The organism is Streptomyces nidicola (genome assembly GCF_050106155.1).
GTDB lineage: Bacteria > Actinomycetota > Actinomycetes > Streptomycetales > Streptomycetaceae > Streptomyces.
The window spans coordinates 6637977-6695647 of the sequence record NZ_JBNBPI010000001.1 but is presented as its reverse complement, the minus strand read 5'-3'; the positions used below and the strand labels follow the sequence as shown (position 1 = coordinate 6695647).

Below are 57671 nucleotides of genomic sequence, written 5' to 3'. Positions count from 1 at the left end.
AGAGTGTCGGTGGGTGCATCGTAAAGCGGGCGTTGACCTGGGCGCGTACGCGTTGGCGTTGGGGTTCGAGGTCGAGTGCGGGGGCGGGTTCGGGCTCGGCGCCGGCGTAGGCGGCGGTGCGCATCATGCCGCGGGGCATGGCGCGGTCGGTCATGGTGGGGTCGTCGGCGCCGATGTCGGCGATGTCGATGAGTGCGGCGAGGGTGGTGTCGAGGGCTTCGGCGTATTCGCGGGCGCGTTGGACGGCTTCGCGGACGGCTTGTTGCCTTGCTTGGGCGTGGACGGGTGAGGTGGGGCGCAGGGACCACCAGGGGCCTTCGACGCTGGTGAGGTCGAGGTCGGCGAGGCGGGTGGTGAGTTCGCCGAGTGCGGTGAAGTCGGTGAGGTCGGCGGTGATGTGGACGCGGCCGTGGTAGGTGCGGATGCGTTCGCCGCGGCCGCGTTTGGTGAGTTCGGGGGTGATGGAGAGGGCGCCGGTGGCGGTTTTGTCGATGGCGTCTCCGTATCCCTTGATGAGGTCGAGTACGTGGGTGTTGCGGTGGGTGAGGTCTTCGAGGGCGGTGCGGCGGTCGGTGCCGCGGGCGGCGACGGTGATGCCGATGCGGGCGAGTTCGGGTTCGGCTTCGATGTGGGCTTCTCCGCGGACGGCGATCTGGGGGGCTTCGGGGGTGGCGGTGGGGTGGTCGTTGGTCATGCGCCCACTTTGTCATCACCGAAACGAAACCTTGTGAGGCTGTTGCGAGTTGGGGTTGGTGAGCAAGAATCTACGCGCGTCATCATGGCGTACACGTAGACGAGGAGACTCCGATGTCGTTGGACCGTAGATCCTTTCTCGCAAAGTCGGCCGGTACGGGTGCCGGGGTGGCCCTGGCCGGTGCCGTCGCCGCGCCTGCCTCCGCCGCGGCAAAGCCGAAGAAGCGGAAGCGGTACGCGTTCACGGTGATGGGGACGACGGATCTGCACGGTCACGTCTTCAACTGGGACTACTTCAAGAACGCCGACTACTCGGATGCGGCGGGCAATGCGCAGGGCCTGGCGCGGGTTTCGACGCTGGTGGACGAGGTGCGTGCGAAGAAGGGGCGGGGGAACACCCTGCTCATCGACGCCGGGGACACGATTCAGGGCACCCCGTTGACGTACTACTACGCGAAGGTCGATCCGATCACGGCGGCCGGTGGTCCGGTGCATCCGATGGCGCGGGCGATGAACGCGATCGGGTACGACGCGGTGGCGCTCGGCAATCATGAGTTCAACTACGGCATCGAGACGCTGCGGAAGTTCGAGTCGCAGTGCGAGTTCCCGCTGTTGGGCGCGAACGCGGTGGATGCGAAGACGGAGAAGCCGGCGTTCCCGCCCTACTTCATGAAGCGGCTGCGTACCCCGCACGGCAGGGACGTGAAGGTGGCGGTCCTGGGGCTGACGAATCCGGGGATCGCGATCTGGGACAAGGCGTACGTGCAGGGCGTGTTGAAGTTCCCGGGGCTTGAGGAGCAGGCGGCGAAGTGGGTGCCGAGGCTGCGGTCGATGGGCGCGGATGTGGTGATCGTGTCGGCGCATTCGGGGGCGTCGGGGCAGTCCTCGTACGGGGATCAGGTGCCGTATGTGGAGAACGCGGCGGCGAATGTCGCGAAGCAGGTGCCGGGGGTCGACGCGATTCTTGTGGGGCACGCGCACGTCGAGATCGAGCAGCAGCTGGTGACGAACGAGAAGACGGGCAAGACGGTCGTCCTCTCCGAACCGCTTTGCTACGCAGAGCGGTTGGCGCTATTCGACTTCGACTTGGTCTGGGAGAAGGGTCGTTGGACCGTCGAGTCGGTGAAGGCGTCGCTGCGGAACACGAATGCGGTGGCGGACGATCCGGAGATCTCGAAGCTGCTCAAGGAGCAGCACGAGACGGTGGTGGCGTACGTCAATCAGGTGGTGGGGACGGCGAAGCAGGCGCTGACGACGGTTGATGCCCGGTACAAGGATGCGCCGATCATCGATTTGATCAACAAGGTGCAGGCGGATGTGGTGACGAAGGCGCTGGCGTCGACGGAGTACGCGAAGCTGCCTGTGCTGTCGCAGGCGTCGCCGTTCTCTCGTACGTCGGAGATTCCGGCGGGGGACGTCACCATCCGGGATCTGTCGAGCCTGTATGTGTATGACAACACGCTGGTGGCGAAGTTGCTGACGGGTGCGCAGGTGCGGGCGTACCTGGAGTATTCGGCGGAGTACTTCGTGCGGACGGCGGCGGGCTCGGGGGTGGATGTGGACAAGCTGACGAACGCGGGCAATCGGCCGGACTACAACTACGACTATGTGTCGGGGTTGACGTACGACATCGACATCGCGCAGGCGGCGGGTTCACGTATCAAGAATCTGAAGCACGACGGCAAGGATCTGGATGATGCCGCGCAGTTCGTGTTCGCGGTGAACAACTATCGGGCGAACGGTGGTGGCGCGTTCCCGCATGTGGCGTCGGCGAAGGAGCTGTGGTCGGAGTCGACGGAGATCCGGACGCGGATCGCGGAGTGGGTGACGGCGAAGGGCGTCCTCGACACGGCGGACTTCGCTTCGGTGGATTGGAAGTTGACGCGGGACGGGACGCCGGTGTTCGCGCAGTGAGCCGTGGCCGTCGGTCGGTCAGTCCTGGAGTTTGACCATGGTGCCGCGCTCTCCTGTCTGCTGTCCGGGCAGGGGGGCGCGGTTTTCGTGTCCGGTGAGGCCGAAGGTGGTGAAGGCGGTGCGCCGGGGTTGCGGGTAGGGGTCCTTGCCGGTCAGTGAGTTGAGGATGGTGGCGCTGCGCCAGGCGGCGAGTCCGAGGTCGGGGGCGCCGACGCCGTGTGTGTGGCGTTCGGCGTTCTGGACGTAGACGGAGCCTTGGACGCGGTCGTCGAGGACGAGGCGGAAGTGGTCGTCGATGCGGGGGCGTTCGGAGTGGTCGCGGCGCAGGTAGGGGTCGAGGCCGGTGAGCATGCCGCTGAGGGGGCGTTCCTTGTAGCCGGTGGCGAGGACGACGGCGTCGGTGGTGAGGCGGGAGCGGCTGCCTTGTTGGCGGTGTTCGAGGTGGAGTTCGACTTTGGTGTTGGCGACGCGTCCTGCGGTGCGGATGCTGACGCCGGGGGTGAGGGTGGCGTCGGGCCAGCCGCCGTTCAGGGTGCGCTGGTAGAGCTCTTCGTGGATGGCGGCGATGGTGTCGGCGTCGATGCCTTTGTGGAGCTGCCACTGGGCGGGCACGAGGCGGTCGCGTTCTGCCTCGGGCAGGTGGTGGAAGTAGTGGCTGTAGTCGGGGGTGAAGTGTTCGAGGCCGAGTTTGCTGTACTCCATGGGTGCGAACGCGTCGGTGCGGGCGAGCCAGTGGATCTTCTCGCGGCCGGCGGGGCGTGACCTGAGGAGGTCGAGGAAGATTTCGGCGCCGGACTGTCCGCTGCCGATGACGGTGATGTGTTCGGCTGCGAGCAGGCGGTCGCGGTGGGTGAGGTAGTCGGCGGAGTGGACTACGGGCACGGTGGGTGATTCTTCGAGGGGCCTGAGGGGTTCGGGTACGTAGGGGGCGGTGCCGACGCCGATGGCGACGTTTTTGGTGTAGGTGCGGCCGAGGGCTTCGGCTTCGCCTTCGGCGTCGAGTTGGGTGAAGTCGACTTCGAACAGGGCGCGTTCGGTGTTCCAGCGGACGGCGTCGACCTGGTGGGAGAAGTGGAGTCCGGGGAGGTTCTCGCTGACCCAGCGGCAGTAGGCGTCGTATTCGGCGCGCTGGATGTGGAAGCGCTCGGCGAAGTAGAAGGGGAAGAGGCGCTCGCGGGTCTTGAGGTAGTTGAGGAAGCTCCAGTGGCTGGTGGGGTCGGCGAGGGTCACCAGGTCGGCGAGGAAGGGGACTTGGAGGGTGGCGCCTTCGATGAGGAGGCCGGGGTGCCAGTGGAAGTCGGGGCGTTGTTCGTAGAAGGCGGTGTCGAGTTCGGTGAGGGGGTGGGCGAGGGCCGCGAGGGAGAGGTTGAAGGGGCCGATGCCGATGCCGACGAGGTCGCGGGGTGCTTCGGTGGGCGGCGTCTGGGGGTGGGGGGTGGGCGCGACGGACGGGGGTGTCATCGGGGGGTGTGTCCTTCCACCAGGTCCAGGAGGGCGGTGAGGTCTTCGGGGGTGGCGTGCGGGTTGAGCAGGGTGGCTTTGAGGTGGAGCTTTCCGTCCATGCGGGCGCGGCCGAGGACGGCGCGGCCTTCGGTGAGCAGGGCCCGGCGGATCGCGGCGATGGTTTCGTCGGTGGCGCCGGTGGGCCGGAACAGGACGGTGGTGAGGGTGGGGGTGTCGTAGAGCTCGAAGTGCGGGTGCGCGTCGATGAGTTGGGCGAGGTGGTGGGCGAGTGCGGTGACGTCGTCGACGAGGGCGGCGAGGCCGGTGCGGCCGAGGGCTTTGAAGGTGACGGCCGTTTTGAGGACGTCGGGGCGGCGGGTGGTGCGCAGGGAGCGGCCGAGGAGGTCGGGGAGTCCGGCTTCGGTGTCGTCGTCGGCGTTGAGGTAGTCGGCCTGGTGACCGAGGGCGGCGGTCTCCGCGGTGTCACGTACGGCGAGGATGCCGGCGGCGACGGGTTGCCAGCCGAGTTTGTGGAGGTCGAGGGCGACGGTGTGGGCGCGGGCGAGGCCGTTCAGCTTGGGGGCTTCGCGGGGGCTGAAGAGGGCGCCTGCGCCGTAGGCGGCGTCGATGTGGAGGCGGGCGCCGTGCCGCTGGCAGATGTCGGCGATTTCTGGGAGCGGGTCGATGAGGCCCGCGTCGGTGGTGCCGGCGGTGGCGGCGACGAGTTTGGGCCCCGGGAGCGCGGTGAGCGCCTCGTCGAGGGCGGCGGGGTCGAGGGTGCCGGCGGGGGCGGGCACGGTGACCGGTTCGGGCAGCCCGAGGAGCCAGGCGGCGCGGGCGAGGCTGTGGTGGGCGTTGGCCCCTACGAGGAGGTGCACGGGTTCACCGGGCGGGGCGGCCTCGCGGGCGAGGAGGACGGCGAGCTGATTGGCCTCGGTACCGCCGGTGGTGACGAGGGCGTCGGGGGTGGGGTGGGCGAGGGTGGGTGCGGCTTGCCCGCGTGCGGCGTGGGTGTCGGCGGGCTGCTCGTGTGAGGCGGGGGTGCCTGCGCCGTAGACCTCGTGGGCGAGGGTGGCGGTGACGAGGGCTTCGAGGGCGGAGGCTGCGGGGGCCTGGTCCCAGGAGTCCATGGAGGGGTTGAGGGCGCTCGCGGCGAGGTCGGCGGCGGTGGCGACGGCCAGCGGCGGGCAGTGCAGGTGGGCGGCGCACAACGGGTCGGCGGGGTCGGCGGCGCCTTCGGCGAGGGCGGTGACGAGGGTGCGCAGCGCCTCTTCGGGGCCGGTGCCGTGGGTGGGCAGCAACTCTCCTACGTCGTGGTGGAGTTGTGCCGTGACGGCCTCGGGTCCGCCGGCCGGGAGGGGGCCGCCGCGGTGGGCGGCGCCCTTGTGGAGGGCGTCGAGGACGGTGGTGAGCAACGGCCGCAGGGCGTCGGGGCCTTGGGTACCTCCGGCGAGGGGCGGCGTGCTGCGCATACGGGTCCTTTGCGTGGTTGGCGTACGTGATGCATCAGCTTGCCTTTTGCCTGCTGATGCGTCCGCCGTACCTACGAAGCTGACCCGAAAGGGGTATGGGTGGGCGTGGGGCCGGGGGTGCCTGTGCTACGCCCGTCCGGGGGTGGATCGGAGGGGTGGCTTGCGTCGGGCGGGGTCGGCGGGGGTCGGCAGGGGTGGATCCGCCGCGCGGGGCTGGGGTCGTCTGCCTGTCTTGGGGCGTGTGCCGTGTGGCCTGTTTCCCGCTCATCTCCGGTTCGCGTCCGGGCCCCGGCCCCCGTGGTCCGCGCGGGGGTTGTCCCTGGGGCTGCGCGCCAGGCCCCGTAGCCCTGCGGGCTGGTCCTCAATCGCCGGACGGGCTTGATCAGGTCGGCCTCCGCGCTGCCCGCACGCGGGCGCACCTCCACCTCGGACGAGCGGTCCCCAGGCCCCCGGCGTCGAACGTCACCCGTTTCGCGGGCGGTCGGCAGCTGCCACGGTCCCCTCACCCATGGCTGACGACGGCCATGCCGCCTTGGCGATCCGCCACCGCGAACGGCACCCCGGCCACGGCGGTCGACCGCCACGCCGCCTCGCACGGCTCCCCACCCGTAACGACGAACGGCATCCCACCACCGCCTTGGCCGTCCGACACCGGCCACAACTCCCCCACCCGTAACCACCAACGGCGTCCCGCCACCGCCTTGGGCAGGCTGCCGCCTGGGGCGGCAGGGTGGGCAAGGCGGCGCACGGTGCCGCGTGCTCATTGACTCGGGGCCGACCACGGCAATCCCTGAACCACGGTGCCGGGCTACAAGGACGGCGGGCGTCGACCGCGGCGCTGCGCTCACGCTCCGGTGTGGGGCGACCAGTGCGACGACCTGCGGGAGCGCCGCCACCACGGGCGGCCGACGCCCCCGGAGGGGGCGGGTGGGTGGGAGATGAGCGGGGAAGCCATACCGGCGCACCGGGGGCCCAGCACCATCGGCGTCGGCCCCGGCACACCGGGCGCTAGCACCCGTCACCCCAGGCGCCCACCCCGGCAACACCCCGGCGCGGCAAGGCAATCACCACGGCCGGCAGGCACGACACCACGGGGGGGGCCGACGCCCCCGGAGGGGGCGGGTGGGTGGGAGATGGGCGGGGGAGGCGTGCGGGAGCACCGGGGCTGTGTGCCCGTTGTGCCCTGCGCCCCTTCCCCAGGTGCCGCCCACGGCCATATCCCGGAACCCGGTTCCCGCCGTCCGGCCCCGGCTTCCCGGAACCACGACGCACGGCTCCCGGCTCCCCGGAGCCCCGGCTCCCGGCTCCCGGCTCCCGGCTCCCGGCTCCCGGCTCCCGGCACCAGGCCGCCGGCCCACGGCTCCCGGTTCCCCGGGACCACGGCTTCCGGCTCCCGGCACCCGGCCCCCCGGACCGTGCGACAGGCGCCGCCGCCCCCGGCACGGGGTGAAGCGTCGGTGTCGCGCGCCCGGTCCGGAGGCCCCCGCCACGGTGACCCGCCGCTACGCCCCCCGTACCTTCAACGCCCGGCGCAGGTCGTCCAGTTGGTCGGCGAGTTTGCGCCGCAGGGCAGGCGTGGCGTCCGGAACGTGCTGCTCGCCCACGCGGAGCGTGTCCGTGTCGATGGCGTACACGGGGAACGCGTGGCGGCCCGCCGCCTCGGCGATCGCGGGGCCACGGCGCGCGGCGAGCGCGGTGGCGTCAGCGAAGTAGCGGGGTACGTAGCCCCGCAGGAGGTCGGTCTGTTCGGGCTGCCAGAAGCCCTGCGCGGTGGCGATGAAGAGGTAGTTGGACAGGTCGTCCTCGGGGTTCGTCGTGAACATGGCGGACCACGCCTCCGCCTTGGTCTGCGGGTCGGGCAGCGCGGCGCGGCAGCGGGCTGCGCCTTCTTGTCCGGTGGCGCTGGGGTCGTGGGCGAGTTCGGCCTCGATGACGGCTTCGTCGACGGCGCCGAGGACGCTGAGCCGGCCGAGGATGCGCCAGCGCAGTTCGGGGTCGAGTTCGGGTCCGCCGGGGACGGCCCCGGAGTCGTACCAGTCGCGGATGACGTCGGCGTGCCGGGCGGCGTCGATGAGGTGGCGTACGGCGGTGAGGCGGAGCCCTGGCTGGCTGCCGTCCTCGGTGCGGCGGACGAGGTCCTCGCACAGGGTGGTGATGAGGCCGAGGGCCTCGGGCCGCTCCGCGGGGTCGGTGTAGCGGTCGGCGACCTGGGTGTGGGCGAAGGCGAGGACGCCCTGGACGAGGGCGAGGTCGCTCTCCTGGGGTAGGTGGGCGGCGACGGTCTCCAGGTACGTGGTGGGTGCGAGTGCGCCGTCGCGGACCATGTCGCGCAGTGTGGTCCACACGATGGTGCGGGTGAGGGCGTCGGGGATGCCGGACAGGCCGCGCAGGGCGGCTTCCTCGGATGCGGCGTCGAGGCGGATCTTGGCGTAGGTGAGGTCCTGGTCGTTGGGGACGATCAGGGCGGGGCGGCGCCCGTTGAACGTCAACTGCACTTCGCCGAAGGGAACTTCTGCGTCGAGGCGTTCGCGCAGGACGAAGCCGCGCGGGTCGGCGGGAGCGTGGTCGTACAGGCCGATGGCGATGCGGTGGGGGCGGCTGCCCTGTCGGTCGACGGCGAGGCTCCACGTGCCGTCGTTCTCGGTCACCGATGTGGTGAGGGTGTCGACGCCGGTGGTGCGCAGCCAGGTGTCGGCCCAGGCGTGCACGTCGCGTTCGGTGCCGGAGGCGAGGGATTCGATGAAGTCGGCGAGGGTGGCGTTGCCGAATTTGTGGCGCTTGAAGTGGGTGTTGATGCCGGCGAGGAAGTCCTTCTCGCCGAGCCAGGTGACGAGTTGGCGCAGCGCGGAGGCGCCCTTGGCGTAGGAGATCCCGTCGAAGTTGAGGAGCGCGGAGGCCGTGTCGGGCACGGATTCGGGGGCGACGGGGTGGGTGGAGGGCCGCTGGTCGGCGTCGTATCCCCAGGTTTTGCGGGCGACGCCGAAGTCGATCCAGGTGTCGGTGAAGCGGGTGGCCTCGGTGAGGGTCTGGTAGCCCATGTACTCGGCGAACGACTCGTTCAGCCAGATGTCGTCCCACCACTTGAGGGTGACGAGGTCGCCGAACCACATGTGGGCCATCTCGTGGGCGATGACCATGGCGCGGGTCTGTCGCTCGGTGTCGGTGACGGCGGAGCGGTACACGAACTCGTCGCGGAAGGTGACGAGGCCGGGGTTCTCCATGGCTCCGGCGTTGAACTCGGGGACGAAGGCCTGGTCGTAGGAGTCGAAGGGATAGGGCTCCTCGAACTTCTCGTGGTAGCGGTCGAAGCACGCGCGCGTGACGTCGAGGATTTCTTCGGCGTCGGCGTCGAGGTGGGGTGCGAGGGAGCGGCGGCAGTGCAGGCCGAAGGGGAGGCCGCGGTGTTCGGTGCGGATGGAGTGCCAGGGGCCTGCGGCGATGGCGACCAGGTAGGTGGAGAGGAGGGGGGTGGTGGCGGCCTGCCAGCGGCCATCCCCCAGGTGTTCGGTCGTGCCGTTGGCGAGGACGGTCCAGCCTTCGGGGGCGGTGACGGTGAGGTCGAAGGTCGCCTTGAGGTCGGGCTGGTCGAAGGCGGCGAAGACGCGCTGGACGTCTTCCATGAACAGCTGCGTGTACGCGTACGTCTCGCCGTCGGTGGGGTCGGTGAAGCGGTGCATGCCCTCGCCGGTGTGCGAGTAGCGCATGGAGGTGTCGATGCGCAGCTCGTGGGGGCCTTCGGTGAGGCCGGTGAGCGGGAGCCGGTTGTCGGCGAGGCCGGCGGGGTCGAGGGGCTGCCCGTCGAGGGTGGCGGAGCGCAGGGTGGCGGGCTTGAGCTCGACGAAGGTGTCGCCCGCGGTGTGCGCGGTGAAGCGGATCGCGGTGCGGGAGTCGAAGGTGTCGTCCCCGACGGTGAGGTCGAGGTCGACGGTGTATCGCTCGACGTCGATGAGCTGGGCTCGGGTCTGCGCTTCGCTGCGCGTCAGTACGGGCATGCGGACATGCTGCCGCATGCCACCGACATCGGGACAGGGTGGATCATGTGGCGGCCTGCCGGGGTTGCGGACGCGGGGCTCTGCCCCGGACCCCGCGCCTCAAACGCCGGCGAGGCTGGAGTGGCTCACCGTTTCGTGTCCTCGGCGATGAGTTCGTGGTGGCGGATGACTTCGCTGATGATGAAGTTGAGGAACTTTTCGGCGAAGGCTGGGTCGAGTTTGGCGTTCTCGGCGAGTTGACGCAGGCGCTCGATCTGGCGGGATTCGCGGGCCGGGTCCGCCGGGGGCAGGTCGTGGTGGGCCTTGAGGTGGCCGACCTGCTGGGTGCATTTGAAGCGCTCGGCGAGCATGTGGACGACGGCGGCGTCGATGTTGTCGATGCTGTCGCGCAGGCGGCCGAGCTCGGCGCGCACGGCCGGGTCGACCTCGTTCGGCTTGCTGGTGGTCATGACGGATCAGCCTACGTGGAGCATGGGTGGGTCGTCGGGGTCGGGGATCTTGTCGGACCAGCCGCCGGGCACGGCGCGGCCTTGTTGTTCGCGGAAGCGGACGGGTGCGGTGCCGACGCGGCGGGTGAACAGGCGGGAGAAGTAGGCGGGGTCGTCGTAGCCGACGCGGCGGGCGACGGCGGCGACGGGGAGTTCGGTGGCGGCGAGGAGTTCCTTGGCGCGGCCGAGGCGGATGCCGAGGAGGTAGTCCTTGGGGCTCATGCCTGCGCCGCGTCGGACGGCGGTGCGCAGTTCGGCGGGGGTCATGCCGTGCCGGGCGGCGTGTGCGGCGACGGAGAGGGGCTGGAAGGCGTCGCGGGCGAGGGCCTGGAGGACGGGGTGGCCGTCGGGGGCGAGGTCGGCGCGGGCGCGGCGCAGGGCGACGAGGAGTTCGTGGACGGCGGCGCCGGTTTCCACCTCGAGGAGCGGGTTGCCGCGGCGGGCGGCGCGGGCGATGCGGCCGACGGCGGCGCGGGCCTGGGCGGCGTCGGTCAGGGGGACGAGGGGGCGGTCGGGTTCGATGTAGCCGAGTTCGGTGTAGGTGGCGGTGGCGGGCCCGGTGAAGTCGACGAAGCACTCGTCCCAGCCGGTGTCGGGGTCGGCTCCGTAGTGGTGGGGGCGGCCGGGTGTGAGCCAGATCAGGGCGGGTGCGGTGACGGGGGTGCGGCGGCCTTCGGCGGACTGGTACCAGCCGCTGCCCGCGGTGATGACGACGGCGACGTGGTGGTCGAGGGTGCGGGGGCCGACGGTGGGCAGTGGCCCGTGCTGGAGTCCGACGCCGAGGCAGACGAGGCCGAGGCGGTGGTGGGCCGGGCTGGGCGTGAAGTACCGCATCCAGGTGTGGTACGTGGGCATTTGTCCCCTCCCGTGGTGGTGCGTGCGGGCGTCCCCGTCCAACACCGGCCGATCTTTGTCCATGGACCCCGTCGGCCGCCAGAGGTGAGGGTGGCGGCCGGTGGGTGCCGCGCCCATCGGGCACGGAGGAGCACGTGATGACGGATTTCCGGGTGGGCGGGGACGACTTCGAGGTGGACGGGCGGCCGGTGCGGCTGCTGTCGGGGGCCTTGCACTACTTCCGGGTGCACGAGGAGCAGTGGGCGCACCGGCTGCGGATGCTGCGGGCGATGGGCCTGAACTGTGTGGAGACTTACGTGCCGTGGAATCTGCACGAGCCGCGCCCCGGTGAGGTGCGGGACGTGGCGGCGGTGGGGCGTTTCCTGGACGCGGCGCGGCGGGAGGGGCTGTGGGTGATCGTGCGGCCGGGTCCTTACATCTGCGCGGAGTGGGAGAACGGGGGGCTTCCGCACTGGGTGACGGGCCGGCTGGGGGCACGCGCGCGTACCCGGGACGCGGAGTTCATGGCGGCGGTGGAGCGCTGGTTCGGGGTGTTGTTGCCGCAGATCGTGGAGCGGCAGGTGGATCGGGGCGGTCCTGTGCTGATGGTTCAGGTGGAGAACGAGTACGGCAGTTATGGCTCGGACCACCGTTATCTGCGGGCTCTTGCCGATCTGCTGGTGGGGCTCGGGGTGACGGTGCCGCTGTTCACGTCGGACGGGCCCGAGGACCACATGCTGAGCGGGGGTTCGGTTCCCGGGGTGCTGGCGACGGTGAACTTCGGCTCACGCGCGCGTGCGGCCTTCGAGGCGCTACGTAGACACCGGGCCACGGGGCCTTTGATGTGCATGGAGTTCTGGTGCGGCTGGTTCGACCACTGGGGTGCCAAGCACGTCGTGCGGGATCCGCGGGAGGCGGCGGACGCGCTGCGGGAGATTCTGGAGTGCGGGGCGTCGGTGAATCTGTACATGGCGCACGGCGGGACGAGTTTCGGGGGCTGGGCGGGCGCGAACCGGGGTGGCGGCGAGCTGCACGAGGGGCCGCTGGAGCCGGATGTCACGTCGTACGACTACGACGCGCCGATCGACGAGTTCGGCCGCCCCACGGAGAAGTTCTGGCTGTTCCGTGAGGTGCTCGCCGCATACGCGGAGGGGCCGCTGCCCGAGGTGCCGCCGCGGCCCGCGGCGCTCGCGGACCCGGCCACGGCCCGCCTGACGGCGTTCACGGCCCTGGACGGGGTGCTGGAGGCGCTGGGCGGTCCTGAGACGGAGTACGCGGTGCCGCCGTCGTTCGAGGACCTGGACGTGGACCGTGGCCTGGTGCGGTACGCGGTGACGGTGCCGGGGCCGCGGCAGCCGTACCCGCTGCGGGCGCGCGGGCTGCGGGATCTGGCGCTCGTGTACGTCGACGGGGAGCGGGCGGGGGTGCTCACGGAGGAGGAGCCCGCGCTGGCCGAGCCGGTTGCGGGGCACGCGCGCGTGGAGCTGTGGGTGGAGTCCCTGGGGCGCGTCAACTACGGGCCGCGCACGGGTGAGCCGAAGGGGATCACGGGCGGACTGCTGCACGAGCGGCAGTTCCTGCACGGGGTGCGGGCGCGGGGGCTGCGCCTGGACGCCTTCACGGCTTCCGCGGTGGCCGGTCTGCAGTCCGCGGCGGCCGAGGGTGAGGGGCGGGGCCTGTACCGGGGCTCGTTCCAGGTGTCGGGGGCCGGGGACGCGGCGCTCGAACTGCCGGGCTGGGGGCGGGGGTTCGTGTGGGTGAACGGGTTCTGTCTGGGCCGCTACTGGTCGGCGGGACCGCAGGACGCCCTGTACGTGCCGGGTCCGGTGCTGCGCGAGGGCGTGAACGAGGTGTGGGTGCTGGAGCTCGATCGGGCCGGGGAGCCGCGGATCATGTTGCGTTGACGCGGGCTGGCCCCGGGAGACATTCCCGCGTCTCCCGGGGCCCTCCGCGGTGCCTCAGACGATCTCGGTGACCTCGAAGGTGTCCAGGACGAACTCGGCGGTGCCGTCGTCGCCCGTCTTGCGCAGCCCCACCCAGCCCTCCCCCTTGTCCGGTGCGGTGAACTCGTAGGTGAGCGTGGTGGGTTCGGTGGCCACGGGCAGCTCCTCGCGGGACAGCTCCTTGGCCTCTGGGCTGTCGGCCGCGGTGATCCAGACGTACTGGCCGGCCTTCTCGTTCTCGTAGCGGAAGGAGACCCGGTACCGCTTGCCGGGCTCGAAGCGGGCCGTGTGCGGGACGGTGCGGTAGACGAGGCCGGTGTTCTCGCCGCGCGACTTGAGGGACTGGGTGCCGTCGACGACGTCGTCGATCGCCTTCCCGTTCCAGCCTCGCTGGGTGTACGGCGCGTGCCGCTGGGCGATGTGGGTGCGCGGGTCGGTGGAGCCTCCCGCGTCGCCCTTCACGAAGGGACCCCAGCCCTGGGGGACGTGTTCAAAGTCCTCGTGGACCACGGCTGCGGCGGGCAGGTTCGGTGCGGGCGACTTCACGATACGTACATTGTCGAAGCGGACCCGCGCCGAGCCTGCCGCGGCGCGCAGCGCGAGGGTGACGGGGCCGCCGCCGTCCGGGACGGTGAAGTACGTGGTCATCCGCTGGAAGCGGGTGCCGTGCTTGCGGTCGGCGGCCACGTAGTTGCCGGCGGTGGAGGTGTCGGTGCGGTTCGCGGCGGTCACTCCGTCGACGGTGCGCACCTCCAGGGTGGCCGTGCGCCGCTCCCCCGCCTTCGCGCCCACCTCGACCTGCACGGACGCGGCGTAACTGCCGGGTGCGAGCCGGGCCAGGCGCTGGGAGACGGTGGCGGCGGCGCCGGGGCCGATGACGAGTTCGTGGTCGCCGAGGTCGCTGCGCTCGACGGAGGCGGGCCCGGAGACCGTCCAGCCCTTCAGGGAACCGGAGTTGAAGCCGGGGTCGTGCAGCGGGGTGCCCTGGCCCCAGTCGGGCGCGCGGTCGAGGTCGGTGCGCTCCCGGTAGAGGACGTAGGGCCGGTCGGCGTCCGCCTTCAGCGTCACTTTGCCGCCGGACACGGTGACGTAGGAGTCGAAGACGCGGCCCTGGTCGGTGAGCCGGTACAGGGCCACCTTGGACCTGCTCTCCCATGCGCGCGGGAGCCGCCAACTGGTGGTGCCACCCTGCGGGTTGTAGTGGTACAGCTTCGTCGGGTCGGTGGCTCTGCGCGGTTCCCAGGGCAGCAGATAGGTGCCGGCGTCGTAGACGAGGCGGCCGTCGGTGGTGATGCGGCGGGCGCCGGAGGCGTCGGTGACGCTCGTCTTCGTGGCGCCGGAGAACGTGATCTCGTGCTCGCCCCACGTTTTGATCGGCTGCGCCTGTAGGTACTTGGCGGGCAGCGAGTGCGTCCAGATGAGCCGGTAGAAGGCGGTCCAGTCGGTCTTGCCTGTCCAGCCCTCGAAGTTGCCCATGCGGGCGATGCCGAGGAGGGTGGGCCACTTGTCGGCGAAGACGTCCTTTTGGTGGTGGCGGATGAAGCGGATCAGCTTCGAGTTGATGCCGCGCGAGGTGTCGGGGCCGTAGTCGGTCTCGGTGGCCCAGTGCGACCAGAGCGAGGACCTCTCGAACCCGTGGCCCCATTCGGAGGTGACGTTCCAGCCCTGTTCGCGGAAGGTGCGCTGGAGGCGGTCGGAGGTCCAGCCGGACTCCCGGAACACGTCGATGTAGAGGGTGTTGAGGCCTCCGTCGGTGTCGCGGCGCAGGTCGGCGAAGCGCTTGACGATGTCGCCGGAGACGAGGTCGCGGCGCTGGTCGATGCGGTAGCTCTGGTCGAGCCAGTCCCACTGCTCGTTGCTCTTGTCGACGAGTTTCTCGGAGAAGGCGTTGGCGACGGGGTAGGACTCGGTGGCGTTCACGTGGACGGCGAAGTCGCTGTTCCACTTCTTGCCCTCGCGGACCAAGGTGTTGAGGTCGTCGAGGCCGCCCGCGCGCGTGTTGTAGTTCCCCGCGTAGTCGGGGTGCGCGGAGTCGTGGCCCTCGGACTGGTAGCCCTTGAGGAGGGTGTACTGGCGCAGCCCGTCGGTGGCGAGATGGATCCGTTTGACGTTGTCGAGGGTCGCGAGGAACGGGTTGGTGGCCTGTGACGCGAAGTTGAACGGGATGTGCGGCACGACCCGCAGATGCTGTTCGTCGGCGCCGCGCGGGGTGTGGGCGATGTCGCGGAAGGCGATGGCGGCGTCCTGCCAGTCGACCTTGCCGTCGCCGTTCCTGTCGCCGGTGACGACGACCGTCGCGTACGGGAGGGGTTCGGTGGCGTCGACCGGGGCGGTGGCGGCGCGGTGTGTCCACTGGCCGGGGGCGAGGCGGGCTGCGGTGTGGCCTTCGCGGCGCACGGTCTCGCGCCACAGGCGGCCGTTCTCCCAGGTGGTTCCGGCGGCGCTGTCGGGCTTGTCGTAGCTGGTGTTGGTCTCGATCGCGCCGCCGAGCCGGTCGTGGGCGACTACGGCGTAGGCGCATCCGGTGGGCGCCTGGGCGGCGCTGTCGGCGGTCGGGGTGACGATGGTGTCGCCGCTCTTGGCCTTGTCGAGCTGCACGGTGGCGGCGAGGAGGGCGGCGCCGGGCTGGTCGCTGCGGACGGACAGCAGGGCGAGGCCGGGGAACTGGAGGGTGCCGACGCGCAGTTGCGCCGTGTCGCTGATCTTCGTGACGCGCCAGTCGACCTGGTGCCCCTCGACGGCGATACGGATGTCGATGGTGGTGCCGCCGGTCAGGGTGAGGCGGTAGTCGGCGCGGTCGGCGGCGGGCGTGCACGTCACCTTCGGGGTGTGCTCGGCGCCGTCGATCAGGAGCGTCGTGACCGGGTCGGGCTGTGCGTGCAGGACGGCGCCGGTGGCGCGCTCGGTGTAGGAGACGACGAGGGGGAAGGCGGTACTGACGCGGACGTCGAGGTCCCGGGAGCGGATGACGGCGACGCCGGCGTCGGCGGTCGCGGTGGTGGCCGTGGGGGTCGCGGCGCGGGCCGTGCCGGTCAGGGCGAGGCCGAGCGCGGCGCCGGCCCCGCCGACCGCTCCGGCGGCGACGAGGGACCTGCGGCTGGGACCGGGGCCCGGCGTCGAGTGGCGCGGGGTGCCGCCGGGGCGGGCCGACCGGCCGGGCCGGGTCGGCTCCACCTCCTCGCCCTGCGAGTTCTCCGAGTTCTCCGAGTTCTCCGAGTTCTCCGAGTTCTCCGACTGTTGGCCTTGGGGCTGCTCGGGCACGGCGCACTCCTTCTCACGGCGGCTTGGCGTGTCGATCACGATGCGCCGGGCGGGGCGGGAGAGCCCATGGACAAAGGGGCGGCAGGTCTTGGATTAATGGCCGTACTCTGGAGGCGCCGGGTACCGGCCCGGCGGACCCAGGGGGTGCGCGCGTGGCGGACGGCGGACCGGTGGTGCACGGCTATCCACATCTGGAGACGGTGCGGTCGGCGATCACCGCGCTCTACAAGCGGCTCTCGTACGACACGGTGCACACGTTCTCGTCGAGTGTCGCCCCGGTCGATGTGGCGTTCAGTGACGTCGACGATCTGTATCTGGGTGTGCAGCGGGTGGCGCGTGAGCTGGTGCGGCACTATCGGCTCCCCGACGCGCGGATGATCGTGAGTTTCCGGGAGATGCGGCATGCGGCGAGCGTGGAACTGGCGGCGGGCCCCGAGTACTTCATCGAGCTGAACGACCGGTTCCGTACGCATCGCCGGGACATCGGCGCGGCACTCGCCCACGAGATCATGCATGTCTATCTGCACCGTCTCGACCTGTCGCTGCCGGGGACGCGGGACAACGAGATCCTGACCGATACGGCGGCCACGTATCTGGGGGCGGGCTGGCTGTTGCTGGACGCCTTCCGGGAGGATGCGGCGTCCTCGCAGAAGCTGGGCTATCTGACGCCCGAGGAGTTCGGGTACGTGCTCGCGAAGCGGTCCCTCGTCTTCGGTGAGGGGCCTGAGACGTGGTTCACGAGTCCGCAGGCGTACTCGGCGTACGAGCGGGGTCTCGAGCAGGCGCGGCGTGACGAGCGGCAGCCGCCGATGACCGCGGCGGGCTGGGCGGGGCGGCGGCGCTACGCCAAGGACCGGCGGTACGCGCAGGACCACGGGCCGCGCGGGCTCGACCCGGCGAGCCCCTACACGTTCTCTGCCGCGGTCGACGGCGACGGGGCGTCGCGGCGGGGCGGTGGGCTGCGGGTGTCGTTCGCGTGCCCGACGTGTCATCAGCGGATCCGGGTGCCGGTGCGGGGCCGAGTGCGGGCGCGGTGCGCGCTGTGCCGGACGGTGTGGGAGTGCGACACGTAGGCCGCCCGGCGGGAGAGTGCGGCACCACTCCCCCGCCGAACAGCCGAACCGCTGAACCGGCGAACCCGCTGAACCGCCGTACCGCGTACCGCGTACCGCCTCGTGGGTGTCACGACGCCCCGTACACACCCCCCGGCACCGCCGCCCGCGCCAGCAGTTCGCGGGCCGCGTCCCCCGCGCCCTCCGGCGTCCACCGCTCCTCCTTGTCGACGGTCGGGCCCGACCGCCAGCCCTCCATCACGGTGATCCGGCCCGCCTCCACCTCGAAGACCCGCCCGGTCACGCCGTCCGCCGCGGCCCCCGAGCCGAGCCATACGACCAGCGGTGACACGTTCTCCGGCGCCATCGCGTCGAAGGCCCCGGCGCCGGGTGCCGCCATGGTCTCGGCGAACGTCGCCTCGGTCATCCGGGTGCGGGCGGCCGGCGCTATCGCGTTGACCTGCACGCCGTAGCGACCCATCTCGGCGGCCGCGACCAGGGTCAGGCCGAGGATCCCGGCCTTCGCCGCGCTGTAATTGCCCTGCCCGACGGACCCCAACAGGCCTGCTCCGGACGAGGTGTTGACGACGCGGGCCGCCGGTGTGCGTCCGGCCTTCGACTCCGCCCGCCAGTACGCGGCGGCGTGCTTGAGCGGCAGGAAGTGCCCCTTGAGGTGGACCCGCATCACGGCGTCCCAGTCGTCCTCGTCGAGGTTGACGAGCATCCGGTCGCGCAGGAACCCGGCGTTGTTCACCAGCGTGTCGAGGCGTCCGAAGGTGTCGACGGCCGCCGCGACGAGCGAGGCGGCACCTTCGGAGGTCGCTATGTCCCCACCGTGCGCCACCGCCTCGCCGCCGGACGCCCGTATCTCCTGGACGACTTGGGCCGCAGGGCTGTCCGGGGCGGGGGCGCCGTCCAGGCCCACCCCCAGGTCGTTCACGACGACCTTCGCGCCCTCGGCCGCGTACGCGAGTGCGTGCGCGCGCCCGAGTCCGCGGCCCGCTCCGGTGACGGCGACCACCCGCCCCGCGCACAGGCCTCCGCCACCGGTTCCACCGGCTCCACCGCTTTCGCCGATCGGCTTCGCGTCCGTCATCTCACGCCTCCTTGTTGACAGTTGCCGCGTCCTTGTTGGCCGTCGCCGCGTCCAGGAACGCGGGGAGTTCGCCGCCGCCGTGCATCAGCAGGCTCGCCCCGGTGATGTACGAGGCGGCGTCCGACGCCAGGAACACCGCGGCGTCGCCGACCTCGCGCGGCTCGGCCAGGCGCCCCATGGGCACCGTCGCACCCACCGCGGCGATGCCCGCCTCGTCCCCGTAGTGCAGTTCGCTCAGTTCGGTGCGGACCATGCCGAGCACCAGGGTGTTCACCCGTATTCGGGGCGCCCACTCCACGGCCATGGACCGCGCGAGGTGCTCCAGGCCCGCCTTCGCCGCCCCGTAGGCCGCGCTGCCCGGCGAGGGGCGGCTGCCGCTGACGCTGCCGATCATCACGATCGAGCCGCGCGCGGCGTCGAGCTTCTCGCGGGCGGCCAGGGACGCGGTCAGCGCCGCCGTCAGATTCAGCTCGAGCACGCGCGCGTGCCGCACCGCGTCCGCCTCCGCGAGCGGGCGGTACGGCGTGCCCCCCGCGTTGTTCACCAGTACGTCCACCCGGTCGAGGCCCGCGAACAGCTCCTCCACGGCCGCCGCGTCCCGCAGGTCGACCGGCATGAACTCGCAGCCGTCCAGCGGTTCTTCGGGCGGTCTGCGGGCACAGGTGATCACCCGCGCCCCGGCCCGCGCGAAGGCTCCGGCGATCCCGGCACCCACCCCTCTCGTCCCGCCGGTGACGACGACGACCCGACCGCTCAGATCCATCCCGGACCCCTTCCCGACCCTTTCGGGTCCACTTGCGCCGACCGCTGCCCGCCCCATTCCGCTCCCCCCTCGCCGCCTGCTACCGTCATCGACGTACCAAACAAACGTTAGGTGGAAAGGTAGCTGAACGCCATGGGTGTCTCCACCTCCTCACCCGAAAAGGGCATCGCCGTCGTCACGGTCGACTTCCCACCCGTCAACGCGCTGCCGGTGCGGGGCTGGTACGACGTGGCGGACGCCGTGCGCGCCGCGGGCCGCGATCCCGATGTGCGCTGCGTCGTGCTGACCGCGGCCGAGACCTCCCGTGGGTTCAACGCGGGGGTGGACATCAAGGAGATGCAGCGAGAGACGGCTGCGGCGGGTGGCGGTCACAGCGCCCTGCTCGGAGCCAACCGCGGCTGCTACGAGGCCTTTTCGGCGGTGTACCAGTGCGAGGTGCCGGTGGTCGCGGCGGTCGCCGGGTTCTGCCTGGGCGGCGGCATCGGCCTCGTGGGGAACGCGGACGCGATCGTGGCGAGCGACGACGCGACGTTCGGACTGCCCGAGCTGGACCGTGGCGCGCTCGGCGCGGCCACGCACCTGGCGCGCCTCGTCCCGCAGCACCTGATGCGCGCGCTGTTCTACACGTCCCGTACGGCCACGGCCGCAGAACTGCAGGCGCACGGGTCGGTGTGGCAGGTCGTGCCGCGGGGGCAGCTGCGCGAGGCGGCCCTGGAGCTGGCCCGCGACATCGCCCGCAAGGACGGCTACCTGCTCCGCCTCGCCAAGTCCGCGCTCAACGGGATCGACCCCGTCGACGTGCACCGCAGCTACCGCTTCGAGCAGGGCTTCACCTTCGAGGCGAACCTGAGCGGGGTCGCCGACCGGGTCCGCGACACCTTCGGACAGGAGACCGAGCGATGACCACACCGGACAAGAGCATGACGCCCGACGAGGTGGTCGGGCGGCTGCGCAGCGGCATGACGATCGGCATCGGCGGCTGGGGCTCGCGCCGCAAACCCATGGCGCTGGTGCGGGCGTTGCTGCGCAGTGACGTCACGGACCTGACGGTCGTCTCCTACGGGGGCCCGGACGTCGGGCTGCTCGCGGCCGCCGGGAAGATCCGCAAGCTGGTCGCGGCGTTCGTGACGCTCGACTCCATCCCGCTCGAACCGAACTTCAGGGCGGCGCGCCAGAACGGCGCGTTCGAGCTGATGGAGGTCGACGAGGCGATGTTCATGTGGGGGCTGCACGCGGCGGCGAACCGGCTGCCGTTCCTGCCCGTGCGCGCCGGGATCGGCTCGGACGTCATGCGCGTCAACCCGGGCCTGCGGACGGTGACGTCGCCGTACGAGGACGGGGAGACGTTCGTGGCGATGCCGGCGCTGCGCCTCGACGCGGCCCTGGTCCATGTGAACCGGGCGGACCGCGCGGGTAACGGCCAGTATCTGGGCCCCGACCCGTACTTCGACGATCTGTTCTGCGAGGCGGCGGACAGCGCGTACGTGTCGTGCGAGCAGCTGGTCGACGGTTTCGGGGCGGACACGGTGCCGCAGACGCTGCTGGTCAAGCGGCATTCCGTGACGGGTGTCGTGGAGACGCCGAACGGGGCGCACTTCACGTCCTGTGCACCCGATTACGGCCGCGACGAGGCGTTCCAGAAGCTGTACGCGAGCACGCCCTGGGAGGAGTTCGCCGAGCGGTTCCTGCCGCCCGGCGGTGACGAGAAGCAGTACCAGTCCGCCGTCCAGGCCTGGCACGAGGAGCAGAAGTGAGCGTCACCAGCAGTGTCACCGCTACGGATGTGTCCCGCGCCGAGTACTGCGTGATCGCGTGCGCCGAGGCCTGGCGGGACAACGGGGAGGTGCTGGCGAGCCCGATGGGCCTGATCCCGTCCGTGGGGGCGCGCCTGGCCAAGCGCACGTTCTCGCCCGAGCTGCTGCTGACCGACGGCGAGGCGATGGTGGTCGGGCTCGACGGCGCGGCGGAGGGCTGGCTCCCGTACCGGCAGCATCTGACGATGGTCACCGGCGGGAAGCGGCACGTGATGATGGGGGCGAGCCAGCTCGACCGGTTCGGCAACCAGAACATCTCGTGCATCGGCGACTGGGAGCGGCCCGACCGGCAGCTCCTCGGGGTGCGCGGCGCCCCGGTCAACACGCTGAACAATCCGGTGAGTTACTGGGTCCCCAAGCACAGCCGCCGGGTCTTCGTCGAGAAGGTCGACATGATCAGCGGGGTGGGCTACGACAGCGCGGCCGCGGCGGGCCCTTCGGCGACGCGGTTCCACCGCATCCCCCGTGTCGTCACGAATCTGGCCGTCCTGGACTTCGACACCGAGGACCACACGATGCGGCTGGTCTCCGTGCATCCGGGCGTCACGGTGGAGGAGGTCCAGGAGGCGACCGGGTTCGCGCTGGTGCTCCCGGAGGGCGGCGAGGTGGCCCCCACGCGGGAGCCCACGGCCGAAGAGCTGCGGCTGATCCGGGAGGTCATCGACCCGAAGTCGACGCGGGACCGGGAGGTCAGGCCGGTATGACGCCACCCACGCTGTCTCCCGAACCGGGCCCGTCTTCCGGACCAGGCGCGTCCTCCGAACCGGCCCCGGACTCCGTCGCGTTCACGATCCCGACGCCCCTGACCCGGCTGACCGGTGTGCGCCACCCCATCGTGCAGACCGGGATGGGGTGGGTCGCGGGGCCGCGCCTGGTGTCGGCCGCGGCGAACGCGGGGGCGCTCGGCATCCTCGCGTCCGCCACCATGACGCTCGACCAGCTGCGCTCCGCCGTACGCGAGGTGAAGTCGCGCACGGACCGGCCCTTCGGGGTGAACCTGCGGGCCGACGCGGGGGACGCGCGCGAGCGGGTCAAGGTGATCGTCGAGGAGGGCGTGAAGGTCGCGTCTTTCGCGCTGGCCCCCTCGCGCGAGCTGATCGCCGAGCTGAAGGACGCGGGCGCCGTCGTGATCCCCTCGATCGGGGCGCGCCGGCACGCCGAGAAGGTCGCGGCATGGGGCGCGGACGCGGTGATCGTGCAGGGCGGTGAGGGCGGCGGGCACACCGGCGAGGTGGCGACGTCGGTACTGCTGCCGCAGGTGGTGGACGCGGTCGACATCCCGGTGGTCGGGGCCGGCGGTTTCCGCGACGGCCGGGGGCTGGTCGCCGCGCTCGCCTACGGGGCGGCCGGGGTCGCCATGGGGACGCGTTTCCTGCTGACGTCGGACTCGACGGTGCCGGACGCGGTGAAGGCGAAGTACCTCGCGGCGAGCGTCAAGGACGTCACGGTGACGACGGCCGTGGACGGGCTTCCGCACCGCATGCTGCGCTCGGAACTGGTCGACTCCCTGGAGAACGCGGGACGTACGCGCGCGTTGCTGCACGCCGTGCGTCGCGCGGCGGGCTTTCGGAGACTGTCCGGGCTGAGCTGGCCGCAGCTGGTGCGGGACGGCCTCGCCATGAAGCACGGCAAGGACCTCACGTGGAGCCAGGTGCTGCTGGCCGCGAACACCCCGATGCTCCTGAAGGCCTCCATGGTCGAGGGCCGCACCGACCTGGGCGTCATGGCCTCCGGCCAGGTGGCGGGCCTCATAGAGGACCTGCCCAGCTGCGCGGAGCTGGTCGACCGGGTGATGACCGAAGCGCGTAAAACGCTGGAGTCCCTCCCCACCCCACCCTGACCGGGCACGACAACGGCCCGCCTCCGTAAGGGAGTTCACGTATGCCGCGCACGTACAGAACAGGGCACGTTCACGGAACAGGGAACAGGTACGCGGCGGTGCTCTCGCGGCGCCGTGCGCTCGGGGCCGCGCTCGGCACGGTCACGGCGCTCGCCGCGGCCCCCGCCGCCACGGCGGACACAAGGGCGTCCGACGGCATTCGGCAGATCCCCCTCCAGGGGGCGGTGAACGTCCGGGACATCGGCGGCTACCACGCGCGCGGGCGCGGCCGGGTCCGGTACGGGCTCGTCTACCGGGCCGACGCGCTGAGCGATCTCACCGACGCGGACGTGGCGGAGGTCGCCGGGCTTCGTGTTGGCCAAGTGGTCGACTTCCGGGTGCCGTTCGAGGTGCGCACGGACGGCGCCGACCGGCTGCCGGCGGGTCTTGCGGTGACCGCGCGGTCCGTCTCCGACGGCGGCCAGTACGAGCAGATGATGACGGCGATCGCTTCGAAGGATCCGGCGGTGCAGCAGGAGTTGCTCGGGAACGGCAGGGCGGCCGCCGCGATGCGCGCCACGTACCGGATGTTCGTGACCGACGCGGCCAACCGTGCGCGGTTCGCGGAGACGCTCCGGGACGCGGCGTACGGAGGTCGTGGCGCGCTGCTGTACCACTGCACGTCGGGGAAGGACCGTACGGGCTGGATGACGTACGTCCTGCTGAGCCTGCTCGGGGTGGACCAACGGGCGGCGGAGCGCGACTACTTGGCGTCGAACGCGTTTCGCGCCGCGCATGACGCGCAGGTCCGCGAGGGGCTGCGACAAGCGGGCCTGATGCGGAATCCGGACCTGTTGATACCCGTACAGGAAGTCCGGATGGAGTACCTGGACGCGGCGCGTGAGCAGGTACGGGACGCCTTCGGCGGGATGCGGGGGTACGTGGCCGAGGGGCTCGGCGTGGATCGGCGTGTGGCGGGGATGCTGCGGGCGCGACTGGTGGAGTGAGGGCCCCTCCGAGTGTTGCGCGGCCACGGGGCGGAGGTCACGGGGCTCTGCCCCGGACCCCGCGGGCTCTCGCCCAAGAGCGGGGCTTGAATGGCCCCGCCCTCAGCGTCGGCAGAGCTTGATCTGGTTACGCCGCCTGCTGGCGCGGGCCGCGCGGGCCGCGGCCTCGGCGGTTGCCGCCGGAGCCGGACGAGGCTGCGCCGCCGTTGGCGGATCCGGAGCGGCGACGGCCACCGGCCGCGCCGCCCGACCGCTGACCCTCGACGCCCGCCGCGCGACCCGCACCGGCGCCCGCGGCGCGAGCGTTGCCGCCGCCGTTGCCCGAGCCGCCACGGGAGCGGCGGGAGCGACGGGGCTTGGTCGTGGCGGCGGGAGCGGCCGGCTCCGGCACGGCGATGGCCACGGCGACACCGGACGGCTCGCGCGCGCCGGTGATCTCCGTCAGCGCCTCGTCCGTGGAGCGGACCTGCGTCGTACGCGGCTGGATCTTGGCGTCGCGCATCAGGCGCTGCACGTCGCGCTTCTGCTCGGGCAGGACCAGGGTGACGACGCTGCCGGACTCGCCGGCACGGGCGGTACGGCCGCCGCGGTGCAGGTAGTCCTTGTGCTCGGTGGGCGGGTCGACGTTGACGACGAGGTCGAGGTCGTCGACGTGGATGCCGCGCGCCGCGACGTTCGTGGCGACGAGCGCGGTGACCCGGCCGTCCTTGAACTGCTCCAGGGTGCGGTTGCGCTGCGGCTGGCTGCGGCCGCCGTGCAGCGGAGCCGCGTACACGCCGGTGGCGAGGAGCCGCTTGGCGAGCCGGTCGGCGGAGCGCTTGGTGTCGACGAAGAGGATGACGCGGCCTTCGCGGGCGGCGATGCGCGCGGTGACGGCCTTCTTGTCGGTCTCGTCGGCGAGGTGCAGGACGTGGTGCTCCATCGTCGTCACCGCGCCCGCGGACGGGTCGACGGAGTGCACGACGGGGTCGCTGAGGAACTGCTTGACGAGCCGGTCCACGTTCTTGTCGAGCGTCGCGGAGAACAGCATCGTCTGGCCGCCCGGCTCGACCTGCTTCAGGAGCGCGGTGACCTGCGGCATGAAGCCCATGTCGGCCATCTGGTCGGCCTCGTCCAGCACCGTCGTGCGCACCGAGCCGAGCACGCAGTCGCCGCGCTCGATGAGGTCCTTGAGGCGCCCGGGGGTGGCGACGACGACCTCTGCGCCGCGGCGCAGCGCGCCGGCCTGGCGGGAGATCGACATGCCGCCGACGACGGTCGCGAGGCGCAGCTTCAGCGCGGTGGCGTACGGGGTGAGGGCATCGGTGACCTGCTGGGCGAGCTCACGGGTGGGGACGAGGACGAGCGCGAGAGGGGACTTCGGCTCGGCCTTGGCGCCGGTCGTGTGGGTGAGCAGCGGGAGGCCGAAGGCGAGGGTCTTGCCGGACCCGGTGCGGCCGCGGCCGAGGAGATCCCGTCCGGCGAGCGAGTTCGGGAGCGTCGCGGCCTGGATGGGGAACGGCTCCGTGACGCCCTGCTCACCCAGCGTCTTCAGAAGGGCGGCCGGCATGTCGAGCTCGGCGAAGCTGTCCACCGCGGGCAGCGCGGGAGTGGTGTTCTCCGGCATGGTGAATTCGCTCGGCGGCGCGGACTGTTGCCTGCGGCGCTGCTCGGGGGCGCGGCGCTGCCCGGCTGCGGGACGGGGGCGGCGGGACGGGCGGGCAGAACTGGCCATGCGGCGATGCCTTCCGGGACGGGACAGCAGGAACCGGGGCCCGCACCGTAGTGGTGCGGGCCCCGGCCCGGTGATGCTCGATCCGACACCTGCCGGGTCAGCCCGGCGGTGTCGAGTGATCTACGAGCGAGATCAGGCGGGGAGGATGTTCTCCGCCTGCGGGCCCTTCTGGCCCTGCGTGACGTCGAACGTCACCTTCTGGCCCTCCTGGAGCTCACGGAAGCCCGAGGTGGCGATGTTCGAGTAGTGGGCGAAGACGTCGGCGCCGCCGCCGTCCTGCTCGATGAAGCCGAAGCCCTTTTCCGAGTTGAACCACTTAACGATACCGGTGGCCATGTCGTTCTCCTTAAGAACAGGTAGCAGTCCCCATTCCAATAACGCCCAGGTGAACGCCGGAAACCAGGAAATTTCCCGGGAAAACAATAATGCGCCTGAGGAACATTCCCGTCAGGCGCACATAAAGTCTATGGGTACCAAAACTGCAACGTCGTGAATCTTAGCATGCGACGCCGCCGGACCGCGATCCCGTGTCACCGCACCGCGATCCCGTCCAGGACCATCGACAGATACTGGCGCGCGATCTCCTCGGGACTGTGCCGCCCGCCGGGCCGGTACCAGGACGCGGCGACCCACACGGTGTCGCGCACGAACCGGTAGGTGAGGCGGATGTCGAGGTCGGCGCGGAAGACCTGCTCGGCGACGCCGCGCTCCAGGGTGGTCAGCCAGGTCTCCTCGAACCTGCGCTGCGACTCTGCGAGGAACGCGAAGCGGTCCTGCGCGACGAGCTGCTGGGACTCCCGCTGGTAGATGGCGACGGCGGCACGGTGCCGGTCGATCTCCCGGAACGACTCGGTGACCAGCGCCTCCAGCGTCTCCCTCGGTCCGAGTTCGTCGTCGAGCACGGTGTCGTAGCCGGACCACAGCTCGTCGAGGAAGCCGCGCAGGATCTCCTCCAGCATCGATTCCTTGGAGTCGAAGTGGTAGTAGAGGCTGCCGGCGAGCATGCCCGCGTGGTCGGCGATCTTGCGGACCGTCGTGGCGTTGTAGCCCTGCTCGGCGAAGACCTCGGCCGCGGTGTGCAGGAGCTCGCCGCGCCGCTCGGGCGCGGCGTTCGTCGACTGGGACTTCTTCTTCGCGGGCTTCGTTGACTTCGTAGGCACGGGCCCATTGTCCCGGGCGGCGGGGCCACCGGGCGAAGTGGTCCCCACCGATCACCCCATCGGCACGGGTGGTTCGTCATGACCATCGTCATGACCGGGGCATCCGTCCGGCCGACGCGCCGCCGTCGGCGGAGACCTCCGCGCCGGTGAGGTAGGAGGCGTCGTCGGAGGCGAGGAAGGCGACGAGCCGCGCCACCTCCTCGGGCCGGCCGATGCGGCCGAGCGCGGCGGCCGGGTGTTCGGTGGTGCCGAGGTGGGCGGTCATCGCCGTGTCGATGGCGCCGGGGAAGACGGCGTTGACGCGGATGCCGTCGCCGCCGAGTTCGAGGGCGGCGGTGCGGCTCAGCCCGCGCAGCCCCCACTTCGCGGCGCCGTACGAGCCGTGCCCCCAGATGCCCTGGACGCCGGCCTGCGAGGAGATGTTGACGATCGCGCCGCCCCGCTCCCCCGCCCGCATCGCGGGGACGACGGCCTGGACCCCGAGGAACGGGCCGACGAGATCGACCTTGAGGATCCGCTCCAGCTGGGCCGGATCCTCGTCGACGATGGGGGATGTCGTGTAGATGGCTGCGTTGTTGACGAGGATGTCGAGCTGCCCGTACGTGCGGACGGCGACGTCGACGGCGTGCGCCCAGGAGGCCGCTTCGGTGACATCGAGTCTCACGAACCGCGCGGCGTCACCGAGGTCATCGGCGACCTTCTCCCCTTCGGTCACGAGGACGTCCCCGAGCACGACCCGCGTCCCGCGCGCCACCAGTTCGCGCGCGATGGCCTCGCCCATGCCGCGGGCCGCGCCGGTCACGAGGGCGACCTTCCCGGCCGGCTGCCCATGCCGCTCACTCGTCGTCGTACGAGGCGGGCTCGTCACAGGCGCTCGATGATCGTGACGTTGGCCTGGCCGCCGCCCTCGCACATCGTCTGGAGGCCGAACCGGCCGCCGGTGCGCTCCAGTTCGTGAAGGAGGGTCGTCATCAGCTTGCTGCCGGTGGCTCCGAGGGGGTGGCCGAGGGCGATGGCGCCGCCGTTGACGTTGACCTTCTCGGGGTCGGTGCCGGTCTCCTTGAGCCAGGCGAGAACAACCGGCGCGAACGCCTCGTTGATCTCGACGAGGTCGATGTCGTCCATGCTCAGGCCGGTCTTCTTCAGCGCGTACGCGGTCGCCGGGATGGGCGCGGACAGCATCCGGATGGGGTCCTCGCCGCGTACGGAGAGGTGGTGGATGCGGGCCCGGGGCGTCAGCCCGTGTTCCCGTACGGCCTGTTCGGAGGCGAGCAGCAGGGCCGCCGCTCCATCCGAGACCTGCGAGGAGCAGGCGGCGGTGATGGTGCCGCCCTCGACGACCGGCTTCAGGCCCGCCATCTTCTCCAGGGTCGTGTCCCGGCGCGGCCCCTCGTCGGCGGTGACGTCCCCGTAGGCGACGGACTCCTTGGCGAACCGGCCCTCGTCGATCGCGCGCAGTGCCCGCTGGTGGGAGCGGAGCGCCCACTCCTCCTGGTCCTGCCGCGTGATGCCCCACTTCTCGGCGATGAGTTCGGCGCCGTGGAACTGATTGACGGGCGCGTCGCCGTAGCGGGCGCGCCAGCCCTCGCTGCCGAGGAAGGGGCCCTCGGTGAGGCCGAGCGGTTCGGCGGCCTGCCGGGAGGCGAAGGCGATCGGGATCATCGACATGTTCTGTGTGCCGCCCGCGACGACGAGGTCCTGCGTCCCGGAGAGCACGCCCTGCGCCGCGAAGTGGATGGCCTGCTGGGAGGAGCCGCACTGCCGGTCGACGGTGACGCCCGGCACCTCCTCGGGAAGCCCCGCCGCGAGCCAGCAGGTGCGGGCGATGTCGCCGGCCTGCGGGCCGACGGTATCGAGGCAGCCGAAGACGACGTCCTCGACGGCGGCCGGGTCGACCCCGGTGCGCGCGACGAGCTCCTTCAGGACATGGGCGCCCAGGTCGGCGGGGTGGACGCCGCTGAGCCCGCCCTTGCGTCGCCCGACGGGCGTACGGACCGCATCGACGATGTAGGCCTCGGCCATGACGCATCAACTCCAGTCGCTTCTAAGGGTGGTGGGGTTGGGCTATCCCGTCGAGCACCATCGCGAGGTACTCGCGGGCGATCTCCTCGGGGCTGTGCCGGCCGCCCGGCCGGTACCAGGACGCGGCGACCCACACGGTGTCGCGCACGAACCGGTAGGTCAGCCGGATGTCGAGGTCGGCGCGGAACGCCCCGGCCGCCACGCCTTCTTCGAGGGTGGTCAGCCAGGTCTGCTCGAACTTGCGCTGGGACGCGGCGAGGAACGCGAACCGCTCCCTGGCCGCGAGCGCCTTCGACTCCTTCTGGTAGATGGCGACGGCGGGCCCGTGCCGGTCGATCTCCCGGAACGACTCGGTGACCAGGGCCCGCATCGTCTCGCGCGGCCCGTGTCCGGCGGCGAGCACGGTGTCGTAGCGGCCCCACAGCTCGTCGAGAAAACCCCGGAGGATCTCCTCGACGATCGAGTCCTTGGAGTCGAAGTGGTAATAGAGGCTGCCCGCGAGCATCCCCGCGGCGTCGGCGATCCGGCGCACGGTGGTGGCGTCGTAGCCCTGCGCCGCGAACACCCCGGCCGCCGTGGCGAGGAGTTCCTGGCGCCGCTCGGGCGAGGGGCTCATGCGCGCTGGCTGCTGACGGAGACGGTCTCACCGGTCATGTACGAGGAGTAGCCGGAGGCGAGGAAGACCATCACGTTGGCCACCTCCCAGGGCTGTGCGTACCGGCCGAAGGCCTCCTTCTCGGTCAGTTCGGCGAGCAGTTCCTCCGAGGTGACCTTCACCAGGTGCGGGTGCATGGCGAGGCTGGGCGCCACCGCGTTGACCCGCACTCCGTACTCGGCGGCCTCTATCGCGGCGGTCCTGGTCAGGGCCATCACGCCGGCCTTCGCCGCCGCGTAGTGCGCCTGTCCGGCCTGGGCGCGCCAGCCGATGACGGACGCGTTGTTGACGATGACGCCGCCGCTGCCGGTGTCGCGGAAGGCACGCAGGGCGGCCCGTACGCACCGGAAGGTCCCGTTCAACGTGACGTCCAGGACCTTCGTCCACTGCTCGTCGCTCATGTCGACGAGCGCCGAAGTGCCGCCGAGGCCCGCGTTGTTGACGACTATGTCGAGCCCGCCGTGCCGCTCCGCTACGTGCGCGAAGAGTGCCTGCACCTGCTCCTCGTCGGTGACGTCGCAGGCGAGCGCGGAGACCTTCTCGGCGCCGAACTCGGCGGCGAGGGCCGCCTCGCTCTCCTTCAGTCGGCGCGCGTGCGCGTCGCTGACGACGACGCGGGCGCCCTCCTCCAGGAAGCGGCGCGCGGTGGCGCCGCCGATCCCGGCGCCCGCGGCGGCCGTGATCACGGCCGTACGCCCGTCGAGCAGGTGGTGTCCGGGCACGTACCGGGGGGCTTCGGCGGTCATGCGCGCTCCTCACGAATTCCGGCTCGGAAGGTTCAGAAGGGTCAGAAGCTTCGGAACACCTCGACGCTGTCCATGCGAGTACGGTAACCTACCAAACACTTGTTAGGGAAGGAATGGGCGCCCGATGGACCTGAACTTCACCCCGGATCAGGACGCGTTCCGCGAGGAGGCGCGGGCCTGGCTCGCCGAGCACGTGCCGGCCGAGCCGCTGCCCTCCCTGGAAACGGCCGAGGGCTTCGCCGCGCACCGTGCGTGGGAGGCCGAGATGTCCGCGGACCGCTGGTCGGTCGTCTCGTGGCCCGAGGAGTTCGGGGGCCGCGGCGTCGACATCCTCAAGTGGCTGATCTTCGAGGAGGAGTACTACGCGGCGGGGGCGCCGGGCCGCGTCTCGCAGAACGGCATCAACCTCCTCGCGCCCACGCTCTTCGACCACGCCACGGACGAGCAGCGGGCGCGGGTGCTGCCGTCGATGGCGAGCGGCGAGGTGATCTGGGCGCAGGCCTGGTCGGAGCCGGAAGCGGGCTCCGACCTGGCGGCGCTGCGGTCGCGGGCGGTGCGCACGGACGGCGGGTGGTTGCTGCGTGGACAGAAGACGTGGTCGTCGCGGGCGGCGTTCGCGGACCGGGCGTTCGGCATCTTCCGTACGGACCCGGAGGCGGACAAGCCTCATCACGGGCTCACGTACCTGATGTTCGACCTGCGCGCGCCGGGAGTCACGGTCCGGCCCATCGGCCGTATCGACGGCAAGCCGGCCTTCGCCGAGCTGTTCCTGGACGACGTGTTCGTGCCCGACGAGGACGTGATCGGGGAGGTCGGCAAGGGCTGGCGCATCGCGATGTCGACGACGGGGAACGAGCGGGGTCTTATGCTCCGCTCCCCCGGCCGTTTCCTCGCCTCCGCGGATCGGCTGCTCGGGCTGTGGCGGGAGCGCGGCGCGGACCCGGTGGTGCGGGACCGGGTGGCGGACGCGGTGGTGGGGGCGCGCGCGTACCAGCTGTTCACGTACGGCAACGCGTCGCGGTTCGCGGCGGGTGAGCAGATAGGGGCGGAGTCGAGCCTGAACAAGGTGTTCTGGTCGGAGTACGACATCGCGCTGCACGAGACGGCGCTCGAGCTACTGGGCTCGGACGGGGAGTTGGCGGGCGGCGAGTGGGCCGAGGGCTACACCTTCTCGCTCGCGGGCCCGATCTACGCCGGTACGAACGAGATCCAGCGCGACATCATCGCCGAGCGCCTGCTCGGCCTGCCGAAGGGACGCCGCTGATGAGGTTCCTCCTGGACGCGGAGCAGGCCGAGTTCGGCCGCACGCTCGACCGGATGCTCACGGCGGCGGACACCCCGTCGGTGATCCGCGCGTGGGCGGGCGGCGACGCGGGGCCCGGGCGGGCGCTGTGGGGGCGGCTCGCGAAGGCGGGGGTGTTCGCGCTCGCGGTGCCGGACGCGTACGAGGGGGTGGGCCCGCTGCCGGTGGAACTGGCGTTGGCGTACGTGGAGTTGGGGCGGCATGCGGTGCCGGGTCCTGTGGTCGAGACGGCGGCGGTGGCGACGTTGCTGAACGGTACGGAGGCGGCGAAGGAGTGGCTGCCCCGGATCGCGGCGGGCGAGGTGGTGGCCACGCTGGCCTCCGGCCCCTATGCGCTGGACGCGGACTCGGCGGACGCCGTGTTCGTGGTGGACGGCGACGCGGTGCGGCGCGCCGCGGGGCGCGGGCCGCTGCGGGAGTCGGCGGATCCGGCGCGGCGGCTGTTCGTGCCCGAGGGGGGCGAGGTCGTGGCGCGCGGCGCGAAGGTGCGGGAGGCGTCGGACATGGCGGCACTCCTGACGGCGGCGCAGTCGCTCGGCGTGGGCCTGGAACTACTCCGCCGCACGGTCGACTACGTGAAGCAACGTGAGCAGTTCGGCGTCCCGGTCGGCTCCTTCCAGGCGGTCAAGCACCGTCTCGCGGACGCGCTGGTGGGCCTGGAGTTCGCGCGCCCGCTGCTGTTCGGAGCGGCACTCACGATGGCGTCGACGGACGTCGCGGCGGCGAAGTTGTCGGCGGGTGAGGCGGCCTACGCGGCGGCGCGCGCGGCCCTCCAACTCCACGGTGCCGTGGGCTACACGGAGGAGCTGGACCTGTCCCTCTGGCTCCGCAAGGCCCGCCCGTTGCGGGACGCATGGGGCACGCCGTCCGCGTGCCGCGAGCGAACAGTGGCATAGCGCCCCCGTAACGGTTACGCGGCACCGTGGCGCCGCCTTGCCCACCCTGCCGCCCCAGGCGGCAGATTGCCCAAGGCGGCGGCCGACCGCAACGGGCGGGGAACCGCGACCGTCGCCGATTCGGCCGAGCCGGCACCGGCACCCCGTCGGGCCGACGCCCCCGGAGGGGGCGGGCGGTGGGAGATGGGCGGGAGCCGGGCGATTGCCTGCGGGCGGGCAATTCGAGCCCGGGGTGTTCAAGCCCCTGCGGCGATTGAGCAGCGGGGTCCGGGGCGGAGGCACAATCAGCCCCGCCGGCGCTTGAGGCGCGGGGGCCGGGGCGGAGCCCCGCGGCGTGGGGCACGGCCGGCCGCAAGCCACGTGGCACCGAGCCCATCAAGCCCCGCCTCTCCAGCGAGAGCCCGCGGGGCCGGGGCGGAGCCCCGGTCTTTTCAGCCCCGCCGGCGTTTGAGGCGCGGGGTCCGGGGCGGAGCCCCGTGGCGTGGGGCACGGCCGGCCGCAAGCCACGTGGCACCGAGCCCATCAAGCCCCGCCTCTCGAACGAGAGCCCGCGGGGCCGGGGCGGAGCCCCGGTCTTTTCAGCCCCGCCGGCGCTTGAGGCGCGGGGGCCGGGGCAGAGCCCCGCGGCGTAGGACCGGGGCCCCGGTCGGGAGCCGGCACCGGGCGCCGTGTCGCACAGACACTCGCTTAGTCTGTGCCGCATGAAACGCGCAGGCTGCCTGCTCCTCTCCTTCGTGGCCCTGGCCGCCCCACTCACCACCGCCGCCGTCTACCTCCTGTCGCCGGACGACAAGCAGGACGGAGCGGGCCCACGCCCCACCACCTCCGCCCCGGCCCGCCCCGGCAACCAGTCGGAAGCGGAGCGCAAAGCCGACGACAAGGTGATCGCCGGCCTGCCGCCCGGCCTCGCCGCGCCGCAGAAGAAGGACCTGGCACAGCAGATCGTCGCCAGCGCCGAGAACTCGACGCTCAACTGGCGCGGCCAGTACGGCTACATCGAGGACATCGACGACGGCCAGGGCTACACGGCCGGCATCATCGGCTTCTGCACCGGCACCCACGACCTGCTGACCCTGGTCGAGCGCTACACCAAGGCCCACCCGGACAACGGCCTCGCCCGCTACCTCCCCGCCCTGCGCAAGGTCGACGGCACGGACTCCCACAAGGGCCTCGACCCCGGCTTCACCGCGGCGTGGAAGCAGGAGGCCGCCCACAAGGCCTTCCGGGACATCCAGGAGAAGGAGCGCGACCGCGGCTACTTCGACCCCGCGGTCCGCCTCGCCAAGCTCGACGGCCTGGGCACGCTCGGCCAGTTCGTCTACTACGACGCGATGGTCCTGCACGGCCCCGGCACAGGCCCGAACGGCTTCTACGGACTGCGCGAGGCCGCCCTCAAGGAGGCCGACACCCCGTCGCAGGGCGGCAGCGAGAAGAACTACCTCGACATCTTCCTCGACCTGCGCCGCAAGGCCATGAAGTCCAAGAACCCGGACCGCGACACGACCCGCATCGACACGGCGCAGCGCCAGTTCCTCTACGACGGCAACCTGTCCCTGAAGACACCGCTGACGTGGAAGGTGTACGGCGAGACGTTCCACATCGACTGAGCGCGCCCCCAGCCCAAAGCCCCCCCGAAGCCCCCCCCCGAACGCACCGCGACGCCCGCCCAGCGTCCGGTCGGGGACTGTAGGGCGAGCGTCGCGCTCTGTTCCGTACGCCGTTGTACGGGACGTCTATTGAGGGAGCGTCAGACCGCCAGCGCGCGGTCCGTCGGGCGGATCGGAGCCGGCAGCTCCGACGCCCCGGTCAGGAAGCGGTCCACGCCGCGGGCGGCCGAGCGGCCCTCCGCGATGGCCCACACGATGAGGGACTGGCCGCGGCCGGCGTCGCCCGCCACGAACACACCCGGGACGTTCGTCTGGAACTCGTCGTCGCGGGCGACGTTGCCGCGCGCGTCGAGGTCGAGGCCGAACTGCGAGACCAGGCCGTTCTCCTGGTCCGTGCCCGTGAAGCCCATCGCCAGGGTGACCAGCTGCGCCGGGATCTTGCGCTCGGTACCCGGCTTGTTGACGAGCTTGCCGTCGACGAACTCGACCTCGGAGAGGTGCAGCCACTGGACGTTGCCGTCCTCGTCGCCCTCGAAGTGGGTGGTGCCCGCCGAGTAGATGCGCTCGCCGCCCTCCTCGTGCGCGGAGGTGACCTTGTAGAGCATCGGGAACGTCGGCCACGGCTGCGTGGTCGTGTTCCGCTCGTCGTTCGGGCGCGGCATGATCTCCAGCTGCGTCACCGAGGCGGCGCCCTGGCGGTGGGCGGTGCCCACGCAGTCGGCGCCGGTGTCACCGCCGCCGATCACGACGACGTGCTTGCCCTCGGCGGTGATGGGCGGCTGGACGTAGTCGCCCTCCTGCACCTTGTTGGAGAGCGGCAGGTACTCCATCGCGTAGTGGATGCCGTTCAACTCGCGGCCGGGGACCGGGAGATCGCGGGACACGGTCGCACCCGCGGCCACGACGACGGCGTCGTAGCGCTTGCGCAGGCCCGCGGCGTCGATGTCGCGGCCGACCTCCACGCCGGTGCGGAACTTGGTGCCCTCCGCGCGCATCTGCTCGATGCGGCGGTTGATGTGGCGCTTCTCCATCTTGAACTCGGGGATGCCGTAGCGGAGCAGGCCGCCGATGCGGTCGGCGCGCTCGTAGACGGCGACCGTGTGACCGGCCCGCGTCAGCTGCTGGGCGGCGGCGAGACCCGCCGGGCCCGAGCCGATGACGGCGACGGTCTTGCCCGACAGGCGCTCGGGGATCTGCGGGGCGACGTCGCCCCGGTCCCACGCCTGGTCGATGATCGAGACCTCGACGTTCTTGATGGTCACGGCCGGCTGGTTGATGCCGAGCACGCACGCCGACTCACAGGGGGCCGGGCAGAGGCGACCGGTGAACTCCGGGAAGTTGTTGGTCGCGTGCAGGCGCTCCTGCGCGGCCGACCAGTCCTCGCGGTACGCGTAGTCGTTCCACTCGGGGATCAGGTTCCCCAGCGGGCAGCCGTTGTGACAGAACGGGATGCCGCAGTCCATGCAGCGGGACGCCTGCTTGCTGATGATGGGCAGCAGGGACCCGGGAACGTAGACCTCGTTCCAGTCCTTGACGCGCTCGTCGACCGGGCGGGTCTGCGCGACCTCGCGGCCATGGTTCAGAAAGCCCTTGGGATCAGCCATTGGTCGCCGCCTCCATCATCTTCTCGGTGATCTCGGTCTCCGAGAGACCGTCTCGCTCGGCGGCGTCCTTGGCGGCGAGCACTGCCTTGTACGTGCTGGGGATGATCTTGGTGAACCGGGCCACCGAGGCGTCCCAGTCGACGAGGAGCTTCTCGGCCACCGTCGAGCCGGTCTCCTCGGCGTGGCGGCGCACCACGTCGTGCAGCCACTGCTTGTCGGTGTCGTCGAGGGGCTGGACCGCCGACTTGTTGCCGGGGTTCACGTCGTCGAGCTTCAGGTCGATGACGTACGCGATGCCGCCCGACATACCGGCCGCGAAGTTGCGGCCCGTCTCGCCGAGGATCACCGCGTGGCCGCCGGTCATGTACTCGCAGCCGTGGTCGCCCACGCCCTCCGAGACCACCGTGGCGCCGGAGTTGCGGACGCAGAAGCGCTCGCCGGTGCGGCCGCGCAGGAACAGCTCGCCGCCCGTCGCGCCGTACGCGATGGTGTTGCCGGCGATCGTCGAGTACTCGGCGAGGTGGTCGGCGCCGCGGTCCGGGCGGACGATGACGCGGCCACCGGAGAGGCCCTTGCCGACGTAGTCGTTGGCGTCGCCCTCCAGGCGCAGCGTCACACCGCGCGGCACGAAGGCGCCGAACGACTGGCCCGCGGAGCCCGTGAAGGTGATGTCGATGGTGTCGTCGGGCAGGCCCGCGCCACCGAACTTCTTCGTCACCTCGTGGCCGAGCATGGTGCCGACCGTGCGGTTGATGTTGCGGATGGCGACCTGGGCGCGCACCGGCTGGGCGTCCGTCTGGTCGTTCGCGGCGAGGGCGTCGGCGGCGAGCTTGATCAGCTCGTTGTCGAGCGCCTTCTCCAGGCCGTGGTCCTGCTCGATGATCCGGTGCCGGACGGCGCCCGCGGGCAGCTCCGGCACGTGGAACAGCGGCTCCAGGTCGAGGCCCTGCGCCTTCCAGTGGTTCACGGCCCGCTCGGTGTCGAGGAGTTCGGCGTGGCCGACGGCCTCCTCGATGGAGCGGAAGCCCATCTCGGCGAGCAGCTCGCGGACCTCTTCGGCGATGAACTTGAAGAAGTTGACGATGTACTCGGCCTTGCCGGAGAAGCGCTCGCGCAGCGTCGGGTTCTGCGTGGCGATGCCGACCGGGCAGGTGTCCAGGTGGCAGACGCGCATCATGACGCAGCCGGAGACGACGAGCGGCGCGGTCGCGAAACCGAACTCCTCGGCGCCGAGCAGCGCGGCGATCAGCACGTCGCGGCCGGTCTTCAGCTGGCCGTCGGTCTGCACGACGATGCGGTCGCGCAGGCCGTTGAGCAGCAGCGTCTGCTGGGTCTCGGCGAGGCCGAGCTCCCAGGGACCACCGGCGTGCTTCAGCGACGTGAGCGGCGAGGCACCCGTGCCTCCGTCGTGGCCGGAGATCAGGACGACGTCCGCGTGCGCCTTGGACACACCGGCCGCGACCGTACCGACGCCGACCTCGGAGACCAGCTTCACGTGGATGCGGGCCTGCGGGTTGGCGTTCTTGAGGTCGTGGATCAGCTGAGCCAGGTCCTCGATGGAGTAGATGTCGTGGTGCGGCGGCGGGGAGATGAGGCCCACGCCCGGCGTCGAGTGACGCGTCTTGGCGACCCACGGGTAGACCTTGTGGCCGGGCAGCTGGCCGCCCTCGCCGGGCTTGGCGCCCTGGGCCATCTTGATCTGGATGTCGTCGGAGTTGACCAGGTACTCGGAGGTCACACCGAAGCGGCCGGAAGCGACCTGCTTGATGCTGGACCGGCGCGCCGGGTCGTACAGGCGCTCCGGGTCCTCGCCGCCCTCACCGGTGTTGGACTTGCCGCCCAACTGGTTCATGGCGATGGCGAGGGTCTCGTGCGCCTCCTGGGAGATGGAGCCGTACGACATGGCGCCGGTCGAGAAGCGCTTGACGATCTCGGAGGCCGGCTCGACCTCGTCGATGGAGATCGGCTCGCGACCCTCGGACTTGAAGTTGAACAGGCCACGCAGCGTCATGAGGCGCTCGGACTGCTCGTTCACGCGGTCCGTGTACTTCTTGAAGATGTCGTAGCTGCCCGAGCGCGTGGCGTGCTGGAGGCGGAAGACCGTCTCCGGGTCGAACAGGTGCGGCTCGCCCTCGCGGCGCCACTGGTACTCGCCACCGATGTCGAGCGCGCGGTGCGCGGGCGCGATGCCGGAGGCGGGGTACGCCTTGGCGTGCCGGGCCGCGACCTCCTCGGCGATGACGCGCAGGTCGGCGCCGCCGATCTTGGTGGTGGTGCCGTTGAAGTACTTCTCGACGAAGGCCTCGTCGAGGCCGACGGCCTCGAAGACCTGGGCGCCGCGGTAGGAGGCGACGGTCGAGATGCCCATCTTGGACATGACCTTGAGGACGCCCTTGCCGAGCGCGTAGATCAGGTTCCTGATCGCGTCCTCGGACTCTATGTCCTTGAGGAACGTGCCGGCGCGGACCAGGTCCTCGACCGACTCCATGGCGAGGTACGGGTTGACCGCCGCGGCACCGAAGCCGATGAGCAGGGCGACGTGGTGCACCTCGCGCACGTCACCGGCCTCGACGAGGAGGCCCACCTGGGTGCGCTTCTTCGTACGGATGAGGTGGTGGTGGACGGCCGCGGTGAGCAGCAGCGAGGGGATCGGCGCGTGCTCGGCGTCGGAGTGCCGGTCGGAGAGCACGATCAGGCGGGCGCCGGCCTCGAGGGCGGCGTCGGCCTCGGCGCAGATCTCGTCGATCCGGGCGGCGAGGGAGTCGCCACCGCCGGAGACCCGGTACAGGCCGGACAGGGTGACGGCCTTCATGCCGGGCATGTCGCCGTCGGCGTTGATGTGGATGAGCTTCGCGAGCTCATCGTTGTCGATCACCGGGAACGGCAGGGTGACCGCGCGGCAGGTGGCGGCCGTGGGCTCCAGGAGGTTGCTGCCGGGGCCCAGCGGGGAGCGCAGCGAGGTGACGAGCTCCTCGCGGATCGCGTCCAGCGGCGGGTTGGTGACCTGCGCGAACAGCTGCGTGAAGTAGTCGAAGAGCAGCCGCGGGCGGGCGGAGAGCGCCGCGATCGGGGTGTCGGTGCCCATCGAGCCGATCGGCTCGGCGCCGGCCTTGGCCATCGGCGCGAGGAGGATGCGGAGCTCTTCCTCGGTGTAGCCGAAGGTCTGCTGGCGGCGCGTGACGGAGGCGTGCGTGTGCACGATGTGCTCGCGCTCGGGGAGGTCGGAGAGCTCGATCTCGCCGGCCTCGAGCCACTCCTCGTAGGGGTGCTCGGAGGCGAGAGCGTCCTTGATCTCCTCGTCCTCGATGATGCGGTGCTCGGCGGTGTCCACGAGGAACATCCGGCCGGGCTGCAGGCGGCCCTTCTTGACGACCTTGGCCGGGTCGATGTCGAGGACGCCGACCTCGGAGCCGAGGACGACGAGTCCCTCGTCGGTGACCCAGTAGCGGCCGGGGCGCAGACCGTTGCGGTCGAGAACGGCGCCGACCTGGGTGCCGTCGGTGAAGGTGACGCAGGCCGGGCCGTCCCAGGGCTCCATCAGGTTGGAGTGGTACTGGTAGAAGGCGCGCCGGGCCGGGTCCATGGAGGCGTGGTTCTCCCAGGCCTCCGGGATCATCATCAGGACGCTGTGCGGCAGCGAACGGCCACCGAGGTGCAGCAGCTCCAGGACCTCGTCGAAGGAGGCGGAGTCGGAGGCGTCCGGCGTACAGACCGGGAAGATCCGCTCAAGGTTGTCCGAACCACCGAAGAGGTCGGAGCCGAGCTGCGACTCACGGGCGCGCATCCAGTTGCGGTTGCCCTTGACGGTGTTGATCTCACCGTTGTGCGCGACGAAGCGGTACGGGTGCGCGAGCGGCCACGACGGGAACGTGTTCGTGGAGAACCGGGAGTGCACGAGCGCGATCGCGGAGGCGAAGCGGCGGTCGGACAGGTCCGGGAAGAAGGGCTCCAGCTGGCCGGTGGTCAGCATGCCCTTGTAGACGATCGTGCGGGCGGAGAGCGACGGGAAGTACACGTCGGCCTCGCGCTCGGCGCGCTTGCGCAGCACGAACGCCTTGCGGTCGAGCGCGATGTCCTTGCTGGTGCCGTCGGCGACGAAGATCTGGCGGAAGGCCGGCATCGTCGAGCGGGCCATGGAGCCGAGCATCTGCGGGGCGACCGGGACCTCGCGCCAGCCGAGGACGTTCAGGTCCTCTTCGGCGGCGATCGTCTCGATGCGCGAGACGAACTCCTCGGTGCCCTCCTCGGGCAGGAAGGCGATACCGACGGCGTACGCACCGGCCTCGGGGAGGTCGAAGTCGACCACCTCGCGCAGGAAGGCGTCCGGAACCTGGGACAGGATGCCCGCGCCGTCGCCCGAGTCGGGCTCGGAGCCGGTGGCACCGCGGTGTTCCAGGTTTCGCAGAACGGTCAGCGCCTGCTCGACCAGCGTGTGGCTCGCCTCGCCGGTGAGGGTGGCCACGAACCCGACGCCACAGGCGTCGTGCTCATTACGCGGGTCGTACATGCCCTGGGCAGCAGGGCGAGCATCCATGTGCGACCAGGTCTGGCCGCTGTTGGAATGCTGGGACGGCTGGCGCGCGGTACGCATCGGCTCTCCCGTCGTCGTCGTGGCAAGGTGCGTGCCGAGGGACGACGTTGGCCCTCTGCGGAGAAGTGCAGCTCAAAAAATTTCGTGCAGGTTACATGATGGAGCGATTCTCGGGAACCGGATACTGCGTTCCAACATGCGGACACCGCGGGTGGCGGCGGGAGAGGCCTCGCCGGGCAGATCGATGACCGAGGGCCGGGTGGTGCTGGCGTGCGCCGCGGGCCTCATTGCCCCCAGCGCTTACGGCTCATGCCCCGTGGTCTCGCAATCGAAACCGCGCGGTAACGACTACTTATGCAAGGCGCTGTATAGGCATCTTCAGGCCACGGCCGCGAGCCGTCAACCAGCAAAAGTGCCGAAGATGTTCCCCAGGAGATACGTCACACCCGCCGCGGCACCACCGAGGGCCAACTGCCGCAACCCGCTGAACCACCAGGAACGCGCCGTCACCTTGGCCACGACGGCCCCGCACGCGAAGAGCCCGACGAGCGCGAGCAGCACGGCGGGCCACAGCGCGCTCGCCCCGAGCAGATAGGGCAGCACCGGGATCAGGGCGCCGAGCGCGAACGATCCGAAGGACGAGACGGCGGCGACCATCGGCGAGGGAAGATCGCCGGGGTCGATGCCCAACTCCTCGCGCGCGTGGATCTCCAGGGCCTGCTCGGGGTCCCGCGACAGCTGCTTGGCCACCTCGTGCGCGAGCTCCGGCTCGACACCGCGGGAGACGTACAGCTCGGCGAGCTCCTTCTCCTCGTCGGCCGGATGCTTCCTCAACTCGCGCCGCTCGACGTCGAGTTCGGCCTCGACCAGCTCACGCTGGGAGGCGACGGAGGTGTACTCGCCGGCGGCCATGGAGAAGGCTCCGGCGGCGAGGCCCGACAGGCCGGTGATGATGATCGTCTGCTGCGAGACGGCGCCGCCCGCGACGCCGGCCATGAGCGCGAAGTTGGAGACGAGCCCGTCCATCGCGCCGAAGACCGCGGGCCGCAGCCAGCCACCGTTGACATCGCGGTGGGTGTGGTTGTCCCGGTGGGCGTCGTGCAGTGCCGCCCCGGTCTCGATGATGGTCATGCTCGTGGACCCCGCTCCCCTGTGACTGCTGACTACCGACCGCCACTTACGGGCTGCCGTTTACGGGTCCGAAAGTACGCGCGAAAAATCGGCCCTGCCAGCAAGGAAGGCCGTACTTACCTGCGGTTTTGCGCCCTGCGCAACACGCTGACCTCCACCTTCCCGAACTCACCCGTGAGGTGGATCACATGATGCGTGCGTTGACGGGCAGGGAAACAAGGACGCAACATCCGTAAACGTTTACAGAAGCGGGAAACGTTTACAGCGAAGGGGTGGTCACGATGCCGAAGACAGCGGTCACATCGAGCGGTGGTCAGCCGACGGTCATCTCCATCGCCGAGCGCGCGGGCGTCTCCATCGCATCCGTCTCCCGCGTGCTGAACGGGATCGGGGCCCGCCCCGCGACCGTCGAGAAGGTCGAGCGCGCCGCCGCCGAACTCGGCTATGTGCCGAACGCGGTGGCCCGCTCCCTCAAGGACGGCCGCACCCGCCAGCTCACCTTCGCGATGCCCGACATCGGCAACCCGGTCTACGTGGCGATGGTCCGCGCCATCCAGTCCGTCGCGAAGGCCGCCGGGTACCGCCTCCTCCTGCACTCCACGGACGCCGTCGCCGAGGACGAGCTCGCCGTGCTCCGCAGCCTCGGCGACCGCACCAGCGACGGCCTCATCCTGTGCCCCATCCGCATCACGGACGCCCACGTGGACGCGCTGCGCTCGGCCTCGGGCCCGGTCGTCGTCATCGGTTCGCTGCCCAGCGGCGTCCCGGTCGACAGCGTGCGCGCCGACTCCGTCGAGGGCGTCGCGCTCGCCGTGCGCCATCTGTACGAGACGGGCCGGCGCCGCATCGCCTTCGTCAACGGCCCCGCCGACACGGTCCCCGGAAGCAAGCGCGGCGAGGGCTTCCGCAAGGCCCTCGCGGACTGCGGCCTCGTATACGACCCGGAGCTCGTCGTGCACACGGACTTCGGCATCGAGTCCGGGGCCGCGGCCGCCGAGGCGCTCCTCGACCTGAAGCCCGACGCGGTCTTCGGCGCCAACGACCAGCTGGCCCTCGGCGCCGCCCGCGCCCTGCACGCCCGTGGCCTGCGGATACCCGAGGACGTCGCGGTCGCGGGGATGGACGACAGCGTGCTCGCGCAGGCCGGCTGGCCCCCGCTGACCAGCGTCGACCTGGGCTCCACCGAGCGCGGTCGACGCGCCGCCGAACTGCTGCTGCACCGCCTCGACACCCCGGAAGCACCCGGAAGCACCGCGCAGAACACCGCTCCCCGCTCCACCACCGCCCCTCCCCGCCTCGTCGTCCGCGCCTCCACGGGCCGGGCGGCGCCCGACAGTTGAGACATCGAGGATTCCCATGAGTCTCACCGCGCCACGGGACAACGCCGTCCCTGGTAGCCGCGGCACACCACCTCCCCGTACGCCGGGTCAGCGCAAGCGAGCGCTCGGCCTGGACCGGGGCGCGTGGTTCCTGCTGATGCCCGCGCTGATCCCGATTCTGATACTCAGCGTGGTCCCGCTCCTGTACGGCCTGTCGCTCGCGTTCACCGACTCGCAGGCGGGACGGACCGCACCCACGCAGTTCATCGGCCTGGACAACTTCCTCGACCTGCGCCACGACTCGCTGTTCTGGGAGTCGTTCCGGATCGGCCTGGTCTGGGCGGTGTCCGTGACCGCGCTCCAGTTCGTGCTCGCGCTCGGCCTCGCGCTGCTGCTCAACCAGAATCTGCGTTTCCGCTGGCTGGCCCGCACCCTGGCGCTGGTCCCGTGGGCGATGCCCGAGGTCGTCGTCGGCATCATGTGGCGGCTCGTCTACCACTCGGACGCGGGCATCCTGAACAAGACGCTGACCCAGCTCGGCCTGATCCACGAGAACGTCGACTGGCTCGCGGACCTGTCGTACGCGCTGCCCGCCGTGATCGTGGTGGGCGTGTGGGCGGGCATGCCGCAGACGACGGTGGTGCTCCTCGCCGGACTCCAGAACGTGCCGGTCGAGCTCCGTGAAGCCGCGCAGCTCGACGGCGCGGGGATGTGGCGCCGGTTCACGGCCGTGACCTGGCCGGCCCTGAAGCCGGTGGTCATCGCCATCACCGCGCTCAACTTCATCTGGAACTTCAACTCCTTCGGCCTGGTCTACGTACTGACGCAAGGAGGGCCCGGCGGACAGACCCGGCTCCCGATGCTGTTCGCGTACGAAGAGGCCTTCAAATACGGGCAGTTCGGATACGCCGCCGCGATGGGCCTGGCGATGGTCGCGGTGATCGCGGTGCTGCTGACGCTGTTCCTCCGTAAGAAGCTGAAGGACGACGTAGAAGGCGGGGCGGCGGCATGAGCGCGAGTACGACACTCCCCCGGGTCGCCGGCCGAGCGGGCCAGTACGTGGCACTGCTCTGCTACATGGTCTTCCTGGCCTTCCCGTTCCTGTGGCTGATCTCGACGTCCTTCAAGTCCCCGCAGGAGCTGGGCGCGATCGACCCGAGCTGGCTGCCGCGGCATCCGAGCCTGGACAACTACCGCGCCGCGTTCGACGCGCAGCCGCTGCTGCGCTCGGCGCTCAACAGCCTGGTCGTCGCGGTCAGCGCCTCCGTGATCTCGGTGGCGATCGCGGTCCCGGCCTCGTACGTCATGGTCCGGTACAAGACGCGCGTCAGCCAGGCGGGCACGGGCTGGATCCTGGTCAGCCAGATGTTCCCGTTCGTGCTGATCATCATCCCGTTGTTCCTGGTCCTGAAGAACCTGCGGATGATCGACAGCCTCTTCGGCCTGATCATCGTCTACGTCGTCTGGAACCTGCCCTTCTCGCTCTGGATGCTCCAGGGCTACGTGAAGTCGGTGCCGCGCTCCCTGGAGGAGGCCGCGGCGGTGGACGGAGCGGGTCGGCTGCGCACGCTGACCAGCGTGGTCCTTCCGCTCCTCGCACCCGGCCTCGTAGCGACGCTGATGTTCAGCTTCGTGACCGCCTGGAACGAGTTCTTCTTCGCCCTCGTCCTCCTCAAGTCACCGGAGAACCAGACGATGTCGGTCATCCTCACCCGCTTCCTCGGCGCCGAGGGCGTCGCCGACTTGGGCCCGCTCGCCGCGGCCTCGGTCCTCGCCACGATCCCCAGCCTCGTCTTCTTCGCGCTGCTCCAGCGGCGGCTCGTCGGCGGCATGCTCAGTGGGGCGGTGAAGGGCTGATGCGCGTACGAAGGCTCACCGCGGCGGCCGCGACCGCGCTCTCGCTCGTCCTGCTCGCCGGCTGCTCCGGTTCCGGCTCGGACTCCGATTCGGCGAACGGCACGGTCACCCTCGAATTCCTCAGCCTCGCCTGGCAGAAGGAGTCCATCGAGGCGAACAAGGCCCTGGTCGCGAAGTGGAACGACACCCACTCCAAGGTCAAGGTCAAGTACGTCCAGGGCGTCTGGGACAGCATCCACGACCAGATGCTGACCTCCTTCGAGGGCGGCAAGGCGCCGGACATCTTCCACGACGACGCCTCCGACCTCACCGACTTCGGGCACGGCGGCTACCTCGCCGACCTGAGCCCCTACCTGCCGAAGTCACTGCGCGCGGACATCCCGAAGGCGTCCTGGGCCACGACGACGTACGGGAAGAAGATCTACGGCATCCCGTTCCTCCAGGAGCCGCGCGTACTCGTCGTGAACAAGAAGCTCCTGAAGCAGTCGGGAGTACGCACCCCCACGGTCCAACACCCTTGGTCCTGGGCCGAGTTCGAGCGTGCGAGCAAGAAGCTCACACGCGACAGGAACAAGGACGGCAAGCCCGAGCAGTACGGCGTCGCCTGGTCGATGAAGGAGCCCGTCACCCAGTCCGTGAACCTCTCCCTTTCCACCGGCGGCAAGCTCTTCTACAAGGACAAGGACGGCAAGAACGAGATCCGCTACGACGCCGCCGACTCGGCCGTCGGGCGCCTGATCAACCGGCAGGTCGACACGGCACACACCGCGCCCAAATCGGCGCTCGGCATGGCCGGTTCCGACACGCTGCCCGGCTTCTTCGCGGGCAAGTACGCGATGCTGCCGCTCAACTTCTCGTTCCGGCAGCAGGTCCAGCAGCAGGCCCCCAAGGGCTTCGACTGGACCGTCCTGCCCATGCCCTCCGGTTCCGGCGGCCTTGCCCAGGGCGTCGCTCCGCAGACCCTGTCGGTCTCCGAGGACAGCAAGCACAAGGAGGCGGCGGCCCGGTTCATCGCCTACCTCACACAGGCCGACCACCAGGTCCAACTGGCGCGCGGCGACTGGCTGTTGCCCACCAGCCGCGAGGCACTCAAGGACCCGTCGCTGACCACCGCCAAGTACGGCTGGAAGACGGGCTCCGAGATGGCCGCCTCGCTGCGCCCGTCCCCGGTGCTCGGGGTGCGGGGCTACGCCGAGTGGAAGGACAAGATCGCCACTCCGGCCTTCCAGGAGTACTACAACGGCGCGTTCGGCGTAACAGAGCTGCGCAAGCGCCTGGCCGACGACGGCAATCTGATTCTGAACCGCTACCAACGCTGAGCATCACCCCGGCACCACCAGCACAACCCCAGAGATGAGCACGAACACACCATGAGCGTCAGCGTCGAACCGGACCCTCCTTCGGAGGGACCTTCCTCGGAGGGATCTTCCCCGGAGGGTCCGGCACAGCCACGCAGACTCCGTACCGTTCCACGCCCTGCCCCGGCGGCCGCGATCTCCCTGCGGGACCGCGCCCGCGGGGCGCTCCTCGGCCTCGCCGTCGGTGACGCGCTCGGCGCGCCCGCGGAGAACATGAAGCCGTCCCAGATCCGCGAACGCTGGGGCCGCATCGAGGGGTTCGTGTCCGCCGACCCGGCCGGCACGGACGACACGGAGTACGCGATCTTCTCCGGCCTGCTCCTCGCCGAGCACGGCGCGGGCCTCACCATCGGGGACGTGGAGAAGGCCTGGCACACGTGGATCGCCGACCGTGACGAGGGCCCCTTCAAGGGAGCCGGGTTCAGCGAACGCGGCACCCTCGAGAACCTCCGCCGGGGTCTCGCCGCCCCCATCTCCGCCCAGCACCGGCACGCCTGGAGCGACGGCCTCGCGATGCGCGCGGCGCCCTTCGGGGTGTACGCGGCGGGCCGCCCCGCGGAGGCGGCCCGCCTGGTGTCGATCGACGGCACGGTGTCGCACGACGGGGAGGGCATCCACGGGGGCCGGGCGGTCGCGGCGGGTGTGGCGGCGGCGATGGTGAGCCACAACCCGGACGCGGTGGTCCAGGCGGCGCTCTCGGTCGTCCCCGAGGACTCGTGGACGGCGCGCTCGCTGCACCGCGCGGTGTCCACGGCGCGGCGGGCGCGCCGCGCCCCGGACGGCACGCAGCTCTCCATGGAGCGGGCGGTCCGCAAGGCCGTCGTCATCGGCGGCTACCCGTGGACGGACCTCGCCCCCGAGGCGGTGGGCCTCGCGTTCGGCGCGTTCGCGGTGGCCCGCGGCGACTTCCGCGAGTCGGTCCTCACGGCGGTCAACATGGGCCGCGACGCGGACACGACGGCGGCGGTGGCCGGAGCGCTTGCGGGCGCCCTGTGCGGCGAATCGTCGATCCCGTCGCACTGGGCATCGGCGATCGGCCCGGTCCGCGGCAGCTGCCTCCCGTCCATGGCAGGCCGCCACATCCTGGACGTGGCCGACCGCCTGACGCCTCCGCCGCCGGACCGTGAGGGGGCAGTGGCATGAACCGGGACCACGCCTCGGGGCTCCGCCCCGGCCCCCGCTCCTCAAACGCCGGAGGGGCTGATTTTGCCGACCCGCCCCAGCCCGATACGTCCGATCAAGCCCCTGCGGCACGCTCAAGCGCAGGCCCGGACATTCAAGCGTCTGCGACGCACTCAAGCGCAGGTCCGGATATTCAAGCCCCTGCGGCGATTGAGCAGCGGGGTCCGGGGCGGAGCCCCGGGAGCGCAACGCCGGATCGGCCACATCAAGCCCCGCTCTTGGACGAGAGGCCGCGGGGTTCAGGGCAGCGCCCCGGGAGCGAGGCCACATCCGCCAATCCAGCCCCGCCGGCGTTTGAGGCGCGGGGTCCGGGGCAGAGCCCCGCGAGCGAGGCCACATCCGCCAATCCAGCCCCGCCGGCGTTTGAGGCGCGGGGTCCGGGGCGGAGCCCCGGGAGCGGGACCACATCCGCCGCCACCGGCGTCGACCGGATCGAGGGGCTGCTCCTCGGAATCGCCGCAGGGGACGCGGCCGGTTGGCCATCGGGGCGCCACCGAGCCGCACGGCTCCCCGACTGGACGAGACGCCTCACCCGCGAACTGGACACCTTCGCCGAGCAGAACGCCACCACCACCCTCCCCGTCCCCATCGCCCTGAACCAACCCCCGGAACCCCTCCGCCTCGGCCCCTCGGACGACGCCGAATGGGCCGCGTTCACCGCACACGCCGTCCTCGCCGCCTACGCCCACGGCCTCGGCGACCTCCCACCCGACCACCGCGTCCGCTCCTCCCTCTCCCTCGCCTGGAACACCCTCGCCGACGAGATCGCCGCGGCAGCGGCCCGCGCCGACGAGATCGAATCCGCCGACATCCCGCTGCGCGCCCGCATCTCCGTACGCGCCGGCCTCGGCAACCTCGCCGCCGGCCTGCGCCCACCCGCCACCGGCCACGACAACCCGCACTACTTCGACGACGCCGCCTGCGTCCGCGCCGCGGTCCTCGCGGCCGTTCACCCCGGCAAGCCCGAACTCGCCGCGGAACTCGCCGAGTTCGACGCCCGCTACACCCAGGACGGCGACGGCGTGCACGGCGCCCGCGCGATGGCGGCCGCCGTCTCCACCGCGCTCGGCGGCGCGGACGTCGACGCCTGCGTGGACGCCGCGCTCGCCCAGCTCCCCGCCGGCACCGAGATCCACCGCAACGCCCACCGGGCCGTGGATCTCGGCCGCGCCGCCGCGGCGGCCCGCCCAGGACAGCCCGGCAACGCGTTCGCGCTGGTCCCCGTCCTGGAACACGAGATCGTCGACCACGTCTACAGCTACGGCATCGCGGCCGCCGAGACCGTCCCGGTCGCACTCGCCATGGCGACGGCCGCCGCGGGATCGGTCACCGAGGCCGTCCCCACCGCGGCCTGCCTGTCCCGCGTCGCCGACTCGGCGCCGGCCCTGACCGGCGCCCTCACCGGCGCGATCGGCGGCGCGGACGCGCTGCCGCACACCTGGCGGGACGCCTGCGACATCCTCGCGGGCTGCGCGCTGCCGCAACTCGCGGGAACCCGGCTGACGTCCCTGGCCGACCGGCTCGCCCGCGCCACCTCGAACTCCCTTGCAGCGGAAGGAACTTCACCATGAGTTTGGAAGACCGCACCACCGGCGCCCTGGTCGGCGCGGCCGTGGGCGACGCGCTCGGCGGCCCGGTCGAGGGCTGGACACCGGAGGCCATCGCGGAGCGGCACGGCGGCCGGGTCCGCGGCATCGTGGAGCCCTTCTACAAGGACGACTGGAAGACGGCCAGGCCCATCGCGCCGTACCACAAGGGCGACGGCCACGTCACCGACGACACCCTCATGACGCACGCGCTGATCCGCGTCTACGAGAAGGTCCGCGACCACCTCGACGCGTACGCGGTCGCCGACCACCTGGTCCCCGACCTCATCACAACTCCCCGCTGGATCCCGGAACTCGAGGCCGAGGCCCTTCCCCTCCAGCGCATCTTCCTCGCCGAGAAGTGGATCGTCGCCCGTATCCACTACGGGCACGTGGACCCGCGCGAGGCGGGCGTCGGCAACATCGTGAACTGCGGCGCGGCGATGTACATGGCCCCGGTCGGCGCGGTCAACGCGGGCAACCCGCTCAAGGCCTACGAGGAAGCCCTCGATGTCGCCGGCGCGCACCAGAGCTCGTACGGCCGCGAGGCGGCGGGCGTCTTCGCCGCGGCGGTCGCGGCGGCGTACAAGCCGGGCGCGACGCCGGAGTCGGTCGTCGAGGACGCCCTCGCCCTCGCCAAGGACGGCACGCGGTCGGCGATCGAGGCGGTCTGCGAAGTGGCCGCCCGCCACGACGACTTCGAGGACGCGCTGAAGCCGCTGCGCGAGGCGGTCACCCCCTTCGACACGGTCGGCCCCGAGTACCGCAAGCCCTCGCTCGGCGCCCGCCGCCCGTCCCGCCTGCACGCCATCGAGGAACTCCCGGTCGCCCTCGGCATGCTCCTGGTCGGCCGCGGCGACTTCCGGCACACCGTGCTCGGCTCGGTCAACTACGGCCGCGACTGCGACTCGATCGCCACGATGAGCGGGGCGATCGTCGGGGCGCTGTACGGGGAGGGGGCCGTGCCCAAGGAGTGGAGCGCCGAGATCGCGCGGGCCAGCAAGCTGGACCTGCACGGTCCCGCGGCCTCGCTCGCGCGGGTCACGCGTGAGGTGCACGCCAAGGATCTGGGCCGTCGCCGCGCCCACGAAGCCGCGTTCGCGGCGATCGCGGAGTCGTGATGCTGCGCCTCACCTGGATCCAGCCCGAGGATCTGCTCGGCCACGAGTTGCGCCAGGCGGCGCAGGACGGCCGGGACGCGTCGGCGATCGCGTCCCGCTGGCTGTCGGCGGGCGGCCACCTGGCACCGGACCGCGCGGGAGCCTCCGCCACCCCGGCGCCACCCGAACTACGGTCCCTGGCCGAGCGATTGCTCGACGAACTCGCCACGATGAAGTCGCCGCTCTCGGAGCCGACGGACCTGGCGGCGATCGAATCCGCGACGAAGACCCCTCCCCCACCCCGCCCCTTCCCGAAAGTCCTGCCGGACGGGCCTCCTCAAACGCCGGAGGGGCTGGATATTCAGCCCCTCCGGCGTTTGAGGAGCGGGGGCCCGGGGGCGGAGCCCCCGGTTTCGGGAAGGGGCGGGGTGGGGGATCGGCTCCACGCCGCCTGGCTGGGACGAGCCGTCGGGTGTCTGCTCGGCAAGCCTGTCGAGAAGCTCCCCCTCGAAGGGATCCGGGCCATAGCCCGGTCCACCGGGAACTGGCCGCTGAACGGCTGGTTCACGGAGCGCAACCTGGACCCCGCCGTAGCGGCAGCACACCCGTGGAACCGCCGCTCCGCCCCCACCTCCCTCGCCGAAAACATCAACGGCATGCCGGAGGACGACGACCTCAACTACCCCCTCCTCGCCCTGCTGTTGATCCAACGCCACGGCACCGACTTCACCACGACGGACGTCGCCAAGCTCTGGCTCGACGAACTCCCCGCCGGCCGCACCTTCACCGCCGAACGCATCGCCTACCGCAACCTCCTCACCGGCCTCGAACCCCCGCACACGGCCACCCACCGCAACCCCTTCCGCGAATGGATCGGCGCCCAGATCCGCGCCGACGTCTTCGGCTGGGTCAGCCCCGGCGACCCGACCCGGGCGTCCCGTCTCGCCCACCGGGACGCCGTTCTCACGCACACCGCGAACGGCGTGTACGGCGCGATGTTCACGGCCGCCACCATCGCGACCGCCGCCACGGGCACCGCGGACGTACACACCGCGCTCCGATCCGGCCTCGCCGTCGTACCACCGCAGTCGCGCTACGCCCAAGCCATCAACCTCGGCATCGAACTGGCCGCGAAACACCCGGACTTCGACACCGTCGTCGACGAGCTGCACGCCGCCTACGCCGACCACCACTGGGTCCACGTCCTCCCCAACTCCGCCCTGCTCGCCGCCGCCCTCACCCACGCCGACGGCGATTTCGAGGGCTCCATCTGCCGAGCCGTGTCCGGCGGCTGGGACACCGACTCCAACGGCGCGACCGCGGGATCGATCGCCGGCCTGCTCGCCGGCCACCCCGACGCGCTCGGCGACCGCTGGACCGCCCCGCTGAAGAACCGGCTCTCCACCACGGTCGCCGGCTTCGACGGCATCGGCTTCGACGAACTGGCCCGGCTCACCCTGGAGGCCCGCACATGACGCACCCTCAACAAGACATCGCCAAAGGCCCGTTGACCGGACTGCGCGTCCTCGACCTCGCCACCCTCTTCGCCGGCCCCATCTGCGCCACGATGCTCGGTGACTTCGGCGCCGAGGTCATCAAGGTGGAGCACCCCCGCAGGCCCGACCCCTCCCGCGGCCACGGCCCGTCGAAGGACGGCGTCGGCCTCTGGTGGAAGACCCTCGGCCGCAACAAAAGGAACCTCACCCTCGACCTGTCATCCCCCGGCGGCCGCGAGATCCTCCTCAAGCTGGCGGCCGAGTCCGACGTCGTCATCGAGAACTTCCGCCCCGGCACCCTGGAGAAGTGGCACCTCGGCTGGGACGAGCTGAGCGCCGCCAACCCGCGCCTGGTCCTCGCCCGCGTCACCGGCTTCGGCCAGTTCGGCCCGTACGCGCGCCGCCCCGGATTCGGCACGCTCGCGGAGGCCATGTCCGGCTTCGCCGCGATCACCGGGCAGCCCGACGGGCCGCCGACCCTCCCGCCGTTCGGCCTCGCCGACTCCATCGCCGCGCTCGCCACCTCGTACGCGATCATGGCGGCGCTGCGCGGCCGCGACACGACGGGCCGCGGCCAGGTCGTCGACATGGCGATCATCGAGCCGATGCTGTCGATCCTCGGCCCGCAGGCCACCTGGTACGACCAGCTCGGCTACGTCCAGCCGCGCACCGGCAACCGCTCGACGAACAACGCCCCGCGCAACACCTACCGCACCCGCGACGAGAAGTGGGTCGCGGTGTCGACGTCCGCGCAGTCGATCGCGGAGCGCGTGATGCACCTGGTGGGACGGCCCGAGTTCATCGACGAGGAGTGGTTCGCGACGGGCTCGGGCCGCGCGCTGCACGCGGACGAACTCGACGCGGCGGTCGGCGGCTGGATCGCCGCCCATACCCGTGACGAGGTGGTCGCGGCCTTCGAGAAGGCGGAGGCCGCCATCGCCCCGATCTACGACATCCGTGACGTCCTGGCCGACGAGCAGTACCGGGCCCTCGACACGATCACCGAGCTCCCCGACCCGGACCTCGGCACGGTCAAGATGCAGAACGTCCTCTTCCGCCTCTCCGAGACCCCCGGCGCCATCCAGTGGACGGGCCGCCCGCACGGCTCGGACACCGACGAGATCCTGGACGGCCTCGGCCTGTCGGAGGCGGACATCGCGTCCTTGCGGGAGGCTGGTGCGGTATGAGCGAGTCCCTGGAAAAGACGTTCCTGACCTGGCTCTACGTGCCCGGGGACCGCCCCGACGTCGTCGCCAAGGCGCTCGGCTCGGGCGCCGACGTGGTCCTGGTCGACCTGGAGGACGCGGTCGCCCCCGACCGCAAGGCGTACGCGCTCGACGCCACCGTCGAACTCCTCGCCGACAAGCACAAGACACCGGTGCACGTCCGCGTCAACTCGCTGGACGGCCCGCTCGCCGAGCAGGAGGTGCGCCGCCTCACCCCGCTCCCCGGCCTCGACGCGCTGCGGCTGCCGAAGGTGCACGGGCCCGCGGACCTGACCCGCGTACAGGACTGGGCGGTCGAAGTGCCGCCCCTGTACGCCCTGTTGGAGTCGGCGACGGGCGTGGAGCACGCCTATGACATCGCCGCGCACCACGCCGTGCACGGCATCGCGCTCGGCGAGGCGGATCTGCGCGCCGACCTCGGCGTCACGGACGCGGCGGGCCTCGCGTGGGTGCGCGGCCGGGCGGTCGTGGCGGCGCGCGCTGCCCGACTGCCACCGCCGCCGCAGTCCGTCTACCCGGATGTCCGCGACACGGAGGGCCTGGCCCGCTCCTGCGCCGAGGGCCGCGCTCTGGGCTTCCTCGGCCGCACGGCGATCCACCCCCGCCAGCTCCCGGTGATCGAGGAGGCCTTCCGCCCGACGGAGGCGGAGGTGCGGGCGGCCGAGGAGATCGTGTGCGCGGCGGCCACGGAGGCGGGCGCCCTGGCCCTCCCGGACGGCCGCTTCGTCGACGCGGCGGTGGTCGCGGCCGCACGCAGGACGCTGAGGCTGGCACGGCCCGGCCCTGCCGGCGATTGAAAAGGGCGCCGAACCAAAAGGTCCGGCGCCCCATGGACGTACAGCCGAAGACCGTCAGGTCTTCTTCGCCTCGCTCTTCGCCTCGCGCTTCGTCTCGCTCTTCGTGAGGTCGACGTCGTCCTCGGCGGCACCGCCACCGTCACCGTCGCCCTCGTCCGCCGAACCGTCGGAGGCCCCCGGCTCGACGACCTCCTCGCGTCCGGGACGCTTCTTCGCGGACACCACCATGTAGATCACCGCGAGCAGGAAGACACCCAGCGCCGTCCAGTCGTTGAGCCGCAGGCCGAGGATGTGGTGCGCGTCGTCCACGCGCATGTACTCGATCCAGAACCGGCCCACGCAGTACGACGCGACGTACAGCGCGAACGCCCGCCCGTGCCCGAGCTTGAACTTCCGGTCGGCCCAGATGACGAGCAGCGCGACGCCGATGCACCACAGCGACTCGTACAGGAACGTCGGGTGGTACGTACCCGGCACCCGCCCGTCCGTGTCCGAGGTGATCTTGAGGGCCCAGGGCACGTCGGTGGCCCGGCCGTACAGCTCCTGGTTGAACCAGTTGCCCCAGCGGCCGATGGCCTGGGCGAGGGCGATACCGGGCGCGATCGCGTCGGCGTAGGCCGGCAGCGGGACGCCGCGGCGGCGGGCCCCGATCCAGGCGCCGACCGCGCCGAGCGCGATGGCGCCCCAGATTCCGAGGCCGCCCTCCCAGACCTTGAAGGCGTCCACCCAGTCACGGCCCTCGCTGAAGTACAGCTGGTAGTCCGTGATCACGTGGTAGAGGCGACCGCCGACCAGGCCGAAGGGCACCGCCCACACGGCGATGTCGGCGACCGTGCCGGCCCGCCCGCCGCGGGCGATCCAGCGACGGTTGCCGAGCCAGACGGCCACGAAGACGCCGATGATGATGCAGAACGCGTAGCCGCGCAGCGGAATGGGTCCGAGATAGACCACTCCGCGCTCGGGGCTGGGAATGAAGGCAAGTTCCATGGCAGGTCCGACGCTACCGTGCCGGGCCGCGGGGACGGCGGGCAGCCCGGCAACGGCTGAGTAACGGCTCCGACTACTTGTTCGCGGCCTCGACCATCTTCTTGAACTTGGCCGGGGTCAGGCTCTGGTCCTCCAGGATGTTCTTCCCGTTGAGCAGCACGGTCGGCGTGCCCTGGTGGCCCGCGTCCTGGAACGCCTTGTACGACTTGTTCACCCAGCTGTCGTGCTTGCCGTCGTTCACACACGCCTTGAACGCCGCCGTGTCCAGGCCGTCGACCTTGCCCGCGAGCTCGATCAGCTTGTCGTTGTTCGCGAAGGCGTCGTCGGTCTCCTCCGGCTGGTTCTCGAACAGGACGTCGTGGTAGTCGCGGAACTTCCCGGCGTCCTGGGCGCAGCCCGCCGCGTTGGCCGCGCGCAGGGAGCCGCTGCCCTTCAGGTTCGAATCGATGAGCGTGACGAGGTGGTACTCGACCTTCAGCTGGCCGGAGTCCTCCAGCTCATGGATCGTCGACCGGTACGCGTCCTCGAAGCTCTTGCACGCGGGACAGCGGAAGTCCTCCCAGACCGTGAGCGTCGACTTCGCGGTCTCCTTGCCCGCCGGGATCGCCAGCTTGTCCTTGCCGGTGGCGCCCTTGGGCGCGACCACCGGCCCGGCATCACTGGAACTGTCGTCGCCCGAATTCGCGGCGACCACCCCGATCACCGCGGCCAGGCCGAGCACGCACACCACGGCGGCGCCCACGATCAAGGTCCTGCGCCGCTTCTCAGCGGTCTTCTGCTTCTGGCGCTCGGCGGCAAGGCGTTCGCGGGCCGCGCGCTTTCCCTCTCGGTTCTTCTCGCTCACACCAGCGCCAACGAACCGGGAAGGCACGAGCGTGCCTTCCCGGTCCGGTTTCCATCCGTATGGGTGACGTAACTCCCTGTTACTACGGGGTGGTTGCTGGGTTGGTTGCTACGCCTTGGCCCTGACGCCGGCGGCGAGTTCACCGGCGAGGGCGCGCACCGCTTCGAGTCCGGCCTTCTCGTCCGGGGCGTCCAGCATCCGCTTCACGAACGCCGAGCCGACGATGACCCCGTCCGCGAAGCCCGCGACCTCCTCGGCCTGCGTCGCGTTGGAGACGCCGAGGCCCACGCAGACGGGAAGGTCGGTCGTGGCCTTGGTGCGCTCGACGAGTTCCTTGGCCTGGTTGCCGACGGACTCGCGGGTGCCGGTGACGCCCATCAGGGACGCCGCGTACACAAAGCCCGAACCGGCCGCCGTGATGGTGGCGAGGCGCTCGTCCTTGCTGCTGGGCGCGACGACGAAGACGGTCGCGAGACCGTGCTTGTCGGCGTGCTCGCGCCACACCGCGGACTCCTGCACCGGCAGGTCGGGCAGGATGCAGCCCGCGCCGCCCGCCTCGGCGAGCTCGGCGGTGAACCGCTCGATGCCGTAGCGGTCGATGGGGTTCCAGTACGTCATGACGAGGACCGGCTTGCCGGTGGCCTCGTACGCCTCGCGCACGGTGCGCATGACGTCCTTGATCTTCAGGCCGCCGCGCAGCGCGATGTCGTCGGCGGTCTGGATGACCGGTCCGTCGAGCACCGGGTCGGAGTGCGGCAGGCCCACCTCGACCACGTCGGCGCCGCCGTCGAAGGCGGCCTTGACCGCCTCGATGCCGCCGTCGACGGTCGGGAACCCGGCGGGCAGGTAGGCGATGAGGGCGGAGCGGCCCTCGGCCTTCGCGCCGGCCAGGGTGTCGTTCAACAGCTGTACGTTGCCGCTCACTTGGCATCCCCCTCGATCTCGGCCTGCTCGCCCTCGGCGTCCGCGGCGACGGCCGCGTCCGTGTCGTAGAGGCCGAAGTAGCGGGCCGCGGTGTCCATGTCCTTGTCGCCGCGCCCGGATAGGTTGACGATGATCAGCCCGTCCTTGCCCAGCTCCTTGCCGACCTCCAGCGCGCCGGCGAGCGCGTGCGCCGACTCGATGGCCGGGATGATGCCCTCGGTCTGCGACAGCAGCCGCAGCGCCTGCATGGCGGCGTCGTCGGTGACCGCGCGGTATTCGCCGCGGCCCGAGTCCTTCAGGTAGGCGTGCTCCGGGCCGATGCCCGGATAGTCCAGGCCGGCCGAGATCGAGTACGGCTCGGTGATCTGCCCCTCTTCGTCCTGGAGGACGTAGGAGCGGGAGCCGTGCAGGATGCCGGGCTCGCCCGCGCTGAGCGTCGCCGCGTGCTCGCCGGTCTCGATGCCGTGCCCGGCCGGCTCGCAGCCGATCAGGCGGACGTCGGCGTCCGGGATGAACGCGTGGAACAGGCCGATGGCGTTGGAGCCGCCGCCGACGCAGGCGATCGCGGCGTCCGGGAGGCGTCCGGCGCGCTCCAGGATCTGGCGGCGGGCCTCGACGCCGATGACGCGGTGGAAGTCGCGGACCATCGCGGGGAACGGGTGCGGTCCCGCGACCGTACCGAAGAGGTAGTGGGTGCGGTCGACGTTGGCGACCCAGTCGCGGAACGCCTCGTTGATGGCGTCCTTGAGGGTGCGGCTGCCGGACTTCACGGCGATGACCTCGGCGCCCAGCATGCGCATGCGGGCCACGTTCAGGGCCTGGCGCTGGGTGTCGATCTCGCCCATGTAGATGGTGCACTCGAGGCCGAAGAGCGCGCAGGCGGTGGCGGTCGCGACGCCGTGCTGGCCCGCGCCCGTCTCCGCGATGACGCGGGTCTTGCCCATCCGCTTGGTGAGCAGGGCCTGGCCGAGCACGTTGTTGATCTTGTGCGAGCCGGTGTGGTTCAGGTCCTCGCGCTTGAGGAAGACGCGGGCGCCGCCGGCGTGCTCGGCGAACCGGGGCACCTCGGTGAGGCTGCTGGGGCGGCCGGTGTAGTTGACGAGGAGGTCGTCGAGCTCGGCGGCGAAGGCCGGGTCGTTCTTGGCCTTGTCGTACTCGACGGCGACCTCGTCCACGGCGGCGACGAGGGCCTCCGGGATGAACTTGCCGCCGAACGCGCCGAAGTAACCCTCGGCGCTGGGGATTTGACCCTCGGGGTCGGGAATGAAGTAGTCGCTGGACATGCGTGTGCCTCACGGTTGGGTGTGTGATCACTTATAGCCGTGGGGACGTGCGGAGCTACGCAGGTGGCGGTTACCCGTTTTTTGCGCAGTTCCCCGCGCCCCTTATAGGGGCGCCTTGCCATCGCATGCCGTTGATCTGGCCCGGTTCCGCGCCGATGTGGTACCTGACCCGCCTGCCGCGCACACGGCGCGCCGGAGCCCGGCAGCCGCGGGGGCGGCAGCCGGGGGCGAGGCGGGAGGCGATGGGCATGGCGGGAGTTTACCGTCCGTGCCGCAGGGCGGGGTGGGCGCCGGCAGCGACGAGGTCGGCGACGGCGGACTTCGGGTCGCGGCCGGTCACCAGGGACTCGCCGACGAGGACGGCGTCCGCGCCCGCGTTGGCGTACGCGATCAGGTCGTGCGGGCCGCGCACGCCGGACTCGGCCACCTTGACGATGTGGTCCGGGATGTCCGGGGCGACGCGCTCGAAGGTGCCGCGGTCGACCGAAAGGTCCTTGAGGTTGCGGGTGTTGATGCCGATGACCTTGGCCCCGGCGTCGATCGCGCGCTCCACCTCGTCCTCGTCGTGCGCCTCGACGAGCGGCGTGAGGCCGATGGAGACGGCGCGCTCGATGAGGGACTCCAGGGCGGGCTGCTCCAGGGCGGCGACGATCAGCAGCGCGAGGTCGGCGCCGTACGCGCGGGCCTCCCACAGCTGGTACGACGTGACGATGAAGTCCTTGCGCAGGATCGGGATGTCGACCTTGGCGCGG

At 71.2% G+C, this 57671-nt stretch carries 46 protein-coding genes (2 of these 46 cut by a window edge); 21 read left to right on the top strand and 25 right to left on the bottom strand.

What is annotated here, in order from left to right; genetic code table 11:
• Positions 1-694: the 5' portion of an SIMPL domain-containing protein gene (locus ACOKM3_RS30190; protein WP_426904166.1), read on the bottom strand. 2 nt of this gene lie to the left of the window's left edge; 694 of the gene's 696 nt are visible here — the first part of the coding sequence; the start codon lies at positions 692-694; the stop codon is cut by the window's left edge — 1 of its three bases falls inside, at position 1.
• 113 nt (positions 695-807) lie between these two features.
• Here ACOKM3_RS30190 and ACOKM3_RS30185 point away from each other — a divergent pair, with 113 nt between their 5' ends.
• Positions 808-2607, top strand: a complete 1800-nt coding sequence (locus tag ACOKM3_RS30185; RefSeq protein ID WP_426904165.1) for a bifunctional metallophosphatase/5'-nucleotidase — start codon at positions 808-810, stop codon at positions 2605-2607.
• Between the two features lie 18 nt (positions 2608-2625).
• Here ACOKM3_RS30185 and ACOKM3_RS30180 read toward each other — a convergent pair whose 3' ends face one another.
• The 5 genes from ACOKM3_RS30180 to ACOKM3_RS30160 all read right to left on the bottom strand — a co-directional run bounded on the left by ACOKM3_RS30180 (position 2626) and on the right by ACOKM3_RS30160 (position 10857).
• On the bottom strand, positions 2626-4068 hold the full coding sequence (locus ACOKM3_RS30180; RefSeq protein ID WP_426904164.1) for a lysine N(6)-hydroxylase/L-ornithine N(5)-oxygenase family protein: 1443 nt from the start codon (positions 4066-4068) through the stop codon (positions 2626-2628).
• Positions 4065-5522, bottom strand: a complete 1458-nt coding sequence (locus tag ACOKM3_RS30175; protein ID WP_426904163.1) for a pyridoxal phosphate-dependent decarboxylase family protein — start codon at positions 5520-5522, stop codon at positions 4065-4067. Before ACOKM3_RS30175 ends, ACOKM3_RS30180 begins: the two co-directional genes overlap by 4 nt.
• 1502 nt (positions 5523-7024) lie before the next feature.
• Positions 7025-9514, bottom strand: coding sequence for an aminopeptidase N (gene pepN / locus ACOKM3_RS30170; RefSeq protein WP_426904162.1), 2490 nt, complete (start codon positions 9512-9514; stop codon positions 7025-7027).
• 125 nt (positions 9515-9639) lie between these two features.
• On the bottom strand, positions 9640-9963 hold the full coding sequence (locus ACOKM3_RS30165; RefSeq protein ID WP_426904161.1) for a chorismate mutase: 324 nt from the start codon (positions 9961-9963) through the stop codon (positions 9640-9642).
• Between the two features lie 6 nt (positions 9964-9969).
• Positions 9970-10857: a helix-turn-helix domain-containing protein gene (locus ACOKM3_RS30160; RefSeq protein ID WP_426904160.1), complete on the bottom strand. Its 888-nt coding sequence runs from the start codon at positions 10855-10857 to the stop codon at positions 9970-9972.
• A gap of 137 nt (positions 10858-10994) precedes the next feature.
• On the opposite strand from ACOKM3_RS30160, the gene ACOKM3_RS30155 reads away from it, so the two are divergent.
• Complete coding sequence (locus tag ACOKM3_RS30155; protein WP_426904159.1) at positions 10995-12740, top strand: glycoside hydrolase family 35 protein; 1746 nt, start codon at positions 10995-10997, stop codon at positions 12738-12740.
• Positions 12741-12794: 54 nt separating this feature from the next.
• On the opposite strand, the gene ACOKM3_RS30150 is transcribed toward ACOKM3_RS30155, so the two are convergent.
• Positions 12795-16040: an endo-alpha-N-acetylgalactosaminidase family protein gene (locus ACOKM3_RS30150; RefSeq protein WP_426904158.1), complete on the bottom strand. Its 3246-nt coding sequence runs from the start codon at positions 16038-16040 to the stop codon at positions 12795-12797.
• 152 nt (positions 16041-16192) lie between these two features.
• On the opposite strand from ACOKM3_RS30150, the gene ACOKM3_RS30145 reads away from it, so the two are divergent.
• Complete coding sequence (locus ACOKM3_RS30145) at positions 16193-17113, top strand: zinc ribbon domain-containing protein (protein WP_426904157.1); 921 nt, start codon at positions 16193-16195, stop codon at positions 17111-17113.
• 109 nt (positions 17114-17222) lie between these two features.
• Here the strand turns inward: ACOKM3_RS30145 and ACOKM3_RS30140 are convergent, their stop codons facing one another.
• Complete coding sequence (locus ACOKM3_RS30140) at positions 17223-18188, bottom strand: SDR family oxidoreductase (RefSeq protein WP_426904156.1); 966 nt, start codon at positions 18186-18188, stop codon at positions 17223-17225.
• A gap of 1 nt (position 18189) precedes the next feature.
• Complete coding sequence (locus ACOKM3_RS30135; protein ID WP_426904155.1) at positions 18190-18951, bottom strand: SDR family oxidoreductase; 762 nt, start codon at positions 18949-18951, stop codon at positions 18190-18192.
• Positions 18952-19083: 132 nt separating this feature from the next.
• Between ACOKM3_RS30135 and ACOKM3_RS30130 the strand changes: the two genes are divergently transcribed.
• The 5 genes from ACOKM3_RS30130 (at position 19084) to ACOKM3_RS30110 (ending at position 23591) form a co-directional block, all read left to right on the top strand.
• Positions 19084-19854: an enoyl-CoA hydratase family protein gene (locus ACOKM3_RS30130; RefSeq protein ID WP_426904154.1), complete on the top strand. Its 771-nt coding sequence runs from the start codon at positions 19084-19086 to the stop codon at positions 19852-19854.
• The gene (locus ACOKM3_RS30125) at positions 19851-20705 is read left to right on the top strand and encodes a CoA transferase subunit A (protein ID WP_426904153.1); all 855 of its coding nucleotides are present in this window, start codon (positions 19851-19853) and stop codon (positions 20703-20705) included. Before ACOKM3_RS30130 ends, ACOKM3_RS30125 begins: the two co-directional genes overlap by 4 nt.
• The gene (locus tag ACOKM3_RS30120) at positions 20702-21469 is read left to right on the top strand and encodes a CoA-transferase subunit beta (RefSeq protein ID WP_426904152.1); all 768 of its coding nucleotides are present in this window, start codon (positions 20702-20704) and stop codon (positions 21467-21469) included. Before ACOKM3_RS30125 ends, ACOKM3_RS30120 begins: the two co-directional genes overlap by 4 nt.
• Before the next feature lie 86 nt (positions 21470-21555).
• Positions 21556-22605 (top strand): NAD(P)H-dependent flavin oxidoreductase, encoded by a 1050-nt coding sequence (locus ACOKM3_RS30115; protein ID WP_426906937.1) that lies wholly within the window; start codon positions 21556-21558, stop codon positions 22603-22605.
• Positions 22606-22703: 98 nt separating this feature from the next.
• Positions 22704-23591 (top strand): tyrosine-protein phosphatase, encoded by an 888-nt coding sequence (locus ACOKM3_RS30110; protein ID WP_426904151.1) that lies wholly within the window; start codon positions 22704-22706, stop codon positions 23589-23591.
• 127 nt (positions 23592-23718) lie between these two features.
• On the opposite strand, the gene ACOKM3_RS30105 is transcribed toward ACOKM3_RS30110, so the two are convergent.
• From ACOKM3_RS30105 to ACOKM3_RS30075, 7 genes are all read right to left on the bottom strand, one after another.
• The gene (locus tag ACOKM3_RS30105; RefSeq protein ID WP_426904150.1) at positions 23719-25305 is read right to left on the bottom strand and encodes a DEAD/DEAH box helicase; all 1587 of its coding nucleotides are present in this window, start codon (positions 25303-25305) and stop codon (positions 23719-23721) included.
• A 132-nt stretch (positions 25306-25437) separates the two neighbouring features.
• Positions 25438-25641, bottom strand: coding sequence for a cold-shock protein (locus ACOKM3_RS30100; protein WP_266720703.1), 204 nt, complete (start codon positions 25639-25641; stop codon positions 25438-25440).
• 194 nt (positions 25642-25835) lie between these two features.
• Positions 25836-26465, bottom strand: coding sequence for a TetR/AcrR family transcriptional regulator (locus ACOKM3_RS30095; RefSeq protein ID WP_426904149.1), 630 nt, complete (start codon positions 26463-26465; stop codon positions 25836-25838).
• An 88-nt stretch (positions 26466-26553) separates the two neighbouring features.
• Positions 26554-27333 (bottom strand): SDR family NAD(P)-dependent oxidoreductase, encoded by a 780-nt coding sequence (locus tag ACOKM3_RS30090; protein ID WP_426904148.1) that lies wholly within the window; start codon positions 27331-27333, stop codon positions 26554-26556.
• Positions 27330-28487 carry an acetyl-CoA C-acetyltransferase gene (locus tag ACOKM3_RS30085; RefSeq protein WP_426904147.1) on the bottom strand — a complete coding sequence of 386 codons (1158 nt, stop codon included), beginning with the start codon at positions 28485-28487 and terminating at the stop codon, positions 27330-27332. The genes ACOKM3_RS30090 and ACOKM3_RS30085 overlap by 4 nt, the downstream gene beginning before the upstream one ends.
• A gap of 22 nt (positions 28488-28509) precedes the next feature.
• On the bottom strand, positions 28510-29103 hold the full coding sequence (locus tag ACOKM3_RS30080; protein ID WP_426904146.1) for a TetR/AcrR family transcriptional regulator: 594 nt from the start codon (positions 29101-29103) through the stop codon (positions 28510-28512).
• Positions 29100-29888 carry an SDR family oxidoreductase gene (locus ACOKM3_RS30075; protein ID WP_426904145.1) on the bottom strand — a complete coding sequence of 263 codons (789 nt, stop codon included), beginning with the start codon at positions 29886-29888 and terminating at the stop codon, positions 29100-29102. Before ACOKM3_RS30075 ends, ACOKM3_RS30080 begins: the two co-directional genes overlap by 4 nt.
• A gap of 124 nt (positions 29889-30012) precedes the next feature.
• Here ACOKM3_RS30075 and ACOKM3_RS30070 point away from each other — a divergent pair, with 124 nt between their 5' ends.
• From ACOKM3_RS30070 to ACOKM3_RS30060, 3 genes are all read left to right on the top strand, one after another.
• The gene (locus ACOKM3_RS30070; RefSeq protein ID WP_426904144.1) at positions 30013-31152 is read left to right on the top strand and encodes an acyl-CoA dehydrogenase family protein; all 1140 of its coding nucleotides are present in this window, start codon (positions 30013-30015) and stop codon (positions 31150-31152) included.
• The gene (locus ACOKM3_RS30065) at positions 31152-32087 is read left to right on the top strand and encodes an acyl-CoA dehydrogenase family protein (RefSeq protein ID WP_426904143.1); all 936 of its coding nucleotides are present in this window, start codon (positions 31152-31154) and stop codon (positions 32085-32087) included. The genes ACOKM3_RS30070 and ACOKM3_RS30065 overlap by 1 nt, the downstream gene beginning before the upstream one ends.
• A gap of 701 nt (positions 32088-32788) precedes the next feature.
• Positions 32789-33694: a chitosanase gene (locus ACOKM3_RS30060; RefSeq protein ID WP_426904142.1), complete on the top strand. Its 906-nt coding sequence runs from the start codon at positions 32789-32791 to the stop codon at positions 33692-33694.
• A gap of 140 nt (positions 33695-33834) precedes the next feature.
• On the opposite strand, the gene ACOKM3_RS30055 is transcribed toward ACOKM3_RS30060, so the two are convergent.
• The 3 genes from ACOKM3_RS30055 to ACOKM3_RS30045 form a co-directional block, all read right to left on the bottom strand.
• The gene (locus tag ACOKM3_RS30055; protein ID WP_426904141.1) at positions 33835-35298 is read right to left on the bottom strand and encodes a glutamate synthase subunit beta; all 1464 of its coding nucleotides are present in this window, start codon (positions 35296-35298) and stop codon (positions 33835-33837) included.
• Positions 35291-39889 (bottom strand): glutamate synthase large subunit, encoded by a 4599-nt coding sequence (gltB, locus tag ACOKM3_RS30050; RefSeq protein ID WP_426904140.1) that lies wholly within the window; start codon positions 39887-39889, stop codon positions 35291-35293. The genes ACOKM3_RS30055 and gltB overlap by 8 nt, the downstream gene beginning before the upstream one ends.
• Positions 39890-40228: 339 nt before the next feature.
• A complete protein-coding gene (locus ACOKM3_RS30045) occupies positions 40229-40960 on the bottom strand; it encodes a VIT1/CCC1 transporter family protein (RefSeq protein WP_426904139.1) in 732 nt (243 codons plus the stop codon).
• A 281-nt stretch (positions 40961-41241) separates the two neighbouring features.
• Between ACOKM3_RS30045 and ACOKM3_RS30040 the strand changes: the two genes are divergently transcribed.
• The 10 genes from ACOKM3_RS30040 to ACOKM3_RS29995 all read left to right on the top strand — a co-directional run bounded on the left by ACOKM3_RS30040 (position 41242) and on the right by ACOKM3_RS29995 (position 52881).
• Positions 41242-42300: a LacI family DNA-binding transcriptional regulator gene (locus tag ACOKM3_RS30040; RefSeq protein WP_426904138.1), complete on the top strand. Its 1059-nt coding sequence runs from the start codon at positions 41242-41244 to the stop codon at positions 42298-42300.
• Between the two features lie 16 nt (positions 42301-42316).
• On the top strand, positions 42317-43291 hold the full coding sequence (locus tag ACOKM3_RS30035) for a carbohydrate ABC transporter permease (protein WP_426904137.1): 975 nt from the start codon (positions 42317-42319) through the stop codon (positions 43289-43291).
• Positions 43288-44136, top strand: coding sequence for a carbohydrate ABC transporter permease (locus tag ACOKM3_RS30030; protein WP_426904136.1), 849 nt, complete (start codon positions 43288-43290; stop codon positions 44134-44136). Before ACOKM3_RS30035 ends, ACOKM3_RS30030 begins: the two co-directional genes overlap by 4 nt.
• Complete coding sequence (locus ACOKM3_RS30025) at positions 44136-45455, top strand: ABC transporter substrate-binding protein (RefSeq protein ID WP_426904135.1); 1320 nt, start codon at positions 44136-44138, stop codon at positions 45453-45455. The genes ACOKM3_RS30030 and ACOKM3_RS30025 overlap by 1 nt, the downstream gene beginning before the upstream one ends.
• Before the next feature lie 51 nt (positions 45456-45506).
• Positions 45507-46637, top strand: coding sequence for an ADP-ribosylglycohydrolase family protein (locus ACOKM3_RS30020; RefSeq protein ID WP_426904134.1), 1131 nt, complete (start codon positions 45507-45509; stop codon positions 46635-46637).
• A gap of 170 nt (positions 46638-46807) precedes the next feature.
• A complete protein-coding gene (locus ACOKM3_RS30015) occupies positions 46808-48247 on the top strand; it encodes an ADP-ribosylglycohydrolase family protein (protein ID WP_426906936.1) in 1440 nt (479 codons plus the stop codon).
• Positions 48244-49383 (top strand): ADP-ribosylglycohydrolase family protein, encoded by a 1140-nt coding sequence (locus ACOKM3_RS30010; protein WP_426904133.1) that lies wholly within the window; start codon positions 48244-48246, stop codon positions 49381-49383. The genes ACOKM3_RS30015 and ACOKM3_RS30010 overlap by 4 nt, the downstream gene beginning before the upstream one ends.
• Positions 49383-50837, top strand: coding sequence for an ADP-ribosylglycohydrolase family protein (locus tag ACOKM3_RS30005; RefSeq protein WP_426904132.1), 1455 nt, complete (start codon positions 49383-49385; stop codon positions 50835-50837). The genes ACOKM3_RS30010 and ACOKM3_RS30005 overlap by 1 nt, the downstream gene beginning before the upstream one ends.
• The gene (locus ACOKM3_RS30000) at positions 50834-52045 is read left to right on the top strand and encodes a CaiB/BaiF CoA transferase family protein (protein ID WP_426904131.1); all 1212 of its coding nucleotides are present in this window, start codon (positions 50834-50836) and stop codon (positions 52043-52045) included. Before ACOKM3_RS30005 ends, ACOKM3_RS30000 begins: the two co-directional genes overlap by 4 nt.
• Positions 52042-52881 carry an HpcH/HpaI aldolase/citrate lyase family protein gene (locus tag ACOKM3_RS29995; RefSeq protein WP_426904130.1) on the top strand — a complete coding sequence of 280 codons (840 nt, stop codon included), beginning with the start codon at positions 52042-52044 and terminating at the stop codon, positions 52879-52881. The genes ACOKM3_RS30000 and ACOKM3_RS29995 overlap by 4 nt, the downstream gene beginning before the upstream one ends.
• Positions 52882-52935: 54 nt before the next feature.
• On the opposite strand, the gene lgt is transcribed toward ACOKM3_RS29995, so the two are convergent.
• From lgt to trpC, 6 genes are all read right to left on the bottom strand, one after another.
• Positions 52936-53868 carry a prolipoprotein diacylglyceryl transferase gene (gene lgt, locus ACOKM3_RS29990; RefSeq protein ID WP_426904129.1) on the bottom strand — a complete coding sequence of 311 codons (933 nt, stop codon included), beginning with the start codon at positions 53866-53868 and terminating at the stop codon, positions 52936-52938.
• Positions 53869-53941: 73 nt separating this feature from the next.
• Complete coding sequence (locus ACOKM3_RS29985; protein ID WP_426904128.1) at positions 53942-54712, bottom strand: DsbA family protein; 771 nt, start codon at positions 54710-54712, stop codon at positions 53942-53944.
• Between the two features lie 108 nt (positions 54713-54820).
• Positions 54821-55636: a tryptophan synthase subunit alpha gene (trpA, locus tag ACOKM3_RS29980; RefSeq protein ID WP_426904127.1), complete on the bottom strand. Its 816-nt coding sequence runs from the start codon at positions 55634-55636 to the stop codon at positions 54821-54823.
• Entirely contained in the window at positions 55633-56919 is a 1287-nt protein-coding gene (gene trpB / locus ACOKM3_RS29975; RefSeq protein WP_426904126.1) for a tryptophan synthase subunit beta, read from the bottom strand. Before trpB ends, trpA begins: the two co-directional genes overlap by 4 nt.
• A gap of 70 nt (positions 56920-56989) precedes the next feature.
• Positions 56990-57169 carry a tryptophan biosynthesis modulator TrpM gene (gene trpM / locus ACOKM3_RS29970; RefSeq protein ID WP_426904125.1) on the bottom strand — a complete coding sequence of 60 codons (180 nt, stop codon included), beginning with the start codon at positions 57167-57169 and terminating at the stop codon, positions 56990-56992.
• Between the two features lie 9 nt (positions 57170-57178).
• A protein-coding gene (trpC, locus tag ACOKM3_RS29965; protein ID WP_426904124.1) for an indole-3-glycerol phosphate synthase TrpC crosses the window boundary here: on the bottom strand, positions 57179-57671 show its 3' portion. 314 nt of this gene lie beyond the right edge of the window; 493 of the gene's 807 nt are visible here — the last part of the coding sequence; its start codon lies beyond the right edge, outside the window; it ends in the stop codon at positions 57179-57181.

Coding starts and splice junctions, on each gene's coding strand:
- ACOKM3_RS30025 (WP_426904135.1), top strand. CDS start 44,136: ATGCGCGTACGAAGGCTCACCGCGGCGGCCGCGACCGCGCTCTCGCTC.
- ACOKM3_RS30045 (WP_426904139.1), bottom strand. CDS start 40,960: ATGACCATCATCGAGACCGGGGCGGCACTGCACGACGCCCACCGGGAC.
- ACOKM3_RS30180 (WP_426904164.1), bottom strand. CDS start 4,068: ATGACACCCCCGTCCGTCGCGCCCACCCCCCACCCCCAGACGCCGCCC.
- ACOKM3_RS30020 (WP_426904134.1), top strand. CDS start 45,507: ATGAGCGTCAGCGTCGAACCGGACCCTCCTTCGGAGGGACCTTCCTCG.
- ACOKM3_RS30160 (WP_426904160.1), bottom strand. CDS start 10,857: ATGCCCACGTACCACACCTGGATGCGGTACTTCACGCCCAGCCCGGCC.
- ACOKM3_RS30010 (WP_426904133.1), top strand. CDS start 48,244: ATGAGTTTGGAAGACCGCACCACCGGCGCCCTGGTCGGCGCGGCCGTG.
- ACOKM3_RS30080 (WP_426904146.1), bottom strand. CDS start 29,103: ATGAGCCCCTCGCCCGAGCGGCGCCAGGAACTCCTCGCCACGGCGGCC.
- ACOKM3_RS30175 (WP_426904163.1), bottom strand. CDS start 5,522: ATGCGCAGCACGCCGCCCCTCGCCGGAGGTACCCAAGGCCCCGACGCC.
- ACOKM3_RS30085 (WP_426904147.1), bottom strand. CDS start 28,487: ATGGCCGAGGCCTACATCGTCGATGCGGTCCGTACGCCCGTCGGGCGA.
- ACOKM3_RS30065 (WP_426904143.1), top strand. CDS start 31,152: ATGAGGTTCCTCCTGGACGCGGAGCAGGCCGAGTTCGGCCGCACGCTC.
- ACOKM3_RS30185 (WP_426904165.1), top strand. CDS start 808: ATGTCGTTGGACCGTAGATCCTTTCTCGCAAAGTCGGCCGGTACGGGT.
- ACOKM3_RS30040 (WP_426904138.1), top strand. CDS start 41,242: ATGCCGAAGACAGCGGTCACATCGAGCGGTGGTCAGCCGACGGTCATC.
- ACOKM3_RS30100 (WP_266720703.1), bottom strand. CDS start 25,641: ATGGCCACCGGTATCGTTAAGTGGTTCAACTCGGAAAAGGGCTTCGGC.
- ACOKM3_RS30105 (WP_426904150.1), bottom strand. CDS start 25,305: ATGGCCAGTTCTGCCCGCCCGTCCCGCCGCCCCCGTCCCGCAGCCGGG.
- ACOKM3_RS30070 (WP_426904144.1), top strand. CDS start 30,013: ATGGACCTGAACTTCACCCCGGATCAGGACGCGTTCCGCGAGGAGGCG.
- ACOKM3_RS30125 (WP_426904153.1), top strand. CDS start 19,851: ATGACCACACCGGACAAGAGCATGACGCCCGACGAGGTGGTCGGGCGG.
- ACOKM3_RS30135 (WP_426904155.1), bottom strand. CDS start 18,951: ATGGATCTGAGCGGTCGGGTCGTCGTCGTCACCGGCGGGACGAGAGGG.
- ACOKM3_RS30055 (WP_426904141.1), bottom strand. CDS start 35,298: ATGGCTGATCCCAAGGGCTTTCTGAACCATGGCCGCGAGGTCGCGCAG.
- ACOKM3_RS30075 (WP_426904145.1), bottom strand. CDS start 29,888: ATGACCGCCGAAGCCCCCCGGTACGTGCCCGGACACCACCTGCTCGAC.
- ACOKM3_RS30165 (WP_426904161.1), bottom strand. CDS start 9,963: ATGACCACCAGCAAGCCGAACGAGGTCGACCCGGCCGTGCGCGCCGAG.
- lgt (WP_426904129.1), bottom strand. CDS start 53,868: ATGGAACTTGCCTTCATTCCCAGCCCCGAGCGCGGAGTGGTCTATCTC.
- ACOKM3_RS30130 (WP_426904154.1), top strand. CDS start 19,084: ATGGGTGTCTCCACCTCCTCACCCGAAAAGGGCATCGCCGTCGTCACG.
- ACOKM3_RS29995 (WP_426904130.1), top strand. CDS start 52,042: ATGAGCGAGTCCCTGGAAAAGACGTTCCTGACCTGGCTCTACGTGCCC.
- trpM (WP_426904125.1), bottom strand. CDS start 57,169: ATGCCCATCGCCTCCCGCCTCGCCCCCGGCTGCCGCCCCCGCGGCTGC.
- trpB (WP_426904126.1), bottom strand. CDS start 56,919: ATGTCCAGCGACTACTTCATTCCCGACCCCGAGGGTCAAATCCCCAGC.
- ACOKM3_RS30005 (WP_426904132.1), top strand. CDS start 49,383: ATGCTGCGCCTCACCTGGATCCAGCCCGAGGATCTGCTCGGCCACGAG.
- gltB (WP_426904140.1), bottom strand. CDS start 39,889: ATGCGTACCGCGCGCCAGCCGTCCCAGCATTCCAACAGCGGCCAGACC.
- ACOKM3_RS30140 (WP_426904156.1), bottom strand. CDS start 18,188: ATGACGGACGCGAAGCCGATCGGCGAAAGCGGTGGAGCCGGTGGAACC.
- ACOKM3_RS30000 (WP_426904131.1), top strand. CDS start 50,834: ATGACGCACCCTCAACAAGACATCGCCAAAGGCCCGTTGACCGGACTG.
- ACOKM3_RS30060 (WP_426904142.1), top strand. CDS start 32,789: ATGAAACGCGCAGGCTGCCTGCTCCTCTCCTTCGTGGCCCTGGCCGCC.
- ACOKM3_RS30155 (WP_426904159.1), top strand. CDS start 10,995: ATGACGGATTTCCGGGTGGGCGGGGACGACTTCGAGGTGGACGGGCGG.
- pepN (WP_426904162.1), bottom strand. CDS start 9,514: ATGCCCGTACTGACGCGCAGCGAAGCGCAGACCCGAGCCCAGCTCATC.
- ACOKM3_RS30035 (WP_426904137.1), top strand. CDS start 42,317: ATGAGTCTCACCGCGCCACGGGACAACGCCGTCCCTGGTAGCCGCGGC.
- ACOKM3_RS30030 (WP_426904136.1), top strand. CDS start 43,288: ATGAGCGCGAGTACGACACTCCCCCGGGTCGCCGGCCGAGCGGGCCAG.